The organism is Acinetobacter chengduensis, assembly GCF_003664645.1.
In the GTDB taxonomy this organism is placed as follows: Bacteria; Pseudomonadota; Gammaproteobacteria; order Pseudomonadales; family Moraxellaceae; genus Acinetobacter; species Acinetobacter chengduensis.
Window position 1 is genome coordinate 57,672 of sequence record NZ_RCHC01000013.1, and the last position, 47,488, is coordinate 105,159.

The 47,488-nt window shown below is 38.4% G+C and carries 49 protein-coding genes, 1 tRNA gene and 2 pseudogenes (1 of these 52 running past the window's edge); 25 read left to right on the forward strand and 27 right to left on the reverse strand.

What is annotated here, in order from left to right:
- Nucleotides 1-536, reverse strand: the 5' portion of a protein-coding gene (locus D9K81_RS12170; protein ID WP_120375011.1) for a pyridoxal phosphate-dependent aminotransferase. It extends 895 nt beyond the left edge of the window; the window shows 536 of its 1,431 coding nt (coding positions 1-536); its start codon is at nucleotides 534-536; its stop codon lies off the left edge, out of view.
- 229 nt (nucleotides 537-765) lie between these two features.
- Between D9K81_RS12170 and msrB the strand changes: the two genes are divergently transcribed.
- From msrB to D9K81_RS12185, 3 genes are all read left to right on the forward strand, one after another.
- Nucleotides 766-1,185, forward strand: coding sequence for a peptide-methionine (R)-S-oxide reductase MsrB (gene msrB, locus D9K81_RS12175; protein ID WP_106986368.1), 420 nt, complete (start codon nucleotides 766-768; stop codon nucleotides 1,183-1,185).
- Nucleotides 1,182-1,664: a glutathione peroxidase gene (locus D9K81_RS12180; protein WP_120375012.1), complete on the forward strand. Its 483-nt coding sequence runs from the start codon at nucleotides 1,182-1,184 to the stop codon at nucleotides 1,662-1,664. The genes msrB and D9K81_RS12180 overlap by 4 nt, the downstream gene beginning before the upstream one ends.
- Nucleotides 1,665-2,010: 346 nt before the next feature.
- Entirely contained in the window at nucleotides 2,011-2,400 is a 390-nt protein-coding gene (locus D9K81_RS12185; RefSeq protein WP_120375013.1) for a TonB C-terminal domain-containing protein, read from the forward strand.
- Between the two features lie 114 nt (nucleotides 2,401-2,514).
- On the opposite strand, the gene dapC is transcribed toward D9K81_RS12185, so the two are convergent.
- The 5 genes from dapC to D9K81_RS12210 form a co-directional block, all read right to left on the reverse strand.
- Nucleotides 2,515-3,684, reverse strand: coding sequence for a succinyldiaminopimelate transaminase (gene dapC, locus D9K81_RS12190; protein WP_120375014.1), 1,170 nt, complete (start codon nucleotides 3,682-3,684; stop codon nucleotides 2,515-2,517).
- A 24-nt stretch (nucleotides 3,685-3,708) separates the two neighbouring features.
- The gene (gene glnD / locus D9K81_RS12195; protein ID WP_120375015.1) at nucleotides 3,709-6,375 is read right to left on the reverse strand and encodes a [protein-PII] uridylyltransferase; all 2,667 of its coding nucleotides are present in this window, start codon (nucleotides 6,373-6,375) and stop codon (nucleotides 3,709-3,711) included.
- Nucleotides 6,376-6,408: 33 nt separating this feature from the next.
- Complete coding sequence (gene purT, locus D9K81_RS12200; protein ID WP_171406924.1) at nucleotides 6,409-7,620, reverse strand: formate-dependent phosphoribosylglycinamide formyltransferase; 1,212 nt, start codon at nucleotides 7,618-7,620, stop codon at nucleotides 6,409-6,411.
- Nucleotides 7,621-7,921: 301 nt separating this feature from the next.
- The gene (gene ygaH, locus D9K81_RS12205) at nucleotides 7,922-8,269 is read right to left on the reverse strand and encodes an L-valine transporter subunit YgaH (protein WP_120375017.1); all 348 of its coding nucleotides are present in this window, start codon (nucleotides 8,267-8,269) and stop codon (nucleotides 7,922-7,924) included.
- Between the two features lies 1 nt (nucleotide 8,270).
- Entirely contained in the window at nucleotides 8,271-9,017 is a 747-nt protein-coding gene (locus tag D9K81_RS12210; RefSeq protein WP_120375018.1) for an AzlC family ABC transporter permease, read from the reverse strand.
- Between the two features lie 103 nt (nucleotides 9,018-9,120).
- On the opposite strand from D9K81_RS12210, the gene D9K81_RS12215 reads away from it, so the two are divergent.
- Together D9K81_RS12215 and D9K81_RS18425 are read left to right on the forward strand one after the other, a co-directional pair.
- Nucleotides 9,121-9,603 (forward strand): hypothetical protein, encoded by a 483-nt coding sequence (locus tag D9K81_RS12215; RefSeq protein ID WP_120375019.1) that lies wholly within the window; start codon nucleotides 9,121-9,123, stop codon nucleotides 9,601-9,603.
- A gap of 392 nt (nucleotides 9,604-9,995) precedes the next feature.
- Nucleotides 9,996-10,145: a hypothetical protein gene (locus D9K81_RS18425; RefSeq protein ID WP_171406925.1), complete on the forward strand. Its 150-nt coding sequence runs from the start codon at nucleotides 9,996-9,998 to the stop codon at nucleotides 10,143-10,145.
- A 162-nt stretch (nucleotides 10,146-10,307) separates the two neighbouring features.
- On the opposite strand, the gene D9K81_RS12220 is transcribed toward D9K81_RS18425, so the two are convergent.
- On the reverse strand, nucleotides 10,308-11,018 hold the full coding sequence (locus tag D9K81_RS12220; protein ID WP_120375020.1) for a Crp/Fnr family transcriptional regulator: 711 nt from the start codon (nucleotides 11,016-11,018) through the stop codon (nucleotides 10,308-10,310).
- Between the two features lie 104 nt (nucleotides 11,019-11,122).
- Here D9K81_RS12220 and D9K81_RS12225 point away from each other — a divergent pair, with 104 nt between their 5' ends.
- Nucleotides 11,123-11,665, forward strand: coding sequence for an Mpo1 family 2-hydroxy fatty acid dioxygenase (locus D9K81_RS12225; RefSeq protein ID WP_120375021.1), 543 nt, complete (start codon nucleotides 11,123-11,125; stop codon nucleotides 11,663-11,665).
- Between the two features lie 82 nt (nucleotides 11,666-11,747).
- Here the strand turns inward: D9K81_RS12225 and D9K81_RS12230 are convergent, their stop codons facing one another.
- The 8 genes from D9K81_RS12230 to D9K81_RS12265 all read right to left on the reverse strand — a co-directional run bounded on the left by D9K81_RS12230 (nucleotide 11,748) and on the right by D9K81_RS12265 (nucleotide 20,227).
- Nucleotides 11,748-12,068, reverse strand: coding sequence for a hypothetical protein (locus tag D9K81_RS12230; protein WP_120375022.1), 321 nt, complete (start codon nucleotides 12,066-12,068; stop codon nucleotides 11,748-11,750).
- A 432-nt stretch (nucleotides 12,069-12,500) separates the two neighbouring features.
- The gene (gene ychF, locus D9K81_RS12235; protein ID WP_120375023.1) at nucleotides 12,501-13,592 is read right to left on the reverse strand and encodes a redox-regulated ATPase YchF; all 1,092 of its coding nucleotides are present in this window, start codon (nucleotides 13,590-13,592) and stop codon (nucleotides 12,501-12,503) included.
- A 106-nt stretch (nucleotides 13,593-13,698) separates the two neighbouring features.
- Nucleotides 13,699-14,358 (reverse strand): methionine ABC transporter permease, encoded by a 660-nt coding sequence (locus D9K81_RS12240; RefSeq protein ID WP_120375024.1) that lies wholly within the window; start codon nucleotides 14,356-14,358, stop codon nucleotides 13,699-13,701.
- Nucleotides 14,339-15,409, reverse strand: a complete 1,071-nt coding sequence (locus tag D9K81_RS12245; RefSeq protein ID WP_120375025.1) for a methionine ABC transporter ATP-binding protein — start codon at nucleotides 15,407-15,409, stop codon at nucleotides 14,339-14,341. The genes D9K81_RS12240 and D9K81_RS12245 overlap by 20 nt, the downstream gene beginning before the upstream one ends.
- 10 nt (nucleotides 15,410-15,419) lie before the next feature.
- Complete coding sequence (locus D9K81_RS12250; protein WP_120375026.1) at nucleotides 15,420-16,262, reverse strand: MetQ/NlpA family ABC transporter substrate-binding protein; 843 nt, start codon at nucleotides 16,260-16,262, stop codon at nucleotides 15,420-15,422.
- A 125-nt stretch (nucleotides 16,263-16,387) separates the two neighbouring features.
- Nucleotides 16,388-17,779, reverse strand: a complete 1,392-nt coding sequence (locus D9K81_RS12255) for an LLM class flavin-dependent oxidoreductase (RefSeq protein WP_120375027.1) — start codon at nucleotides 17,777-17,779, stop codon at nucleotides 16,388-16,390.
- Entirely contained in the window at nucleotides 17,779-19,011 is a 1,233-nt protein-coding gene (locus D9K81_RS12260) for an SfnB family sulfur acquisition oxidoreductase (protein WP_120375028.1), read from the reverse strand. The genes D9K81_RS12255 and D9K81_RS12260 overlap by 1 nt, the downstream gene beginning before the upstream one ends.
- 13 nt (nucleotides 19,012-19,024) lie before the next feature.
- The gene (locus tag D9K81_RS12265; protein WP_120375029.1) at nucleotides 19,025-20,227 is read right to left on the reverse strand and encodes an SfnB family sulfur acquisition oxidoreductase; all 1,203 of its coding nucleotides are present in this window, start codon (nucleotides 20,225-20,227) and stop codon (nucleotides 19,025-19,027) included.
- A gap of 365 nt (nucleotides 20,228-20,592) precedes the next feature.
- Here D9K81_RS12265 and D9K81_RS12270 point away from each other — a divergent pair, with 365 nt between their 5' ends.
- A complete protein-coding gene (locus D9K81_RS12270; protein ID WP_120375030.1) occupies nucleotides 20,593-21,357 on the forward strand; it encodes a glutathione S-transferase family protein in 765 nt (254 codons plus the stop codon).
- Between the two features lie 147 nt (nucleotides 21,358-21,504).
- Here D9K81_RS12270 and D9K81_RS12275 read toward each other — a convergent pair whose 3' ends face one another.
- Nucleotides 21,505-22,794 carry a hypothetical protein gene (locus D9K81_RS12275; protein ID WP_120375031.1) on the reverse strand — a complete coding sequence of 430 codons (1,290 nt, stop codon included), beginning with the start codon at nucleotides 22,792-22,794 and terminating at the stop codon, nucleotides 21,505-21,507.
- Nucleotides 22,795-23,270: 476 nt separating this feature from the next.
- On the opposite strand from D9K81_RS12275, the gene D9K81_RS12280 reads away from it, so the two are divergent.
- On the forward strand, nucleotides 23,271-23,741 hold the full coding sequence (locus D9K81_RS12280) for an Lrp/AsnC family transcriptional regulator (protein ID WP_120375032.1): 471 nt from the start codon (nucleotides 23,271-23,273) through the stop codon (nucleotides 23,739-23,741).
- A 76-nt stretch (nucleotides 23,742-23,817) separates the two neighbouring features.
- Here D9K81_RS12280 and D9K81_RS12285 read toward each other — a convergent pair whose 3' ends face one another.
- Nucleotides 23,818-24,567 carry a YebC/PmpR family DNA-binding transcriptional regulator gene (locus tag D9K81_RS12285; RefSeq protein WP_120375033.1) on the reverse strand — a complete coding sequence of 250 codons (750 nt, stop codon included), beginning with the start codon at nucleotides 24,565-24,567 and terminating at the stop codon, nucleotides 23,818-23,820.
- Nucleotides 24,568-24,679: 112 nt separating this feature from the next.
- The gene (locus tag D9K81_RS12290) at nucleotides 24,680-25,243 is read right to left on the reverse strand and encodes a 1-acyl-sn-glycerol-3-phosphate acyltransferase (RefSeq protein WP_120375034.1); all 564 of its coding nucleotides are present in this window, start codon (nucleotides 25,241-25,243) and stop codon (nucleotides 24,680-24,682) included.
- Between the two features lie 721 nt (nucleotides 25,244-25,964).
- Between D9K81_RS12290 and D9K81_RS12295 the strand changes: the two genes are divergently transcribed.
- Nucleotides 25,965-26,041 (forward strand) — tRNA-Ile (locus D9K81_RS12295).
- A gap of 125 nt (nucleotides 26,042-26,166) precedes the next feature.
- Here the strand turns inward: D9K81_RS12295 and D9K81_RS12300 are convergent.
- Nucleotides 26,167-26,394, reverse strand: coding sequence for a hypothetical protein (locus D9K81_RS12300; protein WP_120375035.1), 228 nt, complete (start codon nucleotides 26,392-26,394; stop codon nucleotides 26,167-26,169).
- 28 nt (nucleotides 26,395-26,422) lie between these two features.
- On the opposite strand from D9K81_RS12300, the pseudogene D9K81_RS12305 reads away from it, so the two are divergent.
- The 10 genes and pseudogenes from D9K81_RS12305 to D9K81_RS12350 form a co-directional block, all read left to right on the forward strand.
- Nucleotides 26,423-26,566 (forward strand): annotated as a pseudogene (locus tag D9K81_RS12305) (IS3 family transposase); the annotation flags it as partial.
- A gap of 278 nt (nucleotides 26,567-26,844) precedes the next feature.
- The gene (locus tag D9K81_RS12310; RefSeq protein WP_120375037.1) at nucleotides 26,845-27,687 is read left to right on the forward strand and encodes an energy transducer TonB; all 843 of its coding nucleotides are present in this window, start codon (nucleotides 26,845-26,847) and stop codon (nucleotides 27,685-27,687) included.
- A 35-nt stretch (nucleotides 27,688-27,722) separates the two neighbouring features.
- The gene (locus D9K81_RS12315; protein ID WP_120375038.1) at nucleotides 27,723-28,319 is read left to right on the forward strand and encodes a biliverdin-producing heme oxygenase; all 597 of its coding nucleotides are present in this window, start codon (nucleotides 27,723-27,725) and stop codon (nucleotides 28,317-28,319) included.
- A gap of 21 nt (nucleotides 28,320-28,340) precedes the next feature.
- On the forward strand, nucleotides 28,341-28,766 hold the full coding sequence (locus D9K81_RS12320) for a YbaN family protein (RefSeq protein ID WP_120375039.1): 426 nt from the start codon (nucleotides 28,341-28,343) through the stop codon (nucleotides 28,764-28,766).
- 263 nt (nucleotides 28,767-29,029) lie between these two features.
- Nucleotides 29,030-29,566 carry an RNA polymerase sigma factor gene (locus D9K81_RS12325; protein WP_120375040.1) on the forward strand — a complete coding sequence of 179 codons (537 nt, stop codon included), beginning with the start codon at nucleotides 29,030-29,032 and terminating at the stop codon, nucleotides 29,564-29,566.
- Nucleotides 29,559-29,891, forward strand: coding sequence for a FecR family protein (locus D9K81_RS12330; protein WP_120375041.1), 333 nt, complete (start codon nucleotides 29,559-29,561; stop codon nucleotides 29,889-29,891). Before D9K81_RS12325 ends, D9K81_RS12330 begins: the two co-directional genes overlap by 8 nt.
- An 18-nt stretch (nucleotides 29,892-29,909) precedes the next feature.
- A complete protein-coding gene (locus D9K81_RS12335) occupies nucleotides 29,910-30,446 on the forward strand; it encodes a FecR family protein (RefSeq protein WP_120375042.1) in 537 nt (178 codons plus the stop codon).
- 78 nt (nucleotides 30,447-30,524) lie between these two features.
- Complete coding sequence (locus D9K81_RS12340; RefSeq protein WP_120375043.1) at nucleotides 30,525-33,635, forward strand: TonB-dependent receptor; 3,111 nt, start codon at nucleotides 30,525-30,527, stop codon at nucleotides 33,633-33,635.
- A gap of 387 nt (nucleotides 33,636-34,022) precedes the next feature.
- A complete protein-coding gene (locus D9K81_RS12345; protein ID WP_120375044.1) occupies nucleotides 34,023-34,853 on the forward strand; it encodes a Slam-dependent surface lipoprotein in 831 nt (276 codons plus the stop codon).
- Between the two features lie 66 nt (nucleotides 34,854-34,919).
- The gene (locus D9K81_RS12350) at nucleotides 34,920-36,404 is read left to right on the forward strand and encodes a surface lipoprotein assembly modifier (RefSeq protein WP_120375045.1); all 1,485 of its coding nucleotides are present in this window, start codon (nucleotides 34,920-34,922) and stop codon (nucleotides 36,402-36,404) included.
- 394 nt (nucleotides 36,405-36,798) lie between these two features.
- Here D9K81_RS12350 and D9K81_RS12355 read toward each other — a convergent pair whose 3' ends face one another.
- Nucleotides 36,799-38,226, reverse strand: a complete 1,428-nt coding sequence (locus tag D9K81_RS12355) for a cryptochrome/photolyase family protein (RefSeq protein WP_121523293.1) — start codon at nucleotides 38,224-38,226, stop codon at nucleotides 36,799-36,801.
- A 277-nt stretch (nucleotides 38,227-38,503) separates the two neighbouring features.
- Between D9K81_RS12355 and D9K81_RS12360 the strand changes: the two genes are divergently transcribed.
- Nucleotides 38,504-38,728, forward strand: a complete 225-nt coding sequence (locus D9K81_RS12360; RefSeq protein ID WP_227602095.1) for a hypothetical protein — start codon at nucleotides 38,504-38,506, stop codon at nucleotides 38,726-38,728.
- A 296-nt stretch (nucleotides 38,729-39,024) separates the two neighbouring features.
- Here D9K81_RS12360 and D9K81_RS12365 read toward each other — a convergent pair whose 3' ends face one another.
- Nucleotides 39,025-39,303, reverse strand: a complete 279-nt coding sequence (locus D9K81_RS12365) for a hypothetical protein (RefSeq protein ID WP_120375086.1) — start codon at nucleotides 39,301-39,303, stop codon at nucleotides 39,025-39,027.
- Between the two features lie 561 nt (nucleotides 39,304-39,864).
- Here D9K81_RS12365 and D9K81_RS12370 point away from each other — a divergent pair.
- Nucleotides 39,865-40,089, forward strand: coding sequence for a hypothetical protein (locus D9K81_RS12370; RefSeq protein WP_120375103.1), 225 nt, complete (start codon nucleotides 39,865-39,867; stop codon nucleotides 40,087-40,089).
- A gap of 89 nt (nucleotides 40,090-40,178) precedes the next feature.
- On the opposite strand, the gene bioB is transcribed toward D9K81_RS12370, so the two are convergent.
- Nucleotides 40,179-41,168, reverse strand: a complete 990-nt coding sequence (bioB, locus tag D9K81_RS12375; RefSeq protein WP_120375087.1) for a biotin synthase BioB — start codon at nucleotides 41,166-41,168, stop codon at nucleotides 40,179-40,181.
- Nucleotides 41,169-41,460: 292 nt separating this feature from the next.
- Nucleotides 41,461-42,549, reverse strand: a complete 1,089-nt coding sequence (gene queG, locus D9K81_RS12380; RefSeq protein WP_120375088.1) for a tRNA epoxyqueuosine(34) reductase QueG — start codon at nucleotides 42,547-42,549, stop codon at nucleotides 41,461-41,463.
- A 22-nt stretch (nucleotides 42,550-42,571) separates the two neighbouring features.
- Here queG and D9K81_RS12385 point away from each other — a divergent pair, with 22 nt between their 5' ends.
- Entirely contained in the window at nucleotides 42,572-44,053 is a 1,482-nt protein-coding gene (locus D9K81_RS12385) for an NAD(P)H-hydrate dehydratase (RefSeq protein ID WP_120375089.1), read from the forward strand.
- A complete protein-coding gene (locus tag D9K81_RS12390; protein ID WP_120375090.1) occupies nucleotides 44,050-44,331 on the forward strand; it encodes an acylphosphatase in 282 nt (93 codons plus the stop codon). Before D9K81_RS12385 ends, D9K81_RS12390 begins: the two co-directional genes overlap by 4 nt.
- Before the next feature lie 51 nt (nucleotides 44,332-44,382).
- Here the strand turns inward: D9K81_RS12390 and ruvC are convergent, their stop codons facing one another.
- Entirely contained in the window at nucleotides 44,383-44,928 is a 546-nt protein-coding gene (gene ruvC / locus D9K81_RS12395) for a crossover junction endodeoxyribonuclease RuvC (protein ID WP_120375091.1), read from the reverse strand.
- Between the two features lie 122 nt (nucleotides 44,929-45,050).
- Here ruvC and D9K81_RS12400 point away from each other — a divergent pair, with 122 nt between their 5' ends.
- Both D9K81_RS12400 and D9K81_RS12405 read left to right on the forward strand, forming a co-directional pair.
- The gene (locus D9K81_RS12400) at nucleotides 45,051-45,626 is read left to right on the forward strand and encodes an FxsA family protein (protein ID WP_120375092.1); all 576 of its coding nucleotides are present in this window, start codon (nucleotides 45,051-45,053) and stop codon (nucleotides 45,624-45,626) included.
- Nucleotides 45,627-45,750: 124 nt separating this feature from the next.
- Nucleotides 45,751-46,383: a LysE family transporter gene (locus D9K81_RS12405; protein WP_120375093.1), complete on the forward strand. Its 633-nt coding sequence runs from the start codon at nucleotides 45,751-45,753 to the stop codon at nucleotides 46,381-46,383.
- A gap of 134 nt (nucleotides 46,384-46,517) precedes the next feature.
- Here D9K81_RS12405 and D9K81_RS12410 read toward each other — a convergent pair whose 3' ends face one another.
- The 3 genes and pseudogenes from D9K81_RS12410 to D9K81_RS12420 form a co-directional block, all read right to left on the reverse strand.
- Nucleotides 46,518-46,721 carry a hypothetical protein gene (locus D9K81_RS12410; protein ID WP_120375094.1) on the reverse strand — a complete coding sequence of 68 codons (204 nt, stop codon included), beginning with the start codon at nucleotides 46,719-46,721 and terminating at the stop codon, nucleotides 46,518-46,520.
- Between the two features lie 118 nt (nucleotides 46,722-46,839).
- Entirely contained in the window at nucleotides 46,840-47,079 is a 240-nt protein-coding gene (locus D9K81_RS12415; protein WP_120375095.1) for a hypothetical protein, read from the reverse strand.
- 303 nt (nucleotides 47,080-47,382) lie between these two features.
- A pseudogene (locus tag D9K81_RS12420) lies at nucleotides 47,383-47,488 on the reverse strand (FAD-dependent oxidoreductase); the annotation flags it as partial.

Genomic DNA, 47,488 nt, shown 5'->3' on the forward strand with positions numbered 1-47,488 from the left:
TCAGATACGCCATTGCCGACATACACGTCATTCACGTGCATGTTTAAGATGCCTTTTTGTTGGTAGTACTGGCAAATTGCTTTACGCGCAGGGAAAATCCCTTTTGAGTCGGTATAACCAATCGCATTGGGTAGGTTTAATGCAACGTCATTAATAATTTCTTGAGGCGCTTCAAAGCCAAATGGCGCGGGATTGCCAATATTGAGTTTAATAATTTTGTGGCCTGCTTCTTCCATTTCGTTGGCCGCTCGTAACACTGGTCCGCGAATGTCGTAGCATACATGCTCAAGCTTAGACGATTTCTTAATTTCGCGTGGGGTGTTAATAGTGTTCGGCATTTTTATAGTCTCGGAAGGAGTGGAGGTCTCTTTTGCATAACGGTATAAATAGCTTTTAAATGTCTCGGTTGTTACTAAATCAAGATGGTGTTCGTCTTTAAGTAAAGCAACAATTTTTTCATGCGTAAATCCAGCCTGCTGATATTGTTTAATCACGGGCAGCAGGTTTTTAAAAATCACGCTCTTTTTCTGCGACATTTTTTAATCCTGAGCAAGAGTAGAGCTAAGCCTAACACTAATTTTGCTTACAAAAAAGCATTTAATTTGTAAAATTGCTTACTATGGATTTTTGATTGCTTACTTTTTGCTTTTTTTGGTCATTATATAGATTTTGTAAATTGTTGAATAAAGACTAGAAATTTAACATTGAATGACGTAAATATAGGATTATCCTATTTTAAATAGCACGATATAAAGGGACGTCATCATGGGAAAACTCAATAAAACAGAACGAGAATGGCAACGAGAGTTGTCGCCAGAAGAGTTTCGCATTACGCGTCAAAAAGGAACAGAGCCTGCATTTACAGGCAAATACTGGAATACCAAGCAAGAAGGCACCTATGTATGCCGTTGTTGTGGTGAACCATTATTTACGTCAGAGTCGAAATTTGACAGTGGTTGTGGCTGGCCAAGCTTTACACGTCCTGTTAATGGTGTGGTTATTGAAGAACATCTGGATACGACGCACGGTATGGTCAGAACTGAAATAGTTTGTCATCATTGTGACGCACATTTAGGGCATGTTTTTCCTGATGGCCCAGAGCCGACAGGATTGCGTTATTGCGTGAATTCGGCTTCCTTAGACCTAAAAACACAAGAAAAAAATGACGAGGAAACTTATCCATGACCAACATATATCAGTTTGAAGCTGAATTATTAGATGGGAAAAACAAATCTTTTGCCGACTATGAAGGCAAGGTGCTTTTAATTGTTAATACAGCCAGTAAATGTGGTTTTACGCCACAATTTTCTGGGCTAGAAAAGCTCTACCAAGAATATAAAGATCAAGGCTTACTGGTATTGGGCTTTCCATGTAACCAATTTGGTAGTCAAGACCCAGGTTCTAATGAGCAAATTGGTAGCTTCTGCGAAAAAAACTATGGTGTTTCATTTCCAATGTTTGCCAAAGTAAATGTCAAAGGCGCAGAAGCACATGTGATTTTTCGCTATTTAACCAATAATTCTAAAGGAATTTTAGGAAGTGGTATTAAATGGAATTTCACAAAGTTTTTAATTGGTAAAGATGGCAAAGTGTTGAATCGCTATGCGCCAACCACTAAGCCAGAAGATTTACAAGCAGATATAGAAAAAGCACTTGCTAGTTAAAAAAGCTTGATCTGCATTAAAAGTAAATATTTATGCATATTGTGCAAATAAAAAGTAGCCTATGGGTTACTTTTTTTATTTGCGTTAGGATTTATCTTTATCTGCATGAAATTTTGTTCATCGGTAATTTAAAAAGCAATAAAAATTGAGCTCTACAGGGCTTATTTTGCAAAGATAGCAGGGTTCATTTATATTGAAGTGAGTAGCTTAACGCGTGTTTAACACCTTGCTGATATGCTTAGCTAAGTACTGAAAATTACTCATAAATTAAATCTATAAGAGGGTTGTTGTGGTTCGACATTATAAATTTTACTTTGTATGGATTTCTTTGAGTGCTGTTTTTTCTATGTCTGCTTTTGCGGATACTAAAACCGATGAACTTTTAAAAATGCTGACCACACCTGTGGCTGAGTATAAAGTTGATAATAAACCCTATGTGATTGATCCTAAAATTGCGAAACGACAATATGAAGTCACATGGCGCGTACAGCCATCCTTTCGGGTGAATGCGGAGGATTATCAGAGCTACCGTCAGCCTGTTAAAGTAGAAATGATTGTAGAGGCGGGGTCAGGTCAGATTCTTCAATCTAAAACCATCAAATCCTCAGGTTCGCTTCGTGTAGATCAAAAAGTACATGATGCTTTACAGCAAGCCAAATTACAGCCATTGCCTATGGTGGAAAGAACACTGCGCTATAGTCTAGTCCATGAATTTAATGTTGTACCACCGCTTTAGTGAAAAATCAGTATCTGAAATGCCGTGCTTTAGTCGTATTTGGGATGTTTATCGCTGGTGTTGAAGATAATAAAAAAGCCCCAAAGTTGGGGCTTTTTTATGCTTAATTGATACTTACAAGATCGTTTTTAAGCGTTGGGTGACTTGCTCACATTGTGCAATATCAGCAACCAGTGCCATACGCACATGGTTTTCGCCAGGGTTGCCTTGCGCCGTATCACGTGATAAATAGCGACCTGGGAGTACTTTAATGTGTGCTTTTTCCATCAGCATCTTGGCAAAGCTTTCATCATTGTCTACTTTTAACCAGTAGTAAAAGCCAGCATCTGGCTTTTGTAGTGGCAGTAAATGACCAAGCTCATTTTGGAATAATTCAAATTTTGCACGGTACAAACGACGGTTTTCTTCTACGTGTGTTTCATCATCCCAAGCGGCAATTGACGCCAGTTGATGTTGCACAGGCATTGCTGCGCCGTGGTAAGTACGATACTGCAAATAAGGTTTGAGTAGTGCCGCGTCACCTGCAACAAAACCAGAGCGCATACCAGGAAGGTTTGAGCGCTTAGAAAGCGAATGGAATACGACACAGTTTTTATAGTCGTCACGGCCCATTTCAGCACACACTTCAAGTAAACCGACAGGTGCTTCATCAAACCAAAGCTCTGAATAGCATTCATCCGAAGCAATTACAAAGTCATATTGATCAGACAGCGCAATCAGTTTCTTAAATTGTTCTTTTGATAATACGGCACCTGTTGGATTGCCTGGCGTGCATACAAATAACAATGCTGTTTTTTCCCAGACTTCCGCAGGGACTGCATCGAAGTCACCAAGGTAGTTATTTTCTTCTGTGCAGTTAATGAAATATGGTTGCGCACCAGCAAGTAAAGTTGCACCTTCATAAATTTGGTAAAACGGATTTGGCATCACCACATAAGGCGCTTCTTCACGGTTCACTAAGGCTTGTACAAAAGAAAAAATCGCTTCACGTGTACCCGATACTGGAAGTACATGATTTTCAGCGCTTATAGTATTTAACTTGAAGCGACGTGCTAGCCATTGTGCAATGCTACTGCGTAATTCTGGTAAACCTTTACTGTTTGGATAGGTTGAAAGGTGTTTAAAGTTGTCAATAATGGCTTGTTTCACAAACTCTGGTGCAGGATGCTTTGGTTCACCAATAGATAGTGGGATTAACGGCAGTGCTGCTGGTTGTATATCCGCGAAAAGTTTATTTAATTTTTCAAATGGATATGGATGTAATAATGACAAACTAGAGTTCATGAAACCTTTACCAGTTAAATTAAGTTAATGATGGCTACATACTTGATTTGAAGCTTCATCAAGCGCGGCTTTAAGTCGCGTTGCAAATGTTTCTGCTTCTTTTGCATTCATAGGTATGCCATCTTTTTTAGTCACAAAGAAAATATCTTCTGCGCGCTCGCCTAATGTTGCAATTCGTGCAGAGTGAATATCTAGTCCTTGCATCATAAATAAACCACCGACTTTAGCAAGTAAGCCGGGGTGGTCAAGTGTCGCAATTTCAACCATATTTTGTTGTAAGGCTTCATTGAGCGTCACTGTAACGGTATTTTCAATATCAAAATGGCGTAACTGACGAGGAATACGACGTTGCATTAAACCTGGGTAAACGTCGGCTTGGCTCAGTGCTTTAATTAAAGCATCAATAACAGTATGTTCACGATCAGGGTCTGTTAACAAAGTACCAAAACGATCGAGTACCACATAAGTATCTAAGCTAAAAGACTTCAATGCAGTAATAATTCGCGCATCTTGTACGTCTAAATTCATCCGGTCAAGTACGGCAACTGTTGTTGCAAATAGGTTGGGTTGATCTTGAGTATAAATAAAGATCTGCACGGCATCTTGGGCAAACTTACGATGTGCGCGCATGAGCACTAGCGGTTCTGGATTGCTACCATGCTGTAAAATGGCACGGGTATGCCATGCAATTTCATTGGCAGATTCTTTGACAAAATATTCATCGCCCAATTCTTGCCATACTTTTTCGACATCATCGAGTGAAAACTCTTCAACCAATAATTCGCTGGCTGCAAATTTGGTGTCCTCAATCAGCATTTGATAGTCGACAGGTCGGCCAATACCCGAACGAATCACATCGCGCGCTTGGGTGTAAAGCTGGCGCATAAGAGATGCGCGCCAAGTATTCCAAAGCGTTGGGTTGGTTGCATTAATATCTGCAACTGTTAAAGCATAGAGATAATCTAAATGCTCCATGTCACCCATGGTTTCAGCAAAGGTTTTAACCACATCTGGATCGGAAATGTCTTTTTTCTGGGCGGTTACAGACATTTGCAAATGGTTTTTGACCAGCCATGCCACTAGATTTGCTTCACGCTCAGTAAAGCCATGTGCTAAACAAAAGGCAATAGCATCGGATGCACCGAGTTCACTATGATCACCACCGCGGCCTTTGGCAATGTCGTGGAAGATTGCGGCTAAATATACAATGTCACGACGTGCTAGGCGCTGGAAGACCGAACTGACGACAGGGAAGTCTTTTGCGAATTCAGGTTCTTTAAAACGATTTAAATTACGCAGAAGTAGCAGGGTATGCGCATCGACCGTATAAATATGGAATAAATCATATTGCATGAGGCCCATAATTTGGCCAAAAGCAGGGATGTAGTTACCCAAAACACCATAACGTTTCATGGCCACCAAGGTGTCATATAGGCGGTATGGTGAGCGGATAATCTCCATAAATAGTGCTTTATGTACGGGATTATCTCTAAAAGATTGATCAATCCGCTTAGCAGCTAAGGTCAATAAACGTAATGTGCGTGCGCGAATACCTTCAATTTCAGGTCGATTAGCCAGTAAATAGAAAATTTCTAAAATTGCACTTGGATTTTCTGAAAAAGTCTTGTGATGCTGAACGGCAAGTTTGCCATCTACTAATTTGAAATTTTCGTTGATTTCTTCAATCTTTCGCTCATAACTTGGCAAGCGTGGCGTAATCACAGACTCATTAAAATACGCCAATAACATTTCATTTAAGGTAGAGACTTGTTGCGCACTGCGATAGTAGCGTTTCATCAACTGTTCAATTGGATAATTAGGCGATTTGTCTTCTTCACGCAGATAGCCAAATTTAGCGGCAATTTCGCGCTGATAATCAAACAAGAGGCGATTTTCATCGCGTTTGGTTAAGCGGTGTAAATGATGGCGAATTTCCCAAAGAAAGCTTTCTGCTTCTTCGAGTACGCCTAGTTCAAATTCTGAAATAAAACCTAAATGAACTAAGTCATATATACGATTAACACGAAAATGACGTTTCGCAATCCAACCAATTTGATTGATGTCACGAATACCACCGGGTGCATTTTTAATATCAGGTTCTAAATTGCTTTCGGTATTGTTATGTTGTGCATGGCGTTTGGTTTGTTCCTGCATTTTGGCATCAAAGAAGGTTTTATCCGTCCATGTTTGCGACACAATACGACGTGGCCATTTTGCAAGGTGTTCATTACCAGTAATTAAGCGCGCTTCAATTAATGCAGTTGCAACAGTTAGGTCACTTGCCGCTTGTGCGACGCAGTCAGCAATCGTGCGTACACTAATGCCTGGCTTAAAGTTACCAACATCCCAAAGAGAAGAAATAAACGTAGAAATTTGTGCTTCGAGTTCTTTGGGGATTTCATCCTCAGAGAGGATCATGATATCCACATCTGAGTAAGGAAGCATTTCGCGTCGACCATAGCCACCCACCGCAAAAAGTCCTAATTGACTTTGTTCTAATTCAGCATGACGCCATAAAAATTTAAGTGCTTCATCAATCAGATTAGAGCGAGTGACAATAATTTCACGAATCGATAGCCCTTGTTCAAAACGCTCTTGTAGCTGATTTTCAACATCCGTGCGCCATTGGTTAATGGCTTTAATGTCGTGGCTATTTTGAGCATAATCCAGCAATGGAAGGGTATTGATCATGAACAAGGGTCCGTTGTTATGTGTATGACTAACTTAATTTTGATGAACACTCACCTGTTGGGCGGCTTGGGTTGCAAGTTCACGTGCTTGGTCAGTCGTTTCAGCACGTGCGGTAGCTACCCCCATACGACGGCGCTTAAAGCCTTCAGGTTTGCCAAATAAGCGTAAATCTGTATTCGGATTTGCCAAAGCAAGATTTAAGCCAGAAAATGACAAATTAGTGTCATCAACACCCGCATAAATGACAGCGCTGGCTGCTGTGCTGTGTCGTGCAGTATTTACAGGTAGGCCTAAAATGGCACGTGCATGTAGTTCAAATTCACTTTGGAACTGAGATGCAAGTGTAACAAGTCCAGTGTCATGCGGGCGAGGAGATACTTCACTAAACCACACTTTATCGCCTTTGACAAACAGTTCAACGCCAAAGATGCCACAGCCCCCTAAAGCTGCCGTAACTTTGTGCGCAATACGTTTAGCTTCTTCAAGTGCAGTTGATGTCATTAATTGAGGTTGCCAACTTTCTACATAATCGCCTGAATCTTGGCGGTGACCGATTGGGTCGCAGTATGAAGTTTCAATTTCACCTGTTTCGGCATTTTTTGCACGTACTGTGAGTAAGGTAATTTCAAAGTCAAAATCAATCTGTGATTCAACAATAACAGTCCCTTGATTTACACGACCACCTGTTTGAGCATATTCCCAAGCAGCATCGACTTCTTCAAAGCTTTTAACGCGTGATTGGCCTTTGCCTGAAGATGACATTACAGGTTTAACAAAGTTTGGATAGCCAATATCATCACAAGCAGCACGGAAAGATTCGAGTGTATTTGCAAATCGATAAGCAGAAGTTGGTAAACCGAGTTCTTCGGCAGCTAGGCGACGAATTCCTTCACGGTTCATGGTGAGATTAACTGCTTTCGCTGAAGGAATAATTGTAGTGCCAGATTGTTCTAATTCGACTAAAACTTGTGTGGCAATGGCTTCAATTTCTGGAATAACCAAGTTGGGTTTTAGGGTTTCTATTAATTGTTTTAATTCGGCTGGATCTGCCATATTGAGCGTATGTGAAAAATGTGCAACTTGCATTGCAGGAGCATGGTCATAACGATCAGCGGCATGCACTTCCACACCAAGACGTTGCAGTGAAATAACCACTTCTTTACCAAGTTCACCTGAGCCTAAAAGTAAAACTTTAAACGCAGAAGCCTGAAGTGGAGTACCAATAGTCACGCTCATGTAAATCATCCATGCTTGATTTTATGGGCTTTTAGCATAGCAGAACTAAATAAGCAGTTAAGCGTGTGTTCACATAAATAAATGATATTGTCCAACAATTTTATTTATAAGCTGATGGTGATAGGAAAAATCATATTTATATTAAATGCTTAGATTTTTAAAATAATAATCTATTTTGAAATAAATCATCGCATTAATGTAATTTTGAAATACAAAACAGAGTTGAAATTGAGCTGAGATGTCAATACAAAGAAAATACACAAAGAGCGCATGTAAATGAGCATGCGCTTATGTCAAAAATCAACCAATTTTAAAAATGAAAAGGTAAATATGTATATACAACACCATAGGTTAATGCTGCAGTGAGGGTGGCAGGTACAATTTGCTTAAATTTGAAGTATAACCCTGTTAAAACTATAAAACCCGCTAGCATGGCGATACTTTTGTTTGGCGTTTCCAATAAGGGCGGAAGTGTAGCAACCACCAGCATCGAGCTAATAGCAGAAATACCAATTGCGCCTAAGGCAATTTTGAGCCAGAGCTTGCCACGTTTGGGCGAGTTTTGTTGAAATTTTTGAATAAAATAAAATGGCCCAAAGCGGGAAGCAAAATTGGCAATTCCAACTAATATACCAACAATGATAATTTCTAAGTTCATGTTAGGCCTCTTGATGCTCTGGGTCGGGGCGTTTTAAAACATAGTGCTTAAACAAACCTGCCAAAATGCCTGAAGAAATACCAATGAAAATCGCAGCGGATAAGTCAATCATATAGCAAGCAATAGCGGAAACTACGACGGTGACTGCGACCACAAAAGTATGTTTGCGTTCAAAGGCAGCGAGTAAGAAGCTTAGGAATAATGCAGGTAGTAAAAAATCGAGCGCAGCTTGTAAAAATTGCGGTAAGTTACTGACTTGATCGGCAAATAATCCCCCCAGAAAAGAACCTAGTGCCCATGACATCCAGCTAAATAAACTCAAGCCGAGCATCCAAGATTCAGACCACTCTTGGCGACGTTGGGAAAGTTTAATCATGCCAGAAGCAAAAACTTCATCGGTTAAACCCCACGCCCATACAGCAGTTTTCTTTAGATTCAGCCGGTCTTGAATAAGATTTTGCAAGGCTGGCCCGTAAAGTAAATGTCGAATATCTAATGCAATCACTGTCAGCGCAGTCATCCAAATAGACGTACCACTACCCAGTAAGGCAACGACCAAAAATTGACTGGCCCCAGCATACATAGAGCAGGAGAGAAATAAAGCTTCCCAAGCACTAAAGCCGAATTGTGTAGCAGATACACCAAATGCAAAAGAAACAGGAAGATAAGTAAAGATAATGGCTTGGCTATCTTTGGCACCTTGCCAAAAACCAGCTACTTTTATAGGAGGAGTTTTGTGTTCAGACACGACACACCTTAGCGGGAGGTTAAACAAAGGGTCAAAACGACGTTGAGTATTGTACCTGAATTTACTAGCATAGTGCCGAAATGTTTGGATAAGTGAATTCGCTATGTTTAGCTTTAAGTCAGTTGTTTTTAAAACAACTATTTTGCTGTGCAGCGTGTGGATGTTGCAAGCATGTAGCAATAGTTCAGATCAGACTGAAGAGAAAGTGGTGATTAAACCTGCTCCCAAACTGACGAATGATGCAACGGTATATGCCAATGAAGCATGGAAATTGATCAATCAAGTGGATCATTTGGTCTACGAAAAGCAAATAGCGGTGTTGGAAGAGCAAGTACGCAAGCCTGTACGTAAATTGAGTACAGACTGGCGTATTAACGTCAAAATGACAGACTCTGTAACGGAAGGAAAATATGCTTTGTGTCGTAAAGCGCTGACCAGTTTAGATATCTGGGCACGTGAAATGCTTGAAAGTTCGGGAGATGTCGCTCCTAAGCAAGCAGATTACGAACGAGATAAGAAACAATGTCAGGGTGCAATTGATAACCCAAATCTAGGGAATACAGACCCTAAAAAAATTGGTGTTTAAGTACGATTGAGTTACTGATAAAGACGCACTAAAAAAGCCGTAAATATCAATTTACGGCTTTTTTATGCATATTATTTTGCATATTTGAAAGTTTTTTAGATTAAAAAAAGTCATTTTATCGATCACAGCTATCTACTTTATAGATAGATATTAGTGGTATAAGCCAAAACTAATATGTTCTATCTTTATGAAAGAAATGTATTTTTTAAGTCAAAAAATTGGTGCAAAACAAAAAAAGCAAAAACCACTTATAGTTAATACGGATTATTAATACTTTAAATTTATAAGATAATAAAAATTATAAATTATCATTATTTGATAAAATGTGTAAAAATAATCCTGTAAATTAAGTTTATTTGTATTAAAAATTAAATAAAGAATTGGTGATTAAGATGAAAAAAGCATTATTGTGTATGGTTTCAGTTCTTATGTTGAGTATGGCAGCCAATGTCAGTGCCAACGGCAATACTGAACAATCGAATGAAGTTGCGAACTGTCAAAATGGCTTTGATAGTGTAGATGTGTGCAAACTTCTATCTTAAGTTTGTACGAGATCAATGCCCTTAAATTGATCAGAAAAGACTAGGGTGTCGATATTGGTGCAGATGATTGCACTTAAATGTTACCTAAACATCTTGGCTAAACGATTGAGCATTAAAAAGTATATAAGCGCCACAGTTTCAGCTTTACACAATCAACTTGCGCTATTTAAGCTCATCAATTGCAATTGTATGTGCAATTCTATGAAGCAGTGCTAAATCTAAAATTTCAATTTTACGAAAAGCCACTTTTAGCACACCTTGCTTTTCCAGCTCTTGCAATGCTTGATTAATGGTTTGTCTAGAACATACCAACAATTGTGCAAGTTGCTCTTGAGAAAGGTGAATCGAGCGTTGCTCAATGGTAATATGGTTGCCATAGCCATTTAAAATAAACAGTAAACGTTGCGCTAAGCGTTGGCGAATATTTTGAGTTTGAATTGAAATCAGCTCCAAAAATGCAAAGCGTAGTTTTTGACTGGTGAGTTGGGCAATGTGAAACCAAAACTGGGGTTGTTCGCTCAGTAAAATTTGAATACTTCGACTAGGCCAATGCAGTACCGTGGTTTTCTGTAGTGCAATTGCATCGTGTGAGCGGGGCAGTTGATCTACCAGTGAAATTTCACCAAACCACATAATTGGTTCTGCAATTGCAGCGACAGCTTCTTTACCTTGGATATCAATATAGCCTAAGCGTATAGCACCTTCTAAAACAGCATACATGCCATTAAAGGTGTCGCCAGATAAAAAGATATTTTGGTCTTTGTTAAACTCAATGAGCTGGCTGTTGCTGGCAATATATTGCTGATGCGCTGGGCTAAGCTGTGCATACCAATAATTATTGCTGAGTTGCATTTGGTAGTGTTGATCTAGCATTGAGGTAAAAAATCCATTTATTTTTATTAGTTGTCGGCTATACGACAACTTATCTTGTACTCCTTTTATATAGTGAAATCATTACTCGTACAAGGATGCTGGCGATGACTAAACTTGAAACCCTATTAAGCCAATATGCGGCTTATCATTTAGACCATAAAAACATACTGACGCATTTTGTGGGAATTCCTCTAATTGTATTTTCCATTATCTGTTTAACCGCACGTGCAGGGATCGTGATTTCTGGCGTTGAAATTACTTTGGCACTCATTATTATGCTGTTGAGTATTCTGTACTATCTTAGCCTAGATCGAATTTTTGGCTTTATTATGTTGGTGGTATTTGTCCTGATGTATCCATTCGCATATAGCATTGCACAGTGGGGAGTGGCTCCGTGGTTAAGTGCAAGTATTGCAATATTTGTGGTGGGATGGGTATTTCAATTTGTGGGTCATTTTTATGAAAAGAAAAAGCCTGCTTTTATGGATGATGTGATTGGGTTAGCCATTGGCCCATTATTTGTTTTAGCTGAAATGGTGTTTATGCTCGGTTTTAGAAAAGACATGGAACATAGAATGCTACAAGAAGCGCATAAGCAACGTGAATTGATGGATGCGAAAGTAGTGCATTCGGCTAGCACGTCATGAATTAAAATTGAGGGTAAATATAGCCCTATTAAAAAGGCTGATTTAAAATCAGCCTTTTTAAATGCTCAAATTTCAAACCCGTTTATGATTTTGCCACTTTGGCATTGTGTTGTGCGGTATGAGCATCTTGTGTTGCTTTTTCTGCGCTAGCCTTGGCCTTTTGAGCACTTACATTGGCTTTCTGAGCTTCAGTTTTTGCTACTTTAGCCTCAGTTTTAGCAATAGTCTTTTCAGACTTTAAGCTTTGTTTGTGTGCTTGTACGGGTTGCGTCGCTACACATTTACCACCTTTATGATTTGCACCTGTGCCACCTGTGAGTGTGGTGCCTTTAGGACATGCAAATGCTGTTGCGCTGAGTACACTTAAAACACCTGCTGCGATTATTGTGCTTAATTTTTTCATTGCTTTTATCTTTATAACAAAGGGCGTTGGTGCCTAATCGTTAAAATATGCCGAAATGCGCTCTATATCTGTAGAAGTTTTGATGCTGGTGTGAGAGATCAATAGTGTGGCTATGTATTTTATTTTTATTCTTAAGTTTGGTTTCATTTTAATGCTTTAAAGATATATGTTTGTATATTGGTTTAATTTTTATTAATATTTAAATGGTCTTGAAATCATACATATATAGGCGAATTTGATTTATAGATTTAACACACATCTTATCGAAAATATGCTGTATTTGCTCACGAATATGATCATTTTTTTCTGAATCGCATTTTGTAAAATGAGTATCTCAATAGGTCTTAATGAGTCTGTAAATAGGTTCAGTACTACGTGCTGTATGGTGATATAAAAAAAGCACCCGAAGGTGCTTTTTTCAATGTATTTAAATTATACATTAAAGCGGAAGTGTAGAACGTCACCGTCTTGAACGATGTAAGTTTTACCTTCTAAACGCCATTTACCAGCTTCTTTTGCACCAGCTTCACCATTGAATTGAACAAAGTCGTTATAAGCGACACATTCAGCACGGATAAAGCCTTTTTCAAAGTCGGTATGAATAACACCCGCTGCTTGAGGAGCAGTTGCACCAATTTTCACTGTCCAAGCACGTACTTCTTGTACGCCTGCTGTGAAGTAAGTTTGTAAACCAAGTAAGCCGTAGCCTGCACGAATAACCACGTTTAGACCTGGTTCTTCCATGCCTAAAGCTTCTAAAAATTCAGCGCGGTCTTCATCTTCAAGTAATGAAATTTCTGCTTCAATTTGGTTGCAAAGTGGTACAACAATCGCATTTTCAGAGCTTGCTAAGTTTTTAACAGCGTCAAGGTGTGGGTTGTTTTCAAAACCATCTTCTGCAACGTTGGCAATGTACATGGTTGGTTTTAAAGTCAATAAACCAAAGCCACGAACTAATTTACGTTCGTCGTCGTCTAATGTTGCAGCGCGTGCAGGTTTACCTTCGTCAAGCAAAGGTAAAATTTTGTCTAAAACAGCTTTTGTTGCGATTGCTTCTTTATCGCCACTTTTCGCAGATTTAGCTAAACGAGTAACTGCTTTAGTTACTGTTTCTAAGTCGGCTAAAGCAAGTTCAGTGTTAATGGTTGCAATATCATCTAGTGGATCAATTTTACCATTTACGTGAATTACGTTTTCATCTTCAAAACAACGCACAACGTGTGCAATCGCATCAGTTTCACGAATGTTTGCAAGGAATTGGTTACCCAAACCTTCACCCTTAGATGCACCAGCAACCAGACCAGCAATGTCTACAAATTCCATGGTTGTTGGAATAACACGTTGCGGGCCTACAATTGCAGTTAATTTATCTAAACGTGGGTCAGGTACTGGAACGATACCTGTGTTAGGTTCGATCGTACAGAATGGGAAGTTTTCAGCAGCAATAGCAGCTTTAGTTAGCGCATTGAAAAGAGTAGATTTACCAACGTTCGGCAAGCCGACAATACCGCAATTAAAACCCATGAAATAACTCACATCGTGTTATATATAAAATTGCCGACGATTTTACATGAAAGCCATAATAAAGTCATGGCTTGCATAGGGAGCGTGTAAGCTTTTGTGGGGGTGTCTATATTTTACGTTTATCTAGTTGTGTAGCGAGTAAATCACCTGTGGCTTGTACCAGCATAACCAAAATGACCAAGACCACAATGACTGCAAGCATAATTTGCATATCAAAGCGTTGGTAACCATAGCGGTAAGCAATATCACCCAAACCGCCTGCACCAATGGCACCAGCAATGGCAGAAGAGTTAATCATGGTTACAATTGTCACGGTAAATCCTGCGACAATGCCAGGAAGGGCTTCGGGTAAAAGCACATGCCAAATAATCTGTTTACGATTACAACCAATGGCTTGAGCCGCCTCAATTAAACCCTGATCAACTTCACGAAGGCTGACTTCTGCAATACGTGCAAAAAATGGTGTGGCCGCCAAAGTGAGCGGAACCACAGCAGCCCAAACGCCATAACTGGTACCCACAATCCAGCGAGTGAGAGGAATAAGCGCGACCATTAAAATTAAAAAAGGTACAGAGCGTGTCAGGTTCACAATCCAACCAAGGCTATGGTGAATGTGTTTGGCTGGATAAATGCCATGTTCAGATGTACTGACCAAAATAATTGCTAGAGGTAAGCCAATTAGAAGAGCAAAGAGGGCAGATGAGCCAACCATTAACAGCGTATCAATTGTACCTGTAATGAGTAAATCAATGAGCTGATTGTGCATAGCCGAGTACCTCCACTTGTGCAATATAAGGTGCAAGTTTGCTAGAAAGGGTTGCAAGATCAAATTCGGTCGAAGCAAAGGCTACAACCAATGAACCAATAAGATGCTGTTGAATACTATCCACATGACTTTGTATGAGATGTACGGGTGCATCAAATTGTTCAAAGATCAGTTTCAAGTCTGGTGACTGGCCAAGGGCAGAGGCATAACGCAGTTTTAAAATGCTCAAACGATGCTGGCTAGTTTTTTCCAAATCATAGGTCAGTGGTATATCCAGCTGTTCTAAGCTCAGAAGTTCTTCAGTGATCTTTTGTTGTGGCTTTGAAAATACCGACCACACTTGACCAGACTCTACAATTTCACCTTGATCAATGACTACAACTTGATCGCAAATTTCACGAATCACTTGCATTTCATGGGTAATTAGCACAATGGTAATGCCAAGTTTTTGATTAATTTCTTTTAATAAGCTTAATACCGCTGAAGTACTTTCAGGATCAAGCGCCGATGTGGCTTCATCACAAAGTAGAATTTCAGGGTGGTGAACCAGAGCACGTGCAATCCCCACACGTTGCTTTTGCCCGCCCGATAACTGAGACGGGTAATAGGTTGCTTTATCGCTTAGGCCGACCAATTGCAACACTTCTTTTACACGTTGATCGATATCTACTTTGGCAAAGCTAGATACTTTGAGTGGGAGTGCAACATTGTCATAAACAGTTTTGGCAGACATTAAATTGAAGTGCTGAAAAATCATGCCGATACGTTGACGCAGTTGAATTAACTGCGCATGTGAAAGCTCTGCAAGATTTTGTTGCTGTACATATATGCTACCGTCACTCAATTGCTCTAGGCCATTTAGGGTGCGAATGAGTGATGATTTTCCAGCGCCACTTTTTCCAATAATGCCAAAGATCGAGGCCTTGGGAATATCTAGGTTGATATTCTTAAGTGCATGCACTTGCTTGCCTTGGACAGCATAGTATTTATTTAAGTTGCGAATTTTAATGGCAGGGAGTGCAAATTCGCTATGTGTACCAAAACTCACCATAATTGACTCCTTATTTCCAGCCCGCAAACCACAGTTTTTCACCAACTTCAGCATTGATTGCGTGTTTCACTTGTGCTGAGTTTTGATAAATATGAATGAATTTTTTTAATTGTTCGGCTTTTTCTGGATGCTGTGTTTCATAATCATCACGTACTACAAATAAAATTGCATAGCGGTTGCTGGTGGTGTCATCAAAAGCCAGTGCATCATTTGGATCGAGCGTACCTGCAAGGCGTAAATAATGTGGGTAGCTAAAGACGAGGTCTGCTTCATCTACTGCGCGTGCAGTTTGTGGGCCTTCAACTTCAACAAATTTGAAGTTTTTAGGATTGCTAGAAATATCCTGCAAATTTGAAAGATGATTATTCGGATCTTTTAAGCTAATGAGTTTCACTTGTTGTAATAACAACAGCGCACGGCCTTGGTTAACAGGATCATTTGGAATCACTACTTGAGCGCCATTAGGCACATCTTGAAGGCTTTTGTATTTTTTAGAATACAGGCCAACATGTGTGGCAATACCATGTGCAATCGGCTTAATTTTATAAGCTGCTTCTTTTATGGCATTACTGAGGAAGGGCTGATGTTGAAAATAATTCGCGTCTATATCCCCATGATTTAAGGTAATGTTTGGGGTATTCCAATCTGAGAATTCGACCAAACGGACATTGATGCCGTCTTTTTTTGCTTCATCTACTGCAACTTGTAAAGGTTTGGCAAAAGGTGGACTAATCCCAATCACAATTTCATCTGTCGTTGTACTACGTTTTTGGTTCCAAATCACAAGGCCAATTACCAGCACTGCGACAATGACCCCAATTAAGCTGAGTTTAGTTTTTGTAGTTAATGCCATAATTTAATACTCTTATTTTCAATAGTTTTTTAATAGATGTAGACTGATTTTAATGTGTGCAACTTCGGCATGAGGTTGTCATTACTACGATGGATTTAAGCTAAGATACTTTCTTTTGCTACAGTCTAATCTGAAGTGGTTTTTGTGACTTGCGGTTGACATCGATACTGTTCAACAGGATGCGTGTGCGGGAGTAAATCGCCCTCTTGGAAAAGTTTGTGTCTTAAACTGCCTTGACGATATGCAGTTTTATAGCGCCCACGTTGTTGTAATTCGGGTATCACATAACGAATGAAATCATGATGTGACTCAGGTGCAACTGTACGTGTTAGGTTAAAACCATCAATGCCAGTCTCATCTAAATATTGAATTAATTGCGTGGCAACGCTGGCGCCACTACCGACAAATAAGGGATAACGTCCCCCGAGTTTTAATTGGGCCTTTAAATCATTTGGTGTGATTTTTTGTGATTTAAAGCGTTGGTTTACAGATGCAATGCTATTGGTTTTTTGATATGGAATGGCTTCATCATTCGAAAATTGACTTAAATCAATGCCAATTGAGCTTGAAAAATGAGCCAACCCAGCTTCTGGACTTGCATAACTTATATATTCGGCAAGCTTTTGTTGAGCGAGTTCATCGGTTTCAGCAGTAATCACACTAATACCCACCAATAGTTTAAGTTGATTTGGGTTGCGACCATGGCTTAGGGTTTGAGCTCGAATTTGCTCAACTTGCTGTTTTACTTTTAGGGGTTGGTCTGCACCAATAAACATCGCCTCTGCATGTTGATTTGCAAAACTTAAGCCACGCGCAGAAGCGCCAGCTTGAAATAAAACAGGTGTGCGTTGTACTGAAGGAGACACTTGAAATACACCTTGGCTACGATAAAACTGACCTTGGTGGTGTATTTCATGTACCTTGCTAGGCTGGGTAAATATACGTTGGGATTTGTCTTTTATTACAGCATCGTGTTCCCAAGAGCCTTCCCAAAATTTGTAGCAAAGACTTAAAAATTCCTCGGCTTGCTCATAACGTAGGTCATGGTCTTGTAGGCCTGCTTGACCAATTAAACGAGCGGCGCTATCGAGATAACCTGTCACAATGTTCCAGCCAATTCGTCCTTGGGTTAAATGGTCTAAACTGGCAAAACGACGGGCAAATTGATAGGGTGTTTCATAGCTTAAATTGACGGTCACGCCAAAGCCTAAATGTTGCGTCACGGCAGCCATTGCTGAAACCAAAGTACTTGGGTCATGGCTGGGCAACTGAATGGATTCTTTTAGGGTTAAATCAATATTGCCCTGATAGACGTCGTATACACCAGTAATATCAGCAATAAACAGCCCATCAAATAAGCCTTGTTCTAGTGTCTTGGCCAAATCTGTCCAATAGCTGAGTTCATTAAAACGGTGTGATTCATCGCGTGGATGTGTCCATAGGCCATGGTTGATATGACCTACACAATTCATGTCGAAGGCATTTAAAATAATTTCTTTATTCGGTATTTGTGTCATTACAGTGTCCCCCGTCGTGGTGGAAGTACACCGTTTAACAAATAGTTCGCAATGAAATAATATTTCCAGCGTGAGGCATCGTGTAGAGTGTGTACGCGTGCATTACGCCAAAAACGGTCGAGACCATCACTGCGTTGACTACCTCGGCTACCTGCAAGTTCAATTAGTTTAGACGATGCCTTGAGGGCAGTATCCGTACTATGTGCGCGAACCTTGGCAACATCTAGTGAAGCTTTGGCAATGTTTTCTACAGTTGGATGTGGTTTAGCCGCATCAATAGAATGTGCTGCTTGTTTAAGTAGCAGTTCACTAGCACGTACATCAGCAACAATACGGCCTAATTCAAATTTAGTGAGAGGATCTTCGGTTGCAGTATCTACACCTGAATCAATCCAAGGGCGGGCTTGGCGTACACGTAGTAAGGTTTCTTCAAAGGCTGCTCGTGCAATGCCAGTTTCAATCGCTGCATGCATAATTTGAGCAAAAGGTCCAACCAAAGTAGGCCGACTAAATGCATCATCAAATGCAATGACATCCTCAGCTTTGACCCTTACATGATTGAATTTAACCGTGCCACTGCCTGTTGTGCGCTGTCCAAAACCAGACCAATCATCAATCAATTCTAGCCCTTCGCTTTCACGGGGTATAAAAGCGAGAAATTCACGGCCTTCGGCATTTTTGACCAAGCTTGGAATGCGATGTGCAAACAAACTACCTGTGCAGTAAAATTTCTCACCATTGACTTCAAAGCCGTCGTTTGTAGTGCTAATGGTGCTGTATTTTTGTGTGGAATTTTTGGTTTTAAACTCGGCCAAGGCATTGCCAAAGCGGGCACCTTTGAGCACCTCTGCATAGAGTTTTTGTTTTTGTTGTACCGTACCTGTATTAAGGAGTACTTCAAGGGCATAAAAATGGTTTTGTGGAATTTGACCAATCGAACCATCTGCGCCACTGATGAGAGCAATAACACGGGCAACAGTATAACTTGATACTTCGGCACCGCCGTATTCTTTAGGTACGGTAATGGCCCATAGACCCGATTGACTATAGGTTTCAATTTCATCAAAGGGAAGTCGTCGATCCGCGTCTCGTTTAATTGCATTGTGCTGAAATTGCTCTGCTAATTGAGTGGCAATTTCAATCGCTTCTGCGTCTGAACGAATAATATGGGCAGGAGCTACATTCGCTACAGTATCAGATTGAAAAGAAACAAGGTTATGAAATGAGGTCATGTTGAGTCGTCCTTTAAATCCAAGCGTGGCGGGCAGGGTGTTTATTGTTGAGGTAATAATCCCCTAAGGCATGTAATTTCCAGCGAATCGGATCATGTAATGTATGCACGCGTGCATTACGCCAATGTTGATCAAATTGATGTGTACTTAGGCTTGAGCGACTACCACCTAATTCGAGTAGTTTTTCGGAGATATGTAGGGCAGCATCATTGGCATACACTTTGGCTTCTGCAACTAAAATCGACGCCTTGGCTGCTTGTTCTTCTGTAACACTGGTTAATTGATCCAGTTCATCTAGATATTCGGCTGCATCATCTAAAAGTAAAATAGCAGCATCTAATAGCACTGCCGACTTACCAACCTCTTGTAGTGTGAAATGTTCTTCGCTAGCTTTTGCAACTTGTGCATCAATTATTGGTCGAGCGCGTTTTACCGCGCTGATTGTGTCGGAGAAAGCAGCTTCAGCAATACCCACATCAATTGCAACTTGTAATAGCTGTGAATAAGCACCACGGTAACTCGGCTGTGTAGTGAGCTTACGTTCATCAAAAATTAAAAATGGATCAACGACAACTTGATTCAACTTGATCGTGCCACTTGAGGTAGTGCGCTGACCAAAACCATCCCAATTATCAATGATTTCTACACCTTCAGCTTTGGCTGGCAAAATGACCAGTACCACATAACCCTCGGGATGTATTGCCTTAATAGCTAACCAGTCGGCGAAGCTACTGCCTGTAGAATAAAATTTTTCGCCTTGCACGATGTAAAGACCATCTTCAATTTTTAATTGCGTATTGAGGGTTTTACTGTCTTTGGTATTCCGCTCTGGACCGCCATTGGCAAGTCTTTTACCTTGCAGAATTTGGTTAAAAATAAAGGTCTTCTGTTCTTCTGAACCCATAATATCCACCAAATTCAGTAAGCTGATTTGGTTTTGGGGAATTTGACCAACACTTGAATCCGCCTGATTCAAGATCCGAAATACATGCGCCAAAGTTTTATTTGAAATGAAGGCACCACCGTATTGCTTGGGTATTCGCATGGCGCCTAAGCCTTTTTGGCTAAAGAGTTCTATTTCAGCAAATGGAAGTTGACGCTTTTGATCACGAAGATTACGCCCCTCTAAAGCAAAGTCGGCGACGTGATAGGCCGCTGTAATGGCATCTTGGTCATTTTCAAGAACATGAACATTATCGGCAGTTAAACGAGACATAAGAGCACCTATATTTAATCCCCAAACGCTAACTGCTCTGCTTTCAATAATTAAATGTGAGTTTTAGATGACCTTATACAAAAATGTCCTATGAATTTATCTTGCTGAATTTTTTAATTTTACGTATATGATAAGTTATTGAAATATTTTATTTTTGATTGTTTTTTAGAAGTTTTTAATCAGCGGTATATATCGAATTTAGATATTCATGCGATAAAATCGTATAAAAATAAATAACTTTAGTGACAAAACATTCAGCAATTTGGAAAAAAAGTTCATTGTTTTTGAGTGAGGCAATGTCTAAAGTATCTGACTAAAATACTTGTCCGCATGGATTGGGTAAGACAATAATTCTTGGAGTATTTATGCGTACCTTATACCAGTTTCCTTTATCGCATTTTTGTGAAAAAGCACGCTGGCTACTCGACCACAAAGAGCTTGAGTATACTGCTCATAATTTGATGCCGGGTGTGCATCGTGCTTTTGCTCAGCTAAAAACAGGTCAAAATAAACTTCCTATTTTACGTGATGAGGAATGTTGGGTCGCAGATTCTACGCAAATAGCACTGTATTTAGATGAAAAGTACCCTGAACATGGCTTATTGAGAGCTGATCCACAATTACGCACACAAGCCTTAGATATCAATCTAATGTCCATTGAGTTAGGGCAACATGTACGTCGTTGGGGTTTATCACATGTGCTTAATGAAGGTGGTGAGTCACTGGATATTTTAATTGGTGAAAAGGGTTACCTACGTCAATTTGAAAAATATACCAAGCCAATTTTGAAAGCGATTATGTCCAAGGGCTATCAGCTTGATACAGACAAAGTGGCATCGTCAAAAGCGCAGATGCAACAACTGATTGAACAGCTGAATGAAAAGATTATTGAGCAGGGTGGGCGGTATTTTGTCGGTGATCGTATTGGTTTAGCAGATATTGCGGTATGTTCAATGCTTGCACCGATTCTAGAAGTTGCAGGAACACCTTGGGAAAAAGAATCTGAAAATTTATTATCGGATGAATTTAAAGAATATAAGATGTACTTGCAGGAATTACCATTAGGTCAATATGTACAGCGAATATATCAAACTGAACGCAATGCGCGAGTAGATTGGCGTGGTGTCTAAAGAGGTCACATAAGAGCTATATTTACTTTAATCATGAATGCTATAAAAACTAAACGCGTATTTGAATTGATTTGAACTGTTATAAGAAACGCACCTTCAGGTGCGTTTTTTTATAGTGCTTAGTATTGAACTTTGTGCCTAGGTAGATTAAACATAAGCAGTAGGAGTATTTAGATCTAGCACTGGTGCTGTCATTGGTAATGTGTTGATTAATTCAGGAATATTTCCTGTTAACAAGCCAGCAATTTTACCTACTGTTGCAGATAGTTCTGGTGAAATTGCGCTAAGGTCAATATGACCTAAACCACTTGCATTAGACAGAAGATCTGAAAGATTTGGTAGTGTGATAGTGGTTGAGCTGTTACTGTCGTGGATTTGATCTGTAGAGGGTTTGTTTAAGCTACCGAGTAGTTCGCCCAAGTCTGGAATGTGTACACCATCAAGCAGGTTGCTGAAATCGCCTTTTTGATCCAGTACAGCAATGACTGGTTTCAACGAGTCAATAATATTATTTAGATCAGTTGAAAGCGTTAACAATGATGGATTGCTTGTAAAGTCGATAATCGTTTTTACACTGCTGAGTAAGTTATATACGGTATTCACTGTTGTAACTTGATCGGTATCTAAACTGCCACTGTCTGCTAGTAGCTTGAGTAAAGGATTAATACCTTTAATCACACCTGAAATAGTTTCAGGAATATTGCCTTCGCTGGCATTGGTTAATGTGCTTACTAATGTTGTTACACTGCCAATCACTGAAGGTAATGCTTTTTGCAGAAGTGCCATGTCAATTTTAGAATTACTCGTATCTATGGATGCAAGCAATGGCATAAGTGCTTGGGTTGCACCCTTCGCAATATCGCCAAAATCGAGGTTGCCGGATGTTGTACTACCTGCAATTTGAATAATGGGTTGAGCAATCTCAAGTACTTTATTGAGTGTGCTAACAATTTGAGTGACATCCGTGTTGCTACTTGCACCTGCTAAAATTGCAAGTAGAGGTTTAACAGCCGTAATTGCAGAAGTGACGCTATCAGATACATTTCCTTGTTTGCTGAAGCTATTCATTAAAGTGGTGATGCTATTTACGACAGTAGGTAATGATTGTAAAAGCTGATTTTGATTTATAGATGATGAGCCATTTGTTGATTGAAGCAGAGGTTGTAGGGTCTGCATCAGCGTATTAATTGTATCTGTATTGAGCGTTGGTTTTGTAGAGCTAGTGCTTAAGCTGGTCATCAGGCTCATAAGCTTAGGTAAAGAGCTTGATAGGCTACTCAGGTCAATCGTTGTTGGTTTATTAGTAATTGAACTGATGATTGAACTAATCGGGTTAATGATGGTGCTGAGACTGTTTTGAATGTTACTGAGTTGAGAACTTGAGCTAAGAACCGGACTAATTTTAGTGCTGAGTAAACTAATTAATTTAATTGCCATTTTTATTCATTCCTTGTTATTTTTAATCTGCTTTACTTGTAGGGATTGGGATGGTTATAAAGCAAATCTTTTTTAAACTGATTTAATAAAAATGTAAAATATTGAAAAATCCAGCAAAAATAAAAACAGTGACTTGAGTCACAAAATATTGTTTGCATATTGTTTTAATTAACTGAAAACTAAGGAATATGTATTTAGTCGGATGACTTTTAAATTCTGACCAATGGTATACAAATGTATAGAATTTGATGTTTAAGGACATATTGTACGCTGAATTTATGCGTGTAAAGCATCACGAGATTTTTTGTAAAAATGATGTTTGGAAATAAAAAATTCTAAAAATATTGAAATAAGTGAAAAATAAATTGGCATTTCGAGTTTTCTTCTTTACATTAATTATTTATGTCACTTTTAAGTGATTGTTGTATCAAAACAAAATAAATGTATATAAAGCTGTAGTTGCAAGGGAGCAAGGCATGGAATTAGATCGCTTTGATAAGCAAATTTTAGAAATATTAACCAATGAAGATCTGAATCTGAATGAATTGTCTGAGCGTATTAATCTGTCAGTTAGCTCTGTACATCGCCGTATTAAGCACCTGATAGATCAAAATATTATTTCTGGGTTAAAGCGAGAACTTAATTATCAGAAATTAGGCTTTAGCTTACATGTTTTACTACAAGTGTCATTAAGCAAACATGACACAGATACCTTTGCGAAATTTTTAGAAGAGTTGGAAAGTATTCCAGAGGTGATTAATGCATTTTTAGTCACGGGGCAGTCTGCGGACTTTATTGTCGAAGTTGTAGCGAAAGACATGGAAAATTACAGTGATGTGCTGTTAAAACGTATTGGAAAAATCGAACATGTTGTTGCACTACATTCGAGCTTTGTGATTAAAGAATATAAAGTGTTTAATTGCACAGGTTTATTGAGCAAAGCCTAGGACTTATTTTTTATACTTAATAAAAAACGCGCCTGTAGCGCGTTTTTTAATGGAATGTATCTAGCTTTAAGCTTGATTAGTCATCAAGTTGAGCAAGAACTTCATCCGTAAATTCAACGTTTGTGTAAACGTTTTGTACATCGTCAAGGTCTTCAAACATATCGATCATTTTTACGATTTTCTTCGCTTGATCAACATCTGAAATTAGTGCCTTAGTTGAAGGGTTCATCACAACTTCAGCATTATCAGATTTTAAACCTGCAGCAGTTAAAGCATCTTGAACTTCACCAAATGTTTCTGGTGTTGTGATAACTAGAATTTCTTCTTCATCAACTTCAATATCTTCTGCACCAGCTTCTAAAGCCACGTCCATGATTTTATCTTCTAAAGTCACATCTTCAAAAGTAATCTCACCACGTTTAGTAAACATATAAGCAACAGAACCTGCTGTACCTAAGTTACCATCAGTTTTTGAGAAGCAGTGACGAACATCTGGAACAGTACGGTTTAAATTGTCTGTCATTGTTTCAACAATAACGGCAACACCACCCACGCCATAACCTTCGTAAGTCACTTCTTTTAAATCAGCATTTTCTTCACCGCCAACACCACGTGCAATTGCACGGTTAATTGTGTCACGTGTCATGTTTGCGACTAATGCTTTTTCGACTACTGCACGTAAACGTGGGTTAGAGGCAACATCACCACCACCTAAACGCGCTGCTGTAACAATTTCACGAATAAATTTTGTGAAAACTTTAGCGCGACTCGCATCTTGTTTTGCTTTACGGTGCTTTGTGTTAGCCCACTTGGAATGACCCGCCATGCGAAATATGCTCCTTGTAGATTGGCCTTATGCCTATCAAATTGTGCAAATTCTACCATAAGCACTTTTTTCTGATAAAGGGCTTAGCTTAGAGTTTTTAAACAATCAAAAATTAGTTTTTAGATTCTGGGATAATAATATCCAATCCAGTATTTTCTTTGTAAAGCTTTTTGAGTAAAGCCAAGTCATGGTCGAGCTCTGTTGGATAGATTTTTCCAAAAATTCCGCCTTGTTTGGTTTTAGAGTTGGCATACATTAATACAATAGGTACACCAGCAGCTTTAGCGATATGCCAAAATCCAGTGCGAATCGGTTTGCGTGCTTCATCGCGTTTAGCTCGAGTGGCTTCTGGTGCAATAACCAAATTAAATTCTGCGTTGTTAGCAAAATGCTCGGACATTTGAGAAACAATATCTTTATTGGCTTTACGGTCGACAGGAATGCCTCCGATTGCGTTTAATAGTGGCTTAAAAGGGCCTTTGAAGAGTTCTTTTTTTATTAGAGTATGAATCTTAATGTCGTAAATGTTGAAAAGAGCTAGTGATAGAACAGCATCCATCATTGAAGTGTGTTCAAATCCAACAATGACTTGTTTTTTTTCAAGCACATTAGGTTCAACATGATAAGTCCAGCCTACAAGTTTGAATGCAGACTCGCCAATAAATTTATTCAGCATGGGGGTAGTAGGAAGGGGTTGCAATAAAGTGCTTAATTTCTTCTTGTTTGAATAAACAGTCAAGAGCAAAACTGTGCTGTAGACAATAATTTATGCATGTTTTTATTGGTTCTTTAGTTTATTTATTTAGAGTAAAAATCACTAAGTCTATAAAATTTTATTTATAAAAAATATCAAGTGATATAAAAAAAATATTAAAATGAGTGATTTTACACTTTTTATTCAGCAAAATTCTTATTAGACTTTTGTCTTAGGTATCGAGCATGCCTAATATAGATTTTATGTTTAGATTTCTTTTGGAGACTAAAGAAAAATGACTTTAATGAGCGTTTTGATCTTTGTTACAGCATTATTTATGTTGGTTGCTGTATGGTCTTTAATCGAAATTCAGATTGAGTCTAAAAAAAAGGAAGTGATTGAGTCTTAAATGTTCAAATTAAGGGAATGTTTTTTAATTTTATAAACCTATTTATTTTATTTATAATTAATTTAAATATTTCTTATGATATGTTTTGTTAGACTTAAAAAATATTATTTTAATAAATTTAAGTTCTAATTTCAGTAATAAAGATTAGAGATTACATGATGTGAATTTCTTAATAGTTATTTTGATGCTTGGTAAATGTACAACAAATACGAAAAATACTTGTTTTTTGAAACAATGTTAGATAGTATTCTTTTCGCCTAAACTTGTTGAAATATAACGGTTTCGGTCTATATAGGGCCTATAGCTCAGTTGGTTAGAGCAGCGGACTCATAATCCGTTGGTCCACAGTTCAAGTCTGTGTGGGCCCACCATATAAAGCAACCACTTACGTGCATTAATCGTAAGTGGTTTTTTTGTTTTTGCATTCTAGTAAGCAAATGGTAAGTAGCTGTAAGTTTTTGGCTTTTTTTGCACTAATTTGTATTTTATTCTGCACTTAACTGCAAGTGAACTCTAACATTTGCTTCTGCAAACTTTCTAAAGCATCTTGTACCGAATAAACTTCCGCTTTAATCATCACAGCATTCGATAGATTAACATCGAGCGACGGTGTTTGAATGATATCTGAAGTATTAATATAAAGTTGCGTCACAACAATATCTTCCTTCGTAACGATCAACTGCCAAGCACCATTTAATGTTGAACGTTTATATACTTTCACCACGTAAGATACATCGGTTTCTAACGATTGGCTTGCCGAGAGCTTCTTTCATTTGATAAAGCGAGAGTGTATTAAGAAGAGAATTTATGTATCGAGATCAGATGCTAGAGCAGATATATTTGAATATATTGAAATGTTTTATAACTCAAAATGAAGACAAGGTTCCAATGGGTAATATTCTCCATTAAATTATGAAAAAGCCCATCAAAAAGATGGGTATATGTGTCTAGAATTTTGGTGGCTATTCAGACCAATAAAAAACAATCTTAGTCAAAAATAAATTTCAAGAATTGGTTTACATTCTCCTTAGGTCATTCGTCTATATCAGTAAGGAAAGGTTTTATGACCTGTAGATGGCTTTGAAGGAACTAATTTAGGGTTTTCTCAATAGTAAATTGAATAAAAGACGATGAAGTCAATTTTGATTGCTTGGAGAAGGCTCGATGCTTAAAGATGAGTGTTTCTATATTATTTCGTGTTCAAAAAAATAGATCAAAATTTTTAACATTCTCTATTGTAGGGGGAATGCATTTACTTTGCCTATATTTAATCTGGCATTTAGAGATGAGTGAACGATCAACTACGCCATCGGCAGTGAATGCAATTCAAGTTAAATTTGTGAGTTTAGAAAAAAGTTTAAACACTCATTTGACTCAAACAAAGAAGACATTAAACGTTGAGAATGAGCAAATTCAGCCTCAAAAAACTGAAGTATATGAAAAAGCTAAACATGAGATTATTAACACTTCGACATCTGAAAAGAAGTCTGTCAGTGCTAAGCATCAGGAAAAAGTTGGCGAAAAGAAAAGTACCGTGAATTCAAACAGTACTCCTAGTCATCAATTGCAACAAGATTTTCACAAGCCTCAACAGCAGAACGATGCTTTAAGTGGGCAGGTTTCATCAAATTCTGATGCGGGTATACAGGCTAAAAGTTCAGAAACATTAGTAAAGGGGCTTGGGGAAGATGCTCGCCAACAAAATCATATTGAGGCTTCCACAAATAAAATGCCAATACCTGTGAGTCGCGTAGATGTATTGAGTTTAGGGAAATTTAACTACGACGATCGAGAACTTAACAATCAACAGAGAATGCTTGTTTTAACTATACAGATTAATGCTCAAGGGCAGGCGATAAACATCAATATCAAGCAGAGTTCAGGTGTAAGTAGTTTGGATGAACGAGCGATCAAAGCGATGCAAAAAACCAAATTTAAACCACATAAAATCAACGGCGAAGCTGTAAGTGTAATAGTGGATTTTCCTATTCAACTCAAAATGAGTCGTAATCGTTAAATACTGATTCACATTTTTAAAAGAGGAACAAATAAATGAATACATCAACAGACAAAGTAATTCTAGAGAATTTAATGGCTCGTCTTAAGCAAGAAACCTCAAGCGAACATGATCGTATGGAGGTACTTATGCAACAAGCAGGTGTCTTTGAATCTAAAGAAAATTATGCACAATTTACCCTGTCGCAATATTATTTTCAAAAAGATGTGGAACATTTATATCTAGATCCGAAAGTCCAACAGCTTATTCCTGATTTGGATGTGCGAGGTCGATCTGAGGCGGCGCTTCAAGATTTAAAAGATTTAAACGTTGAGCCACAACAGCAGCTAATCGCTACTGAAATGATTAAATTTCCAGAATCCCTAGGATGGATCTATGTTTCTGAAGGGTCAACATTAGGAGCCGCATTTCTATTTAAAGAAGCGCAGGCTAAATTTGGTTTTAATGTAGAATTTGCAGCACGAAATTTAGCAGCTTATCCAGAAGGGCGTGCAGTAGTTTGGAAGCGTTTTAAGCAAACGTTGGATGAAGCTAATTTTACAGAACAAGAAAAAAATGAGGTTATCAAAGGTGCCTTAAATGGTTTTAATCGTTTCGGAACATTATTAGAAGATCTGAAAAATCTTAAATAAAAGATATTTAAGGAATTCAATATGAAAAAATCTGAGACAGAACAACAGCTAAATTCAACAATGAGCTTGCAACAGCCAAAATTGGCAAAATCATGGCTGATACGTTGCATTTGTATTGTTTTGGCTTGGTTGTGTTTAGGAATAGGGAGCCTGGGCATTATTGTTCCAGGTTTACCTACTTTCGATTTTTATTTTTTGGCCGCGATTTTTGCAGCGAAGGGCTCAGCTAAATTACACCATTGGATTGTCAGTAATCGATTCATTGCACCTATTTTGCAACATTGGCAACATCATCGAAAATTACAAATGAGGGTTAAGATTTTATCGCTACTGAGTATGAGTTTCGCTGCTATCTTAATGATAATGACCATTCCTCATCCTTGGGCTGTAGGTATCGTTATTATGATAATGGTCTGTGTACAGTGTTGGATTTGGTTTCGTAGCTAAGTTGATATTATGAAGATCATATTGAATGTCTTCATGATGATGCTCTTGAGTTGAACATATTTATGCAAAAGCCAAGTGCAGTATCACTTCAACGTGTGCTACATCATGCCGATGGATGCAGTGAATTTCGAATGGTGATGTTGATCTTTGTAAAATGTATAAATCGATCAAAATGATTGATTTAAGTTTTATTGTGGAAAATAGCATTGTAAAAAAATTAAGCTCAAACGATAATGAGTATCATTTTTATTTGAGTGTACAGTATGACTACTTCTGCAAATTCAGCTAATAGGCATCTTGTTCAGTATTATGACGAATTAGTCGATTATATCGGTTTAAAAATAGGCAATAGGCAACTTGCTAAGGATGTGGTTCAAGAGACTTATTTACGTATTTTTCAGCGGCCAAATCAATTTGATGATTTAGTACATCCTATCGCATTTTTAAAAAAAGTCAGCCTGCATATTGCATTTGATATTCTAAAAAAGCACAAAACTTATGATAAATATTTTGAATCTTTGGATATAGAAGACCATGTTTTTTATGAAATTGATCATGAATCGACATATCTCTCTATTCCTGAGCTTAGCGTGGCGAGAGAGCAATATGCACAGTTGATTCTCACTAGAATTTCAAGCTTACCACCAGCCTGCCAAGATGTTTTTTTACTCATTCAATTCTATGGCATGACACAGGTTGAGGTTGCGGAACAAATTGCTATTTCAAGAACGATGGTCATCAAACACTTTACACGTGCATTACAACAATTTGCAGATCTATTTGATTCTGAGTATGACTGAGATGAAACCAATCAATAAAAAATCAAAGGATAATCCTGATTTTAAAGCACTTCAAAACAAGCTTTCAGATTTTGAGGATGACGTCTTACCTTACTTACCTTCAAAAGAAGAAATACTGTTGAGAGCAAGACAACGGCAGTCTAAGAAAAAAATATTAAATCATTTCATACTCTCTGTAGTTGGTTTTTGCATGGCTATTTATTGGCTAAATCCGAGCTATCAAACTTTAGAATTTCAAACTCGAAAAGGTGAGCAAAAGCCGATCTATTTGGCTGATGGATCATCAATACATCTCAATACTGATACAAAGATTCAAGTTGATTAGCGCTTACGAAGTCGAGAAATTTTATTACATGAGGGTGAAGCCAGTTTTACTGTGTCTCATTATAAAAATCGTTTTTTAAGACCATTTGAAAGAACCTTTAAAGTGTCCGCTGGACAACTAGAAGTGATTGATATTGGAACGATCTTCAATGTTAAAAAAGATAATGATACTGATGCAACAGTAGCTGTAGAACAAGGAGAAGTCGCTGTAAAAATTAAAGGTACGGAAAATCCATTCATTCATTTAAGACAGGGGCAACGCTTAAGTAATTATGCTGACCATTTAGATGAGCTTAGAAAGGCAGATCTTTATGAGGTGAAAGCATGGCAGTCAGGTTACATCGTATTTAATCAAAAATCACTGATACACGTAATTGAAGACTTGCAACGCTATACAAATTTTGAAGTTGATATTAAAGATCCAGATCTGCAAAAGATTCAGATTACAGGTAAGGTCAATCCGAATAACTATAAAAAATTTATGCAAACCTTACCTTATATGATGAGTGTACAGGTATATGAAAATTCAGAAAATAAATGGGTCATAAAAAAATAATGAGATGAGAAGGTTTACATTTCAGCCAGCTCAAACGTCTTTGTAAATAAGAATCATTTTTATTTGTGGGGCGGTATTATGAATTTAAAAAATCAAAAAAAGCAGAAATCGAGCACACCAAGATTTAAGCAAAAAACGTTGAGTCTTGTTGTTGCTACGATGATTTACTCAATGCCTTTGCATGCTAAGAATGTCACTTTGGATTTACCAAGTCAGTCTTTACAACAGTCTATTCAACAGTTAGCGCAAAAAAGTGGTATTGAAATTGTTGCTACTACAGCGAAACTTCAAAGCAAGACTGCACCAAGAATTAAAGGTGATATGTCAGTTGATCAAGCATTAGAAGCATTACTGAGGGGCTCAGGGCTTGCAGTGAAGAAACAAGCGGATGTATATGTCATTGTTGAAAAAACAAGTGCAACGCCTTTAGTATCTGCGTCATCAACTCAGTCCTCCATAGCTCAAGATGTATTAGCGGGACAGGCAACTGTTGAAATGGAACAAATCACGGTTTATGGGAATAAAGATCGTGATACTCAAGGCTATAATGATGTTTATGATAAAAACCGCTCATCAGTCTATGCGGGAAAAGAATATGTAGAACGCTTTAAAGGAACCAATCCGGCGGATGTGGTCAAAGGCATGGTGGGTGTTTACAGTGGTGATGCCCGCAACAGTGGTGCGCTTGATCCGAGTGTGCGCGGTGTTCAGGGGGTGGGACGGGTACCATTAACCATTGATGGAACAGAGCAGTCTATTGCAGTTTGGCGTGGATATAATGGTGTCAATAACCGAAACTATATCGATCCTAATTTGATTGGCGGGATTGAAGTAATTAAAGGGCCCTCACTGGAACGCGGTGCAACAACTTCCGTCGGTGGTGGGGTGTTGGTCAAGACACTTGAAGCAGATGATATTGTGCGTTCAGGTAAGACATTTGGCGCTGAGATTAAGTTAGAAGGTTCAAATAATTCGGTTAAACCGAGCTTACCGACATTGCAGTATGTAGGCCAGAACTATAATGATATACCGGCTTGGACAAATATAGGCGGGGCGCTATATGATCCTGATATTTATAAACAAACGAAAACAAAAAGTGATAATAAGCTTTTCTCTGGCAATGATGTTGCTGGGCGCATAGCGCTGGCAGCTAAGCAGGAAAAATTTGACCTTTTAGCGGTATATGCAGAACGCGAACGCGGCAATTATTTTTCTGGCACCCATAATAGCGGTTTTTATAGTAAAGCAGAGCCAACAGGGGGGCTGGACTATATTCCATATTTTGCGCATGTCTATGTTCCCGGTGGAGAGGTCACCAATACTTCCAGCCACATGACATCCTGGCTATTAAAAGGAGCATACCGCCCGACAGACGATCAAAGTGTGAAATTAACCTATCGTCAGACTAAAAATGAATATGGTGAAATTTTGCCATCAAGGATTCAATGGTTTGTAACACCGGAAACAGGTGTGCCGCAATGGCCTTTAAGCGTGGTGGATTCAAAAGCCTACAGTCTTGATTATAAATATAATCCTGAGGATAACCGCTGGGTTGATTTTGCTGCCAGTCTTTGGCAAACCGATACCGAAAGCAATACGTATACCCGTGGAGGTTGGCCAACTGTTGTCATACCTGAAACCAATATTATTGCCAATACAGCGGTGGCGCACTCGGACAATACTCGAAAGGGGGTGAATCTGAGTAATAAAATAAATCTGCTGAATAATCTGGATTTGAGTTTGGGTGCCAGTTTACTGCAGGAAAAGCTAAGCTCAGATGACATTTATAAGGAGCACGGTGTCAACGTTGTCAGTTTTCAAGCACTGCCTCGTGCAGGACGCAGAGAGGAAAAGAATTTTGACTTTAACTTTAATTATAGACCGACAGACTGGCTGACTTTTGAAGTTGGAATGCGTTATAGGAATTACTGGGCATTTGATGACTTTCTGAATAATAATTTAGGCTCAGCGAATTTGTCAGATCAACTCAAGTACAAAACTCAGCTGTTGGGTTATACCTATGATTATTACACAATGCCTGAAGTGCGAAGTTCATTTAATCAACTGCAATTGCAAATATTTGGAAATGCCTATAAAAAAGCCAATCCAGACTGGGATGGTGATTATACCTCAGTACCAGCAAGCTCTTCGGCGTTATATAACGCAATTTGGAGTCAAAAAAATACATTGAACTGGTCTGCCGATGAAAATGGGAAAATGCATTGGGATGATAATGTTGTTAATAGCAGTAATTTAGGCGTACAAGGCAAAGATTATATTACTTTGAGTAATCCTTGGCATTCTTCAAAGCAGGGAGTTCCGATAACAGAAGTCACTAAAACAAAAGATAGCGCTTGGGCGCCGCAATTGAGTGTGGCGATCCGTTTAAATGACCAAAATCGTATTTATCTGCGTTATGCAGAAGAATATCGGATGCCTAGTTTATTTGAAAGTACGGTTGGATTTTCTGCAAATTTACCTTATGCGGGTTTAAAGCCAGAGCATACCTTTAGTTCAGAAGTTGGTTATATTTATGATGCCAGGAAATTATTTAAAACTGCGCGCTATGCAGATATTAAGCTCGCTTATTTTCACCATAAAACTGAAAACGTAATTGAACGTAATAGTAACTTAATGTTTACCAATATGGAGAAGCAAACTTTATCGGGGTTGGAATTGCAAAGCCGCTTTGACAACGGACGTTTCTTTACAGATTTAAGTCTAGCCTATAATTTAAAAAATGAAGTGTGTGATGAAGATAGTGCTGTTCAGAAATATACTTCGCCTGGATCTCAAGTTTATAAAAAGTGTGTGGATGATGGTTTTCCTAATGGCTATTTAGTTACGATGGCAACGCCAGAGATCAGTTTTAATGGACTGTTTGGTGTGCGTCTTTTGGATGAGCAATTAGAGCTGGGTGCACGGGCAACCTATTATAAAGGTTATGAAAGCTATTTAAGAAAAAATGGCGATCTTGATGTAAACGCTGGCTATTACTTAAATGTACCTTTGGCTTGGGATGATACTTGGTTGTTCGATGCTTATGCCAATTACAGAATTAATGAACAGGCCACAGTTGAATTGGTCGGTACTAATATCACTAATCAATATTATATTGACCCATTGACGCGTAGTGCTATGGCTGCACCAGGTAGGACACTTAAAATGGGGATAACCTATAAATTTTAAATAAGATTTATTAAACTTAAAATCCATATCATATTTTAGCGCATTGTTAAGATAATAATGCGCTGTGTCTTATTTATAATAAAAACTCATCTTATTTTATTAAATAAAAAACTTGTTATTTTGTTTTTTATGATGTAGTTTAAATTCATCAAGTGTTAATGATTATCATTTTCAATTGGTAGATTTAAATAATGTTTGAGTATTTATTATTAAAGTGTTTTTTAATTAATATATTTTCTTTTTAATATGGTAAATGAGTAAAAGAAAATAAATTTAAAAAATTATTTATTTTAATTATTGAATACATTTAATTAAGGTCAAGGATGTATTCTTTGATCTTGATCATAAAACTTAAATACTTTTATAAAATAGATTATGAGGTTAAATATGCAATTTCACAAAACTACTTCAGCACTTTTTCTTTCACTTGGTTTAATTGCAGCGGCGCATGCTGGTGTAGATGGTGGTTCAAGTAACTCATCTAACATCGCAATTGGCACAGCGCAGGCGGGAGCCGATGCTCCTGAAAATCATCAAGGCGGAACAGCAGCCTTATCTGTGGTATCAGCTGGCACACCTTATAATGGTTATTTAGGTTTCAGCGCTTTGCAAGGCTTAGCAAATGCATTTACGGGTTCTGGCACATCTAATACCAATAGTACGGTATCTGTTACAGGCGCAGATGACCTGCATTTAAAAGTCAGCTCAATTCCTGTAACTGCTATGCCCGGCAGTCATAGTGTTTTAGGCAATTTTAATTTTGCTCAAGTCCTTGAAACTTCGGGTAACCAAGGTAGCTTACCTGCAACTTATTTTGGTGAATGGTGGGGAAGTGCGGATACGGTCACTGGTTCAACACATACAGTTTATTATGCTGGCGATAATACAGGTCGCACGGTACCGACCAGTGGCACGGCTGTGTATACAGTTGCAGGTATTAATAACGGTGTCACTCTTGCTGGTAAATTTGATGCAGATTTCAGTGCTGGTACTTTAGATGGAACAATGACGGCTGCTACTGGCACAGTCACCTCATTGGCAGTAAATGCTGCAATTTCCAGCAGTACAGGAGCTTTTTCTGGGACAGCAACAGCGAATGCAACTGAACTAGGAGTGACTTCGGGGCATTTCTTTGGGGCGAATGCAGATACCTTAGCAGGTATTTCACAATTTGCGGACAGCAAATTTGATACCGCATTTGGTGGCGTGAAAAACTAAATTTTATAAGAAAAGACTCGCTTAGGCGAGTCTTTTACCTTGAACTGCTGACTGGATAATAACGCTGTGCAAAAAATAAAAGTTCTAAGTATCTTTATGCTCATACCATCTTTGATTTATGCTGCAGATGATAATGATACAAGGCTTAGGTTAGAACAAAATTTGCTTCAGCAAAATAGTGAACAGCAGCAACCTTTAAAGCAACAACAAAAAAATGATCAATTACCTGCTATGACCATTAACGGCGAAACAATTCATATAAATAATAATTTAAATGATTTAGGTCAGGCACTCTATCTGGCAGTTATGCAGAAACAATGGCAGGCTGCCAGAATTTATTTAGAACAATATGTAAAGTTAGATGCTTATGATTTGGCACTAGCTCAGTTTGCACAGGGGGCAATTGCTCGAGCAAATGGACAGGCTGATATAGCAGAAAAATTATTTCAAGATGCACTCAATTTGCAACCTGCAAACACCATGATTCAATTGGAACTTGCCCGACTGTTGACCGAACGACAAAAAAATAAAGAGGCAGTGCAATTATTTAGACAAGTGAAAGCGCAACTGCAACAAAGGAATGATCCCATTGCTCAAAATATTCAAAAAACAGTTGATGTCTATTTAAATGGTTTAAAGCAACGTGATGCATGGCAAGGTTCTGTGAGTGTAGGCGCACGCTATGCTTCAAATATCAATAGTACATCTGAGCAAAGTTCAACTTGGATTAAGTATGCAGAAGATCAAAATGGCAACAAAATACCTGTGGAGCAAGTGACGAGGCAGACGGAAGATGCAATCAATGCAAATGCGTTGGATTATGAAGCCACTTTAAATAAGCGTTGGTCTGTGAATGGTCAGCACGGCATTGCTTTAAAAGCATTTGGCTATGGGCGTGCTTATGATGATCATCAAAATTACAATGAAATGACACTCAGTTTGAATGTCGGCTATAGCTATCAAAGTCAAAATAATCAAGTTTTGCTTGCACCAGTTTTTGAACATCGCAGATACCAAAATGCTAGCCTTTCCAATGCTTGGGGTGGCCGTGCGGAATGGATGCATGTACTTAACCAGAAAACAGCTTTTAAATTGGAAATGGAAGCCAAAGACATTCAAAATACTTTATATGCTAATCAAAGTGGCATGGAGTATGGTGTGTTTGGCACAGTTTGGAAAAATTTAGCAAAGCGCTGGACTATCTTTGGCGGTTTAGATTTTGTAGACCATAACAGCCAAGAACAATATTTCACAGCTTACCAGCAAACTGGGCTTCGTTTGGGATTAAGTAAACAGTTTGATGCAGGTTTTAGCACAACTATATTTAGCTCATTGCGCTTGCGCCAATACGACAAATTTAATGCAGTGCTGGAGGATCAGCGACAGGATATAGAGCAGAATTATATGCTGGTGCTGAGTGCGCCTAGATGGGCAAAGTACGGCATAACGCCAAATTTAAGCTATCAATTTAATCAAAATAACAGCAACGTCGATTGGTTATATTCTTATGACAAACATAGTTTGAGTTTAAAGCTTGAGCATCGTTTTTAAGGCAGTAAGCTATTCAATAATAAATCTTAGGCTTAATGATATATGCTCATAAAAAATAGGGTCAGAGATCGTTATTATTCGTCTGGGCTCACTAAATTTTATACTGATATAGCTTTATAATTATTATAAAGTGTTGATTGTAAATGCATTAATTAATTATTTCTTGATTTAGATTTATATCAGCTCGTATAGGGACATGTCCTTTATGTCCCTAAAATATAACCGAGTGATAAATCTATAAAAACTCATTAGATTTAAAGAGTTATGAAAAAATGGTGTTAGAGTTCAGTGAGAAATCCATTTAAAAAATATCTTCAAAGATAAGTATACGTTGTAAAACAGTCCTTGAAGATATTTAAAGAACGAATGAGATACATATCTCCCTGTAATTTATTTATACATTTGCCATTTTAAAAGTTGAGATTGCTCGTTGCCTAGATATTTTGAGATCCACAATTGGGCGAGGATAGTTCAGTTCAACTGTAGATGCATTAGCATAAGGCTCGTGAATCTGTTTCGCATCACATTTGGCCAGTTCTGGCACCCAACATCGAATATAATCACCTTGAGCATCAAATTTTTGTGATTGGCTGACGGGATTAAATATTCGGAAATACGGTACAGAATCTGTTCCGGTTGATGCAGACCACTGCCAACCGCCATTATTGGCGGCAAAGTCACCGTCAATCAACTGTTGCATAAACCATGCTTCACCTAAGCGCCAATCGATCAATAAATTTTTCGCTAAAAACATGGCGCAAATCATTCGGACACGGTTGTGCATCCAACCAGTGGCTAACATTTGGCGCATTCCAGCATCAACAATAGGAATACCTGTCTGACCGTATTTCCATGCATTCAGAGCATCGTCATCTTGTAGCCAGGGAATGCTTTGTGTGCTGCGTTTAAAAGGAAGGTGCTTGGATACATGCGGAAAATCGGCCATAACATGCTGATAAAATTCACGCCACAATAATTCATTCAGCCAAAATTGCTGGCCTGAATTTTCAATATAAAAGTGGCCTTGTCGCGCTTGAAATAAGGCATCTAAACATTGGCGAATAGATAGAATGCCTATATTTAAGTAAGCTGAAAGTTGACTAGTACCCTCAATAGCAGGAAAGTCACGAGTTTGATCATATTGCATTAAACGCGATGCTATAAATTCTTCTAATAGATTCAATGCAATGTGTTCACCTACAGGCCAAAGTTGCTGAACTGACGAGTTAATCGGCTCAAGCCCTAATTCATCCAAACTTGGAATATCACTATTAATTCTGTCATCAATAAACATGACTGACTGTACTTCAATTTCAGGCAGAACTTGAGGCACGCAAATATTCAGTTGCTCTATACAGTTCTTTTTAAAGGCGCTAAATACTTGGTAGGGCTGGTCGGACTTGTTGCGAATGGTATGTAAAGGAAAGATGGTTCGATCTGTATATTGCTCAAATGGACAATTGATCTTTGTAAGCTGCGTCGCCACAGATTGATCACGTTGCTGTTCATTCCAGCCATTTTCTATATTGCAATGCACAGCTTTAATTTGAAAATGTTGGCAGAGTGCCTCAATTTTTGCTGGAATATCATCCCATAGCGGAATAATTTGAATATGAAGAGGGATATTTAATTTTGACAAAGCAACTTTTAATTCGGCGAGTTGACGTAAATAAAAATCAATTTTAACGGGGGCATCTTGATGAAGTTTCCATTGAGCAGGGCTGAGTATGACGAGAGCCATACATGGTCCATTTTGCTGTGCAAAATATAGAGCAGTATGATCTTGTATTCTGAGGTCGTTTCGAAACCATACCAATTGCATATCTGAAATTCCTGTGCCTGTATCCACATAAGTATAGTTAAAATCAGCCTTTTTCAAAGCCATAAACCTGCTGTGTATATTGTGGAAGATCGTATATTACAAATATATAAGCGATGTTTAATGAGATAAAAAATTTGGTGAACAATTGTTTAAATTTGATAAATTAACCAGCTACAGTCCAAATTTTGCTATGATCAGTCTTTAGCATTCTAAACAACCTAGTGCATTGAAATAAGTGAGCTCACTTCACGCTAGGATAAAAATGAAGGATTTTATAATGAAGTTGAAAACAGCCTTATTTGTATTGGTTTCTGTAGTTTCAGTTACGGCGCTCACTGCGTGTGGTAAAAAAGAAGCAGCGCAAGAGACTGATCCAGCACCGGCAAGTACAGAAGCCTCAGCTGCTGAAGAAACACCTGTAACAAATATTGAAGTTAGTCCAGATATGATTGATGCTGCACCACTAGAAGGCCAATCAGCTTCTGAAGCAAAAGCACAATAAACGATAGCGACTTTGTAACGGTATCTTATTTTTGGCTATCTAGTTAAAAATATTGGAATATTGCATAGTCGTGCATTTGGGTGCAAAGGTATAGTTTTTATGAAAAACTGTACCTTAACTTTTTGATGTATCCATTAATCATTCAACATTGGCAGAACAGACTCATACCATTATTGTGAATATCCAAATTTTATAAAAAATAAATCTAAAATATATCACTTAAAACTAAAGCACGAATAGATATAATAAGGATTGGGTTTTCCTTATTTGATGTACATTACGATCGATTGCTTCAACTAAATTGCAGTCTTATTTAGCCACAATGCCGATTTCTCATGAATATTCCATGAAGCCCAATCATGTGCATCAATTCGAATGACCATTAGGGCATCTTTGGCATAAATGTGTGACAGCAATTGATCCCGGATTTCTTCAGAACTGAGTTCACTGAGTAAAATCCAAGTGTCTTTGAGTGGTGTAATCGGTTTGATACTACTTAGCTGAACAATTTTTTTCTCGAGTTCATCATATTCACGTTTGGATCTTGCTTCTAAGCTAATTAAATAAGTGGTCATATTGAGTCTCATTGCACATAGAGATATTTTTTGTTGTAGCAAGTGGTTTACAAATTAACTTATTGTTTTGAAAAAGACTTTTTTAATGTCTAGTCGTGATTTGTACGAGATTAATAATAAATTTTTTGTTCAAAATTTTCAATAGTTTTGTTAATTAGTTCACTCTTTTTAAATATTCTGTTTCGATTGAAATTTTTTGTAAAATTCTGATGAATGGAATTTGACAGGTTGAAAAAATATGATAATAAATATCTATGGTTTTTAACCTTATGGTGGAAAACCTAAGCATTTCAGGATGAAATTGCTTAGAAGCGTTTTATAAAATTAAACGGGAGTTTTAACAACATGCTTCATTTATTTAGAAAATTATTTTGTATGCACATTTATGAATATGAGCAAATGGAAGAAATCGGTACGCACAAGGAATGTCGTAAGTGCGGTGACACTAAATAATAAAAAGTGAGCGAAAGCTCACTTTTTTATGGGCAGTCTTTTATTGTGTGCGGTTGAAAGAACGATTTCATATTACAATGTGTACCTACTTAAGATATGTATATTCACATGGCAAAAGATTTTCAATCAGATACTTACGTCGTCGATGATCAGTTACAAGATACTTTGACATGGTTATGTCATCATCAAGAGAGTTTTGACTCATTTCGCTATGATGCTATTGAAGCCGAATTAGTCGTGTTTCATGCCAATGGACAAGATGTAATTAAAGAGGGTGATTATCTTAATGCCAGCTATGGAATACTCATTACCGCGCATAATTTTGCAAAATAAGTTGCTTAGGTATACTGCTTTCATCTTAAATGCAATTCTAAGTTGATAAAAAAGCCCAAGATAAATTGGGCTTTTTTAATGTTCGGCCTTTAGCTTGCCATGGCATCAATTGAAAGTTCTGCGACGGTTGCTTTACTTTTTTCTGCTGTTAAACCTAATTTGGCAAATAGCTGTTTATCTTTACCTTCGCCCGCATTTGGAGTGGTCAATAATTTTTCACCAGAGAATAGTGAATTAGCACCCGCCATAAAAGCTAAGGCTTGGTCTGAATCAGAAAGTGATTCACGTCCAGCAGAGAGGCGAATGTAGCTTTGTGGCATAATAATACGCGCTACAGCAATGGTACGAATCCATTCAGTCACATCTAATTTTTCAACATTCGCGAGTGGTGTGCCATCAATGGGTACCAGCATATTAATCGGTACAGATTCTGGATGAATGGGTAAGGTTGCTAGTTCCTGCAATAAGCCAATTCGATCATTACGGTTTTCGCCTAGCCCGACAATACCACCACTGCACACTTTCATACCTGCACCGCGGACATGTTCCAAAGTGTTTAGACGGTCATCAAAAGTACGCGTACTGATAATGTGAGAGTAATATTCGCGTGAAGTATCAAGGTTATGATTATAGTAATCCAAGCCTGCATCTTTTAAACGCACAGCTTGAGACTCATTTAACATACCAAGTGTCATGCAGGTTTCTAGGCCTAAAGCTTTTACTTCACGTACCATTTCTAGTACATAAGGCATATCTCGTTCATGTGGATTACGCCATGCAGCACCCATACAAAAACGTGAAGAACCAGATGCTAAAGCTTCTTTAGCTTCAGAAATAACTTTGTCTACAGCGATACGTTTTTCAGCTTCTAAGTTAGAGTCATACCGTGCAGATTGTGAACAGTACTTGCAGTCTTCTGGGCACTTACCTGTTTTAATAGATAGCAGTGTGCTGACTTGAATGGTATTCGCATCAAAATTTTGGCGATGTACACCTTGAGCTTTAAAAACTAAATCTAAAAAAGGCTGTTCATATAAAGCCTGAATCTCTTCTCGAGACCAGTCATTACGTAAAGTCATGAGCTATCCATCATCATTGTATTCTACTTGGTATTTATCATACAGAAACCGTGCCAACCTAAAAGGCAATAACTGTCAACTTTGATAGTATCTCTCGATTAAATTTTTAATTATATGGAAATATAAGATTGTATATTTGCTTACAAAGTTGGCTGTATTTACAGTAAATTGCTCACAAAGTTTTTTATGCACTTTTGAATTTTGTAAGGAATGTGCCACTTAGATTTTAAAATATTGAAAACTTAACAGCAAACAGGTTGAGCTGAATTTGCTGTAAGTTAGTTTAAAAATATCAAGATTTTGCTTGTTGTTCGGCAATTGCCCAGTCAATGTGGACTTGCACAATCTCATCATGCAACGCGCGGTTTTGCTGTAAAGCATGCAAAATTTCTACAGAATAATTCGCATTTCCCAAGCCAATCGCAATATTGCGCATAAAACTTTGGTAGCCAGTACGACGGATTGGGCTACCTTCCGTGCAACTTAAAAAGGTAGCTTCATCCCATTGCCAAAGGTCTAATAAAGAAACCTGATCTAAACCATGTCGTGGGTTGAAGTCTTCTATAGATGTTTTCTTAGCAAAACTATTCCATGGGCAAATGAGCTGACAGTCATCACAACCAAATACTCGGTTGCCTATGCCTCTGCGTAATTCTTCTGGAATAATACCTTTATATTCAATGGTTAAATATGCAATACATTTGCGTGCATCAAGCATATAAGGTTCAACAATGGCCTGAGTCGGGCAAATATCAATACAGGCATTGCAGGAACCACAGTGCTTTTCTGCTGGACTGTCAAAAGGGAGTTCTAATGAAGTAAAGAGTTCACCAAGAACAAAAAAAGAACCTGATTTCTTATGAATGAGTAAGGTATGTTTACCTGTCCAGCCCATACCTGCATTTTCTGCTAAAGACTTTTCAAATACAGGTGCAGAATCGGCAAAGGGGCGTGCTTCAAAATCGCCCACTTTTTCACGAATAATAGAAGCGAGTGTCTTTAAGCGTCCACGCATCGTTTTATGGTAATCGCGACCACGTGCATAGCGAGCAATAATTGCTGAGTTAGGTTCATGTGGTACATAACGGGGCTTTGGTGTTTCCACCAAATAGTCCATGCGCACACAAATGATGCTTTTTGTGCCGGGGATGAGCAAAGTTGGGTCGGCACGCTTGTCTAAGTTCTCTTCTAAAAATTTCATGTCGCCATGATAGCCACGTTTTAAATATTCTTTAAATCGGGCTAATTCAGCTTGAGCATCTGGTTTGGCAATGACACAATCAGAAAAACCCAAAGCCAAAGCTTGAGCTTTAATCCATGCTTTTAGAGTGGCTGGATCATCTTGGTTGAGCTGAATTTTTGATTGAGCAGAAGTTGCCATAAACCATTTGGAAGGAAGAAGAATGCAACAGCAAGTTTATCATAGCCAAGCTATTCAAGCATGGGAGCAGCGCTGGTTTGGCCAGCAAAACAGCTCTTATGGGTTAATGAAGCAGGTTGCATGGATAACGGCCCAGCGGTTAATTGCATTATTTGATTCGCAATTTGAGCCACAAAAAAAACAAAGGGTAGCTGTGTGTTGTGGTCAGGGCAACAATGCTGGTGATGGCTATTTAATTGCAAAGTATTTATTTCAAGCGGGTTTTAAAATAGATGTATATGCTGCGCCATTAGGGATGTCTAAAGATTTACACGCTGCAGAGCAAGAAACCCGAGAAACGGGTATAACGATCGTTTCAGGCTTTAATTTTCAGCAAAATTACGATGTTTATATTGATGCTTTATTTGGTATTGGCCTAAACCGTGCGCTAAATGCAGAGTGGCAACATATTATTCAACGTGTAAATACACAAGATGGTCTGAAAATTTCTATCGACATTCCAAGTGGGTTACAAGCGAACAGTGGTCAACCTTTGCCTTGCGCAATTAAAGCTGACTACACATTTACAGCTTTGGGCTTAAAAGCAGGCCTATTTACAGGACAAGGCAAAGAATATGCAGGCACTGTAACGGTGATTCCAGCTTTACCTGTGGATGATGTGTTGGAGCCAATAGCTTATCTTTCTCCAATAAAGGTTAACTTACCAACACGTAAAGCTTTTGGGCATAAAGGCAGTTATGGGCATGTACTGGTGGTTGGTGGTCATGCAGATATGGGCGGTGCCGTGATCATGGCGGCCGAAGCTGCTTTTCATGCAGGTGCAGGTAAAGTAACGGCTATATGTGATGCTAAACATCACACTGCGATTTTGGCTCGTGCACCAAATATTATGCTTCGTGATATTAATGCGTTATCAGCCAGTGATGTACAGGATTTAATTGCTCAGGTTGATGCTGTCTGTTTTGGCATGGGCTTAGGACGTGATGATTGGGCAAAGCAACAATTTGAACTTTGGTTTCCGCTAATCCAGCAGTCTACTTTAGAGGTTGTGTTAGATGCAGATGCCTTATGGTTTTTGGCTGAATCGCCTGTACAGTTAAATAAGCATAGTTATTGCACCCCACATTCGGGTGAGGCAGCTAGGCTCCTCAACATAAGCGTGCAAGAGATAGAAGCAGATCGCATTCAGGCTATTCACCAGCTACAGCAAAAATATGCAGGACAATGGGTGCTTAAAGGTGCGGGTAGTTTAATTTTACAAAATGAGCTGTGGATTTGTACCGCAGGCAATGCGGGTATGGGCACTGGTGGTATGGGGGATGTGCTTGCTGGCATGATGGCCAGTCTAAAGGCTCAATTTCATCAAGGTATTCATTTGCATGAAATTGTAACTTTACATGCTTTGGCTGGTGATGATTTGGCACAAAGAGGCATGCGAGGTTTACAGGCACAAGATATGGCGCAAGCTGTGTATCGTGCCGTGAATGGACGTACAATGCTATGAATAGAAAAGCACTGAAACTATGTATTCATGGTCAAGTACAAGGTGTCGGGTATCGACGTTGGTTTGAACAGCAGGCAATTGCTTTAAATTTAAAAGGGTATGTAAAAAATCTAAGTTCAGGTGAAGTTGAAGCCGTTATTTGGGGTTTAGATACAGATATTCATCACATGATTGTGCAGTGCAATATAGGCCCTGTGAATGCTGTAGTAACTGCTGTTGAATGCACGGAAATGATTGTAGATGACGCCGAATTTTCAAGCTTTACAATACAACGCTAAAAGTTGTAACGAAGTATAAGTCATTACAACTTTGTTATTAATGGTTATGAATTAGCGACGTCTTGAACTATAACGGCTACGCCCACGTGCCATACCACCTAAAGCATTCAGTACTGCCATTTTGCTCATACTGCCAGAAGCATGTGCATGACAAATGGCGGCCGCTAAAGCATCGGCAGCATCTTGCTGTGGTTTAATGTCTAAGTTCAACAGCTTCATCACCATCATTTGTACTTGTTCTTTATCGGCTGCGCCGTAACCGACTACAGATTGTTTGATTTGGCGGGCGGTATATTCTGCAACTTTTAAATCTAAATTGGTTAAAGCGGCAATAGCTGCACCACGAGCTTGACCAAGTTTTAAAGCTGAGTCTGGGTTTTGAGCCATAAAGACTTGTTCGACAGCAGCTTCGGTTGGACCATGAAATTTAACAATACGGTCGACACCAGCAAAGATGCGTTTTAGTCTTTCAGGCATTTCTGTGGTTTCAGTACGAATGGTTCCAGCATCCACAAAAGTGAGCTTAGATCCTTCATGTTCGATGATCCCGTAACCAGTAAGACGAGAACCAGGGTCGATACCAATAATTAATGGCATATTTGCCCTTTAAAAATTAAAATATGCCCATATTGTTACATAAGCGGATCAAAAAAGCTTGATAGTGATTAAGCACTTGGTTGATGCACTTTATTTATTTAATTGAGATTTGATTAATTTTCATGAAATTATTTCTGATTGTACTTATCGGCTTAATCCTAGAAGTCTTTGTTTGGATTGGCGTGGGTGACCTCGTCGGTAGCATGTGGTATGTATTCTTCTGGTTTGTTGCTACATTCTTTATTGGTATGAATATGATCCGCAAATACTCTGCGGGTTTAATGCCTCAAATGCAACAAATGCAAGCAGGTCAAATGAGTGCAGATCCAGCGCTTTCAGGTAATCTTCCTAAAATTATCGCGGGATTTTTACTTCTTATCCCTGGTCTTATTACAGATGTATTGGCATTGCTTATTTTAATTCCACCTGTACAAAATGCCTTAAAAACAACCATGATGAATGTGATGATGAAACGTCAACAAGCCATGATGGAAAAAATGATGGGTGGCATGATGGGCGGTGACATGGGGGGTATGGGTGGTGCGCAAGGTCAAAACCCATTTGCAGACATGATGCGTCAAATGCAAGATATGCAAAACCAACAAGCTGGTCGCGATTCTAATATTATTGATGGTGAAGCGCGTGAAGTGACACCTGATGCTAAAAAAATTGAAATGAAAGATGTTAATCCAAAATAGAACATCCCTTCATTACGGGCCGGATATTGATCCGGCTTTTTTTATATCAAATGAACCTGAGGCCAACAAATTATTTGAACTATCGATATAATAGTGCAGTTTTTAACATACCGTACAAAAATAAATGTCCTTGCTCTTCACGATTTGTCTGTTGCACTTTGTCGCACAGCTTAGCCCAGGTCCCGACGTGCTTTTAATTGCTAAAAGTGCAGCATCTACAACACGTGCGAACACACTCAAAATTATAGCGGGGATTTCCGTTGGTATTATTGCGTGGGTGGTTTTAACGCTTTCTGGTTTTACAGTTCTGATTGAGCAATTTCCGTGGATTCAACAGGTACTAATGTTGATTGGTGGTTTGTTCTTAGCAAAAATGGGCTGGGCGATGTTAAATGGAGGCTTAAAAAGCCTTAAGCAAGTAGCCAATTTGGAATCAGAGACTCAGCCTGAACCTGCTAAAAACTATTTCATGCTTGGTCTATTGACCAATCTATCTAACCCTAAAACGCTGATTTATTTTAGTAGTGTATTTTCTTTGGCTTTAAGTTCTTCTGCGGGTACTGGGCTAAAAACACAATTAGCAATTATTATTCCAATTCAAACATTTTTAGTTTTTAGTCTACTGATGCTGATCCTTTCAATGCCAAAGGTCAAAAGCTTCTACCAGCGATCTGGAAGCTATATTGATATTATTTCAGGTGTGCTTTTTTTAGGTTTTGCAATTTGGCTTTGGCTGGACGCATTTCGCTTTGTTTAAGTGATTACGACTCGGTGTTATTGGCCTCTAATTTGATTATGAAAAAGATAGGCTCAGAACAAAAAGTACTGAGCTGAAGTATATTGTATGGGCAGTAATGATTTATGGCCACCACGTGTTGGCCAGATGAGCAATTAACGGGATTGGTCTGATACGCTTGAGGGTGGTGTATCTTCAGTAATCGTTTGCACTGTTTCTTCTTTCGTCATTTTTTCATCTGTTAAAGAGGCTTGATAACGATTTGGTTGTAAAGTTGCCTCAGTATTTTCAGAACCTTTATAGCTACGGCTCCGATTTGCACGCTCTCTTAAACCACCTTTTTTAATCAGCTGAACCATAGTTATTCCTCATTAGATTGTTTTATTTTAATCTAAATCGAATTATAAAAAAGCAGAAGAAATATACGAATAAATATGAGGGCTTTAAGCCCCCAAATGTACTGCGGGTATTTAAAAATTAACGCTTATCGTTTTGTTGTAGGACTTCAAACAGAGATTGTTGTTTTGGTATTTCTTGATGATCTTGTAAATAAACATGTACGACTTTAAAGACGATGGATACGACTAAACAGGTAAGGACGCAAAAAATCCAAAAGCCATAAGGGCTACGAATGTTGTGTGAACCACAGTTGGTGCATTCTTTGTCAGTAGAAGCAACAGCTTTGTTGCAACAGGCACAATGATATTGATATTGCATTTTTATTCTCCTTATCATCTGGCAACATTTTAAGAATTATTTATTGTGTATTTCTATGATGACCGTAGTGTGTATTTATTCATCTTATGTGAGTAATTTATAATCTACAAGTAGATTATAAATGAAATGTAACTCTGAGGATTTAATTAAAATTGATAAGCCACTAAAGCTTTGTTTTCTATTTGTTGTTGTGAATTAAGTGGAAATTTTAGTTACAAAAGATCCAATGCGCGTGGTAATTGTCGAAATAAAAAGCCAGTCCTAAGACTGGCTTTTTAGCTTTAATCAGTGTGAGTCACACAATTACTGTCCAGAACGAATGATGTAATCAAAAGCAGAAAGTGATGCTTTCGCGCCTTCACCTGTGGCAATGATGATTTGTTTGTACGGCACTGTTGTACAGTCACCA

Bases quoted from the DNA above. Each gene is read 5' to 3' on its own strand.
- msrB (WP_106986368.1), top strand. From the start codon at position 766: ATGGGAAAACTCAATAAAACAGAACGAGAATGGCAACGAGAGTTGTCG.
- D9K81_RS12180 (WP_120375012.1), top strand. From the start codon at position 1,182: ATGACCAACATATATCAGTTTGAAGCTGAATTATTAGATGGGAAAAAC.
- D9K81_RS12185 (WP_120375013.1), top strand. From the start codon at position 2,011: ATGTCTGCTTTTGCGGATACTAAAACCGATGAACTTTTAAAAATGCTG.
- dapC (WP_120375014.1), bottom strand. From the start codon at position 3,684: ATGAACTCTAGTTTGTCATTATTACATCCATATCCATTTGAAAAATTA.
- glnD (WP_120375015.1), bottom strand. From the start codon at position 6,375: ATGATCAATACCCTTCCATTGCTGGATTATGCTCAAAATAGCCACGAC.
- purT (WP_171406924.1), bottom strand. From the start codon at position 7,620: ATGATTTACATGAGCGTGACTATTGGTACTCCACTTCAGGCTTCTGCG.
- ygaH (WP_120375017.1), bottom strand. From the start codon at position 8,269: ATGAACTTAGAAATTATCATTGTTGGTATATTAGTTGGAATTGCCAAT.
- D9K81_RS12215 (WP_120375019.1), top strand. From the start codon at position 9,121: ATGTTTAGCTTTAAGTCAGTTGTTTTTAAAACAACTATTTTGCTGTGC.
- D9K81_RS18425 (WP_171406925.1), top strand. From the start codon at position 9,996: ATGAAAAAAGCATTATTGTGTATGGTTTCAGTTCTTATGTTGAGTATG.
- D9K81_RS12220 (WP_120375020.1), bottom strand. From the start codon at position 11,018: ATGCTAGATCAACACTACCAAATGCAACTCAGCAATAATTATTGGTAT.
- D9K81_RS12225 (WP_120375021.1), top strand. From the start codon at position 11,123: ATGACTAAACTTGAAACCCTATTAAGCCAATATGCGGCTTATCATTTA.
- D9K81_RS12230 (WP_120375022.1), bottom strand. From the start codon at position 12,068: ATGAAAAAATTAAGCACAATAATCGCAGCAGGTGTTTTAAGTGTACTC.
- ychF (WP_120375023.1), bottom strand. From the start codon at position 13,592: ATGGGTTTTAATTGCGGTATTGTCGGCTTGCCGAACGTTGGTAAATCT.
- D9K81_RS12240 (WP_120375024.1), bottom strand. From the start codon at position 14,358: ATGCACAATCAGCTCATTGATTTACTCATTACAGGTACAATTGATACG.
- D9K81_RS12245 (WP_120375025.1), bottom strand. From the start codon at position 15,409: ATGGTGAGTTTTGGTACACATAGCGAATTTGCACTCCCTGCCATTAAA.
- D9K81_RS12250 (WP_120375026.1), bottom strand. From the start codon at position 16,262: ATGGCATTAACTACAAAAACTAAACTCAGCTTAATTGGGGTCATTGTC.
- D9K81_RS12255 (WP_120375027.1), bottom strand. From the start codon at position 17,779: ATGACACAAATACCGAATAAAGAAATTATTTTAAATGCCTTCGACATG.
- D9K81_RS12260 (WP_120375028.1), bottom strand. From the start codon at position 19,011: ATGACCTCATTTCATAACCTTGTTTCTTTTCAATCTGATACTGTAGCG.
- D9K81_RS12265 (WP_120375029.1), bottom strand. From the start codon at position 20,227: ATGTCTCGTTTAACTGCCGATAATGTTCATGTTCTTGAAAATGACCAA.
- D9K81_RS12270 (WP_120375030.1), top strand. From the start codon at position 20,593: ATGCGTACCTTATACCAGTTTCCTTTATCGCATTTTTGTGAAAAAGCA.
- D9K81_RS12275 (WP_120375031.1), bottom strand. From the start codon at position 22,794: ATGGCAATTAAATTAATTAGTTTACTCAGCACTAAAATTAGTCCGGTT.
- D9K81_RS12280 (WP_120375032.1), top strand. From the start codon at position 23,271: ATGGAATTAGATCGCTTTGATAAGCAAATTTTAGAAATATTAACCAAT.
- D9K81_RS12285 (WP_120375033.1), bottom strand. From the start codon at position 24,567: ATGGCGGGTCATTCCAAGTGGGCTAACACAAAGCACCGTAAAGCAAAA.
- D9K81_RS12290 (WP_120375034.1), bottom strand. From the start codon at position 25,243: ATGCTGAATAAATTTATTGGCGAGTCTGCATTCAAACTTGTAGGCTGG.
- D9K81_RS12310 (WP_120375037.1), top strand. From the start codon at position 26,845: ATGAGTGTTTCTATATTATTTCGTGTTCAAAAAAATAGATCAAAATTT.
- D9K81_RS12315 (WP_120375038.1), top strand. From the start codon at position 27,723: ATGAATACATCAACAGACAAAGTAATTCTAGAGAATTTAATGGCTCGT.
- D9K81_RS12320 (WP_120375039.1), top strand. From the start codon at position 28,341: ATGAAAAAATCTGAGACAGAACAACAGCTAAATTCAACAATGAGCTTG.
- D9K81_RS12325 (WP_120375040.1), top strand. From the start codon at position 29,030: ATGACTACTTCTGCAAATTCAGCTAATAGGCATCTTGTTCAGTATTAT.
- D9K81_RS12330 (WP_120375041.1), top strand. From the start codon at position 29,559: ATGACTGAGATGAAACCAATCAATAAAAAATCAAAGGATAATCCTGAT.
- D9K81_RS12340 (WP_120375043.1), top strand. From the start codon at position 30,525: ATGAATTTAAAAAATCAAAAAAAGCAGAAATCGAGCACACCAAGATTT.
- D9K81_RS12345 (WP_120375044.1), top strand. From the start codon at position 34,023: ATGCAATTTCACAAAACTACTTCAGCACTTTTTCTTTCACTTGGTTTA.
- D9K81_RS12355 (WP_121523293.1), bottom strand. From the start codon at position 38,226: ATGCAATTGGTATGGTTTCGAAACGACCTCAGAATACAAGATCATACT.
- D9K81_RS12360 (WP_227602095.1), top strand. From the start codon at position 38,504: ATGAAGTTGAAAACAGCCTTATTTGTATTGGTTTCTGTAGTTTCAGTT.
- D9K81_RS12365 (WP_120375086.1), bottom strand. From the start codon at position 39,303: ATGACCACTTATTTAATTAGCTTAGAAGCAAGATCCAAACGTGAATAT.
- D9K81_RS12370 (WP_120375103.1), top strand. From the start codon at position 39,865: ATGGCAAAAGATTTTCAATCAGATACTTACGTCGTCGATGATCAGTTA.
- bioB (WP_120375087.1), bottom strand. From the start codon at position 41,168: ATGACTTTACGTAATGACTGGTCTCGAGAAGAGATTCAGGCTTTATAT.
- queG (WP_120375088.1), bottom strand. From the start codon at position 42,549: ATGGCAACTTCTGCTCAATCAAAAATTCAGCTCAACCAAGATGATCCA.
- D9K81_RS12385 (WP_120375089.1), top strand. From the start codon at position 42,572: ATGCAACAGCAAGTTTATCATAGCCAAGCTATTCAAGCATGGGAGCAG.
- D9K81_RS12390 (WP_120375090.1), top strand. From the start codon at position 44,050: ATGAATAGAAAAGCACTGAAACTATGTATTCATGGTCAAGTACAAGGT.
- ruvC (WP_120375091.1), bottom strand. From the start codon at position 44,928: ATGCCATTAATTATTGGTATCGACCCTGGTTCTCGTCTTACTGGTTAC.
- D9K81_RS12400 (WP_120375092.1), top strand. From the start codon at position 45,051: ATGAAATTATTTCTGATTGTACTTATCGGCTTAATCCTAGAAGTCTTT.
- D9K81_RS12405 (WP_120375093.1), top strand. From the start codon at position 45,751: ATGTCCTTGCTCTTCACGATTTGTCTGTTGCACTTTGTCGCACAGCTT.
- D9K81_RS12410 (WP_120375094.1), bottom strand. From the start codon at position 46,721: ATGGTTCAGCTGATTAAAAAAGGTGGTTTAAGAGAGCGTGCAAATCGG.
- D9K81_RS12415 (WP_120375095.1), bottom strand. From the start codon at position 47,079: ATGCAATATCAATATCATTGTGCCTGTTGCAACAAAGCTGTTGCTTCT.